We start from the raw sequence: 56,864 nt of genomic DNA, 5'->3' as shown, positions 1-56,864 counted from the left end.
GCTCCGAACAATGAAACGAGCGCCGTCGTCATGGTCGTGGCAAGGATGGTCAAAAGGCGCATGAGAAATTCCTGAAAGTGCATTGGGAGGCGACATAACCAATGGGCTCGAGTCATCATTGTCCATTGGTCCTGCGAGTACTTGATTAGCCATACGCTGCCGGAGCAAGGTTAGTGCCGACAGACGAGCGGATCGCATTTGGCTCATACGCGCGTGTGGTCCACGGCCGAGTTGCGTATGCGCCGACGCGCGCCGCCCTGACGCTGTTCGAGTAACACGTGGCAACACTTGCAGGGCCAGCGCAATGGAGCCAGCTGAAGAAGCTTCATCGAGTGCATCAACCGTCCTATCGAGGAGGCAAGACCGGCATTGCGAATGCAGTAGACAATAGAACAGCGTGTGTATTCCTCATCTGCACGCCGTTTTGCGGAATGCAAAGCAAGCTGAATCCGATCGCGCCTTTACTCGTGCACGTAGCCATATCACTAGACCGCAACCGAGACCGGCGCGACCGAGCGGCGGCACACTGTGCCGTCCCGTGTGGGGCTGCGCCAGAAGTCGGCACATTGCTCCGAACGGTGGTTGGCTGCCCCGGGTTGTTTTACCACGGCCAACGGCACTAAGCCCGAAGCTCCAGATCTTATGCTCCCTGCAGGACTTCCAGGGACCTGACTCAACACGATAGTATGTTGCTGCTGCTAGCTCTGCCTGCGCCAGGCCGATCCACCAGCCGTCTTCGTGCAAACAATAAAAGAAGCGTCAGATACGAAATACCCGTTCGGTTTGAGAAAGTATCGTCGCACCCATCGGTGAGATAAAGGAGCCCGCAGATATGTCTCTTCTTAGTCGGCGCACGATCCTATCGTCTGGTGTTGCGGGTGGCATTCTCACTGCGACCGCAGCGGTCGCATCAGAAGCCAAGTTCGGTAATCCAGATCAGCCGGCCGAGGGAGCGGTCAACGTTACAAACCCAAAGGCACTGAACGATCCGGGGCCTCAGGACCAGGGTCTTGCCGGTAACGAGCCCACGTTTCTGAATCCGCCGGCAACCGATGTAAACGGCATGCCGCAGTTTTGGACGTCCTTCAATCTTGCTCCAAAGCGAATTCAGAACGGCGGATGGGCGCGGCAGATCACCCAGGACGACTTCAAGATTTCGACGACAATCGCAGGCGTGAACATGCGGCTCGGGCCGGGTGGTGTTCGGGAGCTTCATTGGCACCAGCAGGCGGAATGGGCGGTCATGACCCACGGAAATTGCCGAGTGACGGTGCTGGACGAGAGCGGACGTCCGCAGGTCGCCGACGTTCGCGAGGGAGATCTCTGGTACTTCCCGGCAGGCTTCCCTCATTCGTTGCAAGGTTTGGAGCCGGATGGCTGCGAGTTTGTCATTGCGTTTGATAACGGCGACTCATCCGAGTTCAACACCTTGTTGGTCACCGATTGGCTGGCGCATACTCCACCACAGGTCGTTGCAAAGAACTTCGGACAGCCCGTCGAGGCGTTCAAGAACCTTCCCGTGCACAACAAGTGGATTTACCAGAGCAACATTGCCGCGCCGCCGCTTGCATCGGTGGAAGCGCAGATGGCCTCAAGTGCGGGCAAGCCGCCCAATTCGTTCGTCTTCAGGCTCGGGGATGTTCAGCCAGCCAGAGACACGAAGAGCGGTACGGTGCGGATTGCTGACAGCAGCAACTTCGTTGCGTCCAAGACCATCGCGGCGACGGTGGTGACAATCAAACCGGGCGGACTGCGGGACATGCACTGGCACCCGAATGCGGACGAATGGAGCTATTGGATCAAGGGCAGCGGGCGCATGACCGTTTTCAACACTGGGCCGGCGGCGATCACCGCCGACTTCCACCCCGGTGACATTGGTTACGTCAAGAAAGGGCTTGGCCACTATGTTGAGAACACTGGATCAACCGATCTTGTGTACATGGAGGTCTTCCGAGCCGACCGCTTTCAGGAGGTGTCGCTCTCCGATTGGCTCACCCACAGTCCGCTCGACATGGTCGCTGAGACGCTGAATCTCGATCCATCGATCATCAAACAGTTTCCAAAGGACCGGCCGGACATCGTCCCGGCTTAGTCGCAGCGGATCTCCGCGCCTCTGGGGTTGGCCGGAGGGCCTGTTAGGGTAGATAGGTGCTGGTGCGAGTGCAATTCTGGTCACCGGGACGTGCTGCGCGGTCGCTGCGTCGTGTGCCCAAGCCGATCGACTGCGGTGAGGTGTGCCTCACTCAGCTCATCGATATGCGGTCCGCTGCACACATTGAGATAGAGGTCAGGAAAATAGAGGCTCAAAATCTTGGCCTTGAAGGTCTGCGAGATCGCGATGCTGTCAATGACCTCGAATTGGCGTGACCGGCCTGCCTTGATCAACTCGAGAAGAGTCTGCTTTACCGTGGCGAAGGCCTGATCTTTCGTGTTGTATCGCTTGTGAAACCGGTACTTTATTGTCGGATCGGATTTTATCTTGCCGAAATAGATGCCAAACTTGATCGCGGTCGCACCCAGGATATTGGCCCACGGTTTGGTTTTGGCTTCGACAAAGGTGCAGAAAGAGGCGTTTGCTTACCCATGACGTAATCGTCGAGGGTCAGATTCCTCAGGCGGTTCAGAGGAAAGGCCCGCAGGAATGCGCCCGGCTCTGAGCCGCAATATCTTCGTACGAAGTGTCAAAGCGCGCCGAAAATGCCTTGAGCTTGTCATCGTAAGTCGCCGCCATCAGGCAATCTCATCAATCGAATGAAAGGTGAGTCATATGCTATTCAAGGTTGCTTCTGCAAACAGTCCATCAAACTGACTGCACAGGTAATAGCGTCCCCGCGCCGGGCGCGGTCGGGCTGTCGTAAACGGAGCCGCAGGCGTCTCCGCCTTTCGGGCTCCCATCCCTGACGCAAGGGTCACTGGAGCGCCTTGCCAGGGCCGGCGCAAGACACAATAATCTGGCGATTGCTCGAGCGCGGCCGCCATTTCGGCCAGGGTTAGTTAGGGGATTGGTCATAGTCGTGGTCACTTCGAACCGAACCCGCTCCTGCGCCTCAATCTTCAGTCTTTAGTTCTAGGATTCTGATCGTTTTGCCCGCCGTCAATATCGATCGGATCGCCAGCTACGCTCCCGCAAGAACAAAATCAGCACCCCCCGCAAAATCAGCATCCCCCGATCGTCGGCTGGCGCACACCCTATGGACCAGGTGGTCCCCCTGCTATTTATCTTCTTATCCCCGTACCCGGTCTGACCGACCCAGAAAAAATCTTGCGTTCGTTCGCCGATAGCCAGTTGCAAACGCGCTAAGCTCAGACTTATGGTAGATGCACTGAAAGGTTGTGGGAGAGGGCTATGAGAGCTCTATGGCTCGCGTGGCTGCTGGTTGTAGGGTTCGTCTCGCACGCCTGGGCTTGGGGGCAGGAAGGTCACGCCATTGTGGCGGAGATCGCCCAGCGACGGCTCGATCCCGCCACGCTTGGCAAGGTCGAGGCCCTGCTTGCGCTTGAATTACCAGCTCTTGATCATCCCACGATAGGCCTTGCGTCGATTGCCAGTTGGGCGGACGACTACCGGGCCGACCATAAGGATACGGGCGAGTGGCATTTCGTGGACATACCCGATGATCGCTCCACCTACGATCCGGATGCCGACTGCAAGGATGGCAAATGCGTCGTCGCGGCCATCGCACGATTCAGGGGCATTCTGTCGGACTGTTCGAAGTCTCCCGCCGAGCGCCTCCAGGCCCTAAAATTCATTGTTCATTTCGTCGGCGATATTCACCAGCCTCTGCACGCTTCGGACCGGTGGGATTCCTACACCGGGAAGAACGACCAAGGCGGAAATCTCATACCTGTCACATTCTTTGGCCAGTCGACCAATTTGCATGCCCTTTGGGACACCGGGCTCATCATGCACACCGTCTACGACTGGGGCGCCTACGCGGTTCGGATTGAGACGACCTGGTTTCCCGGCCGCGATCTGACGGGCCTCAAAGGAGGCTCTCCCGCCGACTGGGCAGGCGACGCGCACAGGTTGGCACACGAAATTGCTTATGACATTCCTGATGATGGAGTTTTAGGCGTGAAATACTTTTCGAAAGCATCGCCCGTGGTCGATCGCCAATTGGCGCTCGCCGGCATACGGCTCGCGCTGTTGCTCAAGGACACGCTGTCGGCCGCTGCCTGCCAGTAACAACGGTTCGGGTGCCACCATGAAGGCGCGGACACCATGGCCGGTCCTAACTGGCTTGCTCTTTGTCATCGCAACCCAACCGGTATCGGCGGGGATATCGTCCTGCTCTAAGGATGGGTTCTGTTACTGCATCCACGAGACCCTGGCCGATCGAATCACTCAAAGGGTCGCCGAGATACGCACTCTGATCGCTGCGCAGCGAGCCCAGGGTAAGGCGATCGGCTATCTCAGCATTCCGCTTTCGACGCTCGGCGGCGGGTACTTTGCCGTCAATGCCCTGGTCGCGGTCGAAACCAAGGATCACATCGAGCAGCAGCTCGGTCCGCGCGATGTCTGGATTCTCAACCCGGGTGCTACCGACTTTGTGCTGCCGGCGGATGCCGACGGAGCGGATTACATGTGGATGTGGACCCAGGTCCTCGAAGGGACCGACGGTCTCGGGGCCTTCGACTTTGTCTATTTCACCGGCCCATCCGATTTCGCGCGGCACTTTGGACTCGACGGGCGCGCGGACCTCGAGAAGCTCGATACGGCCTATGACAACCTGGTCAAGACCAAGCCCGAGATGGCGAGCAAAGTCGATAAGCGGGCGTTCCGCGACTACTACGGGCTCCGCGCCTCTGTCTCCTTCAGCGTGGGCTCTCATGACGAATGGAACATCGTCCGCGCCATTAATGCCAAGCGGCGCGACGGAGACAAGGTATCCGGTATAGCGAAACAGATGGGTGTCTTCTTTGACGGCAAGCCCGCGGCACCCGGGTTGTTTGAGGCCTCGATCGACGCCGGCAATTCCCGCGACTGCAACAAGAATTGACGCGAATAATTTAGGGGAGGGATTTCCATGACCACAAAGCAAGCTGCAGCCAGTGCGATCAAGAAAGTCAAGGCCAACAAAGCCAAAGCCAACAAAGCGGACTCTGGCGATGCAAAGGTCGTCGTCAAGGCTTACGCCTCACCGACCCTTGCCCTGCTCGCCTATGACTGGCCCGCGGGAGACGACCATGAGGATTTCCTGGGCTTTGCCATCGAGCGAACGCCGGGCTTCGATGGCCAGGCGAAGAGCTGGCTGCCGAATCGCATCGGCTTCCAAGGTCCCAAGGCGGACCACAGCGATTTTCCGAGCAACGAGGCGCCGATCCAGAAGTTCTACTGGTGGGACGCCCGGATCGACACCAAGGATCGCGGCCACGCCTTCAACTATCGGATTGTCCCCGTCACCGGAAAACCCGGTGCGCTGAACCTGCTCGACGCGCAGGCGACAGCAATCGATGTGCAAGTGCCACTGACTGAGGAACAAGGTATTACGACGCACTTCAACCGTGCAGTCGTGAGTTCACAAGCGTTCTCGAAGCAGTTTCCGGATGTCAAGACCGCGGCCCAGCAGAAAGCCGCCCGCGCGTGGCTCGGCAACGGCATGGAGCAGGCCGTTCCGCAGTTTCTGGGCCGTGGCGCCGGCAAGGACATTGAGGGAGCGATCTATCATCTAACGGACCAGACCTGGATCATTCCCGCCCTCAAGAACTATGGGGGGCCGATCTCGCTTGCCTACAACCACACCAGCAAGGATCACGCCTCCGACGATGCGATCCAACAGCTCGAGGATTCCGGCCGCCAAGCCGACCTGTTTGCGGCCCGTACGCACGCTAGCATCATGCATAACAAGTTTCTGGTGCGGGTCGGCGCCGCCGACCACGCCGAGGCGGTGCTCGCCGGCTCAGCGAATTTCACGAGCGAAGGACTGTCGGCGCAGGCCAACGTCCTGCATGCTTTCGAATCTCCCGCACTGGCAAAGCTGTATCTTGACCGAAAACGTCTGCTCGATGGCGATTCGGGCCTTTCCGAAACGCAAAAGGATCAGGAAGGTTGGTCAGATGACGTCGTGGTCGGCGATGCGACCATCCGCGTATTCTTCCCACCTGAGGGCAATAAGACGCGGGTTTCGATCGACACGATCATCGACGCCATCAAGTCCGCCAAGCACTCCGTCCTGCTGTGCGCGTTCGATCCGACCGACATGGACCTTCTGAACGCCATCTTTGAGGCTTCCGATGAGGGCAAGATGATGCTGGCGCTCGTCAATCGCGTGCCGTCAAAGGAGCCGTCGGGCGATCCGTCGCGCGGCGACGTCGCCGCCAAGATCGCGATCCTGGATCGGGCGCAGAAGAGCGATGAAATCGTCGGATTCGGCGCGTTTAGCGCCAAGGACACGCCGACCGATTTCATGCCGGAGCGCGTCCTCTGGCCTGGCGAAGATCCCAAGATCATGGTCCGCGTCCACCACAAATTCGTGGTCATCGATGCCGAGGGTGACAACCCCGTTGTGTTCACCGGTTCGGCGAATTTCAGCGGCAATTCGCTGCATCACAACGACGAAAACCTGCTGGAGATCACAAGATGTCCGCGCATCGCCGGCATGTACATGGCGGAGTTTCTGCGCCTGTACGAACATTATCGAGCCCGTGTCAAATCCGAGGATATTAAGACATTCAAGCTTACGCCGGACTACGCCTGGAGCCGCAAGTATTTCAAAGACGGCTGGCCGGAGACCAAGGCACGCATGGCAATGGCGGGTACTGGCACATAGACGGTTCTCCAGAACTCCAAGCAAATCTGCGATCCGGTAGGGAGGTGTCGAATGCTGTTGAATGTGACATTCGACCCGCCACGACTGGAAGTCGCTGGCTATTCAACCATCCACGCCGGCGCATCGCTTGAGCCCTGGCGCAGTCGGATTCCGCTTGGCGACGCAAATCGCAAATATGCTGGCAGCGACAAACCCAAAAATTCCTCAGCGCTAACCTAAACTTGAAAGTCGGCGGCATTGCAAAAGTGCGGCGTAGAGGTGCGTTCGGCCACAAATGTCTGCTCAGGATCATTTTCGACGGACTCTGCGAGAGCTGTCGGAAGGTTGATGTCCGATTCTGTCGCCGCCTCGGCGGACTCGGTTGTCCGGTACAATGCGCGTGCAACTGCGGCGCCCTCCTACGCCCGGGCGGAGCGGACCAGCGCGCCGCTGTAGTGTTGCGAGTTCGCGCGAAACGTAAAGCGCCATTGCGGGTGGTGATCCAGGTCGGGTCGGCGTACCAGCGGGCAGAGCGACGTGCCGTCCCGTCACTTAGCTCGCGATAAGCCGCCCCGGGGGGCAGTGTCCATGTCGAATGCCTGCTTTCCCTTTGCGGCCCAGAGCGCGCGGGCCTGTTCGCGCTGATCGCCCCTTAGTTTCTCGGCGATCCAGATCAGCGCGCCGAAGATCGTGGTGCGGTCGTTGCCCGTCAAGTCCACGATATCGGCTTTGACGACGAGGCCGCCGAGTTCGATGAGATGCCGTGTGCGCTTGCGGCGTTCGACCTGCCACGTGCGCATATCATGTCGTGCCCTTGCGGACTGAAGCCGGTTGCGCGCCGCTCGGTTGCGCAGGAGCGCCGTCCATGTTGCGGTCAGTTGCTGGCGCATTTCGCCGCGCCCGGCTTTGAAAGAACGCGGCGCCGCGCCTGCCCCATGCCTCCCTCTTTCCGGCTTCTTTTGTCTCGGCCAGTACGATCAGTGCTCCCGCTAGTTCATCGGCACTTAGCGCGTCGGCTCCGGTAGCGATCACCAGTTCGCCAAGCTGCTGCACTTTGCGGCTCTTGAGGTCACGTGCCTTGTCTCCCAGTGCTTTCAGTTCGGCATCAAAGTCCCGCGGCTTGCGCATCGTCGTCTCCATCGGTATTCTTCGAAAAATGATAATCGAGCGCCCGGCACAATGCTGTAAGGTCGTCAGGACAAGCTGAGACGGGATAGTCCCTCCCGAGATTTTTTCGAGGGAGGGCGCGCTTATACGTCGTGCCGACGTGCGCTTCGCCGTGTAGATGGTCCGGTCGCGATGGCGATCTATCATCTTCACGTCAAGGTCATTGGTCGAAAGGCCGGGAGCAGTGCGGTGGCATCGGCCGCCTACCGCTCAGCCTCGCGGCTGCGCGACGAGCGCTTGGACCGCAGCCACGATTTTTCTGGCAAGCGCGGCGTCGTCCATTCCGAGGTGATGCTGCCGGATAATGCACCGGAGCGATGGAGCGATCGCGAGCGGCTCTGGAACGATGTCGAGGCGTTCGAAGTCCGCAAGGACGCCCAGCTGGGGCCCGCGAGGTGGAGTTCGCCATTCCACGCGAGATGAGTGAGGCCCAGGGCATCGAACTCGCTCGCGACTTCGTTCGGGGTGAGTTCGTAGGTCTGGGCATGATCGCCGATCTCAATGTGCATTGGGACGTGACCGAGGACGGCATGTCCAAACCGCATGCCCATGTCATGCTCACCATGCGCGCGGTGGACAAGAACGGCTTTGGCCAAAAGGTGCGGGATTGGAACCGCACGGAGATGGTAGAGCGCTGGCGCGAACGCTGGGCGGAGATCGCCAACGAGCGGCTGGCGGAGCTCGACATCGACGCGCGGATCGACCATCGCAGTCTGGAAGCGCAGGGTATCGCACTGGAGCCGCAAAGCCAGATCGGCGCACCCGCCAAACGCATTGAGGGCCGCGGCATCAGGGACGAAGGCATCGAGGCCGATCGCGCCGAGATGCACCGCGAGATCGCGCGCAGCAATGGCGCGCAGATCATCGCCGATCCCTCCATTGGGCTCGACGCTATCACCCGGCAACAATCCACCTTCACACAGCGCGACATGGCGAAGTTTGCGCACCGGCACAGCGAGGGGATCGCCCAGTTCAACGAGGTCATGAGTGCGATGCGTCGCGCGCCTGGCCTGGTCGAGCTCGGCAAGGACGGACGCGGCGAGGATCGCTTCACCACCCGCGAAATGATCGAGGCCGAACAGCGCCTGCACCGCGCGGCCGAACTGATGGCGGAACGGGAACGCCATGGGACCCGGGACGCGGACCGCGAGGCCGCTTTGGCACGTGCGGAAGCCCGCGGCCTTGTCCTTTCCGGCGAGCAAGCCGAGGCGCTGGCGCATATCACCGAGGGGCGCGATCTCGGCATTGTCGTCGGCCATGCCGGCACCGGCAAGAGCGCGATGCTGGGCGTGGCCCGGGAGGCCTGGCAAGCGGCGAGCTATGAGGTCCGCGGCGTGGCGCTGTCCGGTATCGCGGCGGAAAACCTCGAAAGCGGATCGGGCATTGCCTCGCGTACCATTGCCAGCCTGGAGCATGGCTGGGAACAAGGACGCGACCTGCTCACGTCGCGCGATGTGCTGGTGATCGACGAGGCGGGCATGGTGGGCACGCGCCAGCTCGAGCGCGTGCTGTCCCATGCGGCGGAGGCTGGCGCCAAGGTCGTGCTGGTCGGCGATCCGCAGCAACTGCAAGCCGTCGAGGCCGGTGCGGCGTTCCGGTCGATCCATGAGCGACACGGCGGCGCGGAAATCGGCGAAGTGCGCCGTCAGCGGGAGGACTGGCAGCGTCACGCCACGCGCGATCTGGCCAGTCGCCGAACCGGCAACGCGCTCGAAGCCTATCGTTCCCACGGGATGGTGCATGAGGCCCAGACCCGCGAGCAGGCGCGCCGCGATCTGATCGATCGCTGGGACCGCGACCGGCAGGCGTCGCCGGATCGCTGCCGGATCATCCTCACCCACACCAACGACGAAGTCCGCGCACTCAATGAGGCAGCGCGAATGAGGATGCAGGCCGCCGGCGATCTGGGGGAAAACGTCCGCCTGACCGTCGAGCGCGGCGCGAGAAACTTTGCCAGCGGTGATCGCGTCATGTTCCTGCAGAACGAGCGCGGGCTTGGCGTCAAGAACGGCACGCTCGGGGTCGTCAAGCAGGTCAGTGCACAATCCATGACCGTGCAGACCGACGATGGCCGATTCGTTTGGTTCGACCTGAAAGACTACAACAAGATCGACCACGGCTATGCCGCGACGATCCACAAGGCGCAGGGCATGACGGTGGACCACACCCATGTGCTGGCGACGCCCGGGATGGACGCCCATGGTAGCTATGTGGCCCTGTCCCGACACCGCGACGGCGTGGACCTGCATTATGGCCGCGATGACTTTGCGGGTCGGGACCGGCTTGTCCGCGCCCTGTCGCGCGACCGGTCCAAGGACATGGCCTCGGACTACGACCGTGCCGATCCGGTACAGAACTATGCCGAGCGGCGTGGGATCACCTTCCGCGAGCGCGTGGCAGAGATCGTGCGCAGCGTCGTACCTGAGAAGGTACGTAACATGTTCGACGGCCTTCGCTCTCCGTCAGATATGCCCGACCCCGATGGTGGACGGAGGCGGCCAGAGCGGGAAACGCCGGAAAGGGAACGGAGCGGCACGGAAGCCCTTCGGCGCGAAACAGAAGCGCCGGAAAGGAGGCTGGCGGAAGAGGCGGAAAAGGAATTGCGTCGCCTGCGTACCCGCGCGCTCGTGCGTCATGCCCGCGCCGTGGATGCGATCTTCGAGGCGCAAGAGATGGGCGGCGAGGCCAGTCCCGAGCAGGTGAAAGAACTGCAGAAGGCCCGCCGGGTCTTCGAGGAGGTGCGGCCTTACGGCTCGCGCGATGCCGAAGCCGCCTACAAGAAGAACCCGGAGCTTGCCCGCGAGGCGGCTGGCGGTCGGGTCAACCGCGCCATCCGCGCGCTCCAGCTCGAGACCGAACTGCGCATCGCCCCTCACCGCCGCGCTGACCGCTTCGTGGAGGACTGGCGGAGGCTCGACCAGGCCAGCCTGCGCCAGTATCAGGCGGGCGATTTCTCCGGCTACAGGGCCACGCGCGCGGCGATGGGCGACATGGCAAGAAGCCTCGAACGCGATCCGCAACTGGAATCGCTCCTCGACAATCGCAAGCGGGAGCTCGGCATCAGCTTCGAGTCAGGCCGCCGGCTCGGCCTCGAACTCGCCTTCGTCCACGGCATCGACCTTGGTCGGGGGCGCGGCATCGGACTGTAGACTCATCCTATTTTCCGCCGTCTCTACGCCACCGTACGACGCCGTGAAAAACGCTCTTGCGCGCGCAACTGCTTGCTCTGTGTAGATCAAGAGCAGTCAGCAGGAGGCAGCGCAGCCATGCGCGAACCAGACCGGATCGTCCGCCTGAAAACCGTTCTTGCCCGTACCGGGCTGTCCCGATCCACCATCTACCGCAAGATGGGCGAAGGCACATTCCCGGCTCAACTCAGGATCAGCGTCAACGGCGCCGGCTGGCGGGAATCCGACATCAACCGATGGATCGCCGATCCCGCGGCGTGGCGTCCGACATGCCTGTCCGGTTCTCACCCAAAGGGAGACTGACATGATGGACCAGCAACTCGTTGCGCGCATCAAGCGACGCCGCAAATACTGGGGCCAGACTGCACCTAATCAATGGTTCGATGTACGTGTCGTAGAGGACACAGGCTATCGCCTTAGAGGCAACAACAATAACTACCGATTTGACGACGTGATTATCGGCGTGCGTCTAGCCAATGGCTGCATCGTCGACCTCGCCAACGGCAAGACTAGGACGCGGACTTATTAAGGCGCAGCCATAGCCTGATTGACGCGAACAAATGCGAGCTGCGAGCCTCTCGTAGCGCGTCGCCACCCGACGACATTATTTGATCTTGTTGAAGAACCGCTCGACCTGGTTGCGAGCACGATAGGGGCTAAAGCAGATTGGATCGCTGCGATTGCTTTTCGGCGGGATGTTGGCCCACGCGCCCTTCTTCATGGCAAGCTTCCTGATCCAATCCGCGTCATAGCCACGGTCGGCAAGCAGCATTGACCCGGATTTCCGACGAGACAGCAGTTTTCCGGCGAGTCGAACGTCATGAGCCTCACCGGGGCTCAGCGCCAGCCGTACCGGCAGACCATTGCCATCGACCACCGCATGGATTTTGCTCGTCAAGCCGCCGCGGGACCGTCCCATCGATTGGCGCTGATTCCTTGTGATGCAGGCTCCATGCTGATGCACGCGAACCAATGGAGGTGTCGATCATCTGGACAGCGGCATCATGGGCAGTCGCAAGCGCTTCTATGACGCGGACCCAAACACCGGCCTGGCGCCACCTGACGAAGCGGTTGTAGCAAGTGGTGTATGGCCCAAACGCCGTCGGCAGATCACGCCAGGGTGCTCCTGATCTGGAGGACCCAGAAGATGCCATTCAGGACCCGTCTGTCGTTGACCCGAGGAACGCCACGCGGCTTGTTCGGCAGCATCGGCTTGATGGCGATCCATTCATGGTCGGCGAGTTCATAGCGCATGATTCGAGCCCCGAGTTCGGGAGTTTGGATCTCAGCAGTCCGGCCAAACGCACGCTCTTGGCCCGCTCCTGGTACGGCGGTTACGGACAGGAGCGGACATCAACCAGCCCTCAATCTCTGCGAAATGCGTCGAAAATGACCCAGAGCCGACTTAACCGTCTCTTTTGCCCGCCACCACCAGAGCCAATTCACTGTGCGGCGCGGGCTCCTCGGCCGAGTACCTTTTGAGCCTTGCAAAGGACTGCGAGAACACGCCATTAATGACGCCGACCGGACGCTTGAAGCAGAAATGACAGCCGCGTGTCTCCATCTTTGACGTATGAGCAGGCAATCAACACGGTCCGGATATTGGACGTGTTAGCGGACTTTGACGCGCGGATCGCGGGCACCCTTCCGATCGGCCTGGCAGTAGAGGGTAGCGACATCGATGTCATCTGCTATGCGAACGATGCACGGCGATTCGCGGAGACGATCTGGCTTCACTTCTGCGATTTGGATTCCTTCTGCCTTTATCAATGGACATCGAACGATCATCCTGTGATAGCCCGTTTTCAGTACGCAGGCTGGCCTTTCGAAATCTTCGGAGGCTCGCGTCCTGTCGACGAGCAGAGAGGTTGGCGACATTTTGCTATCGAAAAGCGACTGCTTGATCTCGACGACGGCCGCCTCAGGAGTGCCGTCATGGCCTTGCGAGCTAAAGGACAAAAGACTGAACCGGCTTTCACAGCCGCGCTCGGCATGGAGGGTGACCCATACCTTGCGCTACTGGATCTCGAAACCGAACACGATGAGACCTTGCGAAGTCGGTTGATGGGCATCAACACAACGCGGGAATGATCCACGAATTTGTGTGCTATTGGCCCATCGCGACGAAATCCGACTACGGCCTGCATGTCGGCTCTGAGGGAGTAGACCGGACCTGCCAGAGATCGGGCAAAGCCGTCGCGATTGACCCATCCCCGACTTTCCGGCTCGCGTATGAGATGTTCGCTTACACAGGAAGTGTACACTTTGTAACACAGGTGATGGACGCCGGAGGGAGTGAGGCGGACAGTCGCCCGATGTGTCCTCGATCCGAATCATATCGTTTGCTTGAAGCACTCTGCCGCACTCAGGCCGCCATCACGGGGACGCCCGAGGCCAAGCTGGAATTGCTCAAAATGGCCGAGGAATACAAGAAGTGGGCCGATTGGCTGGATCGCCAACCGCCCTAAACCTGGTGTTCACTTGTGAACCAAAGCGGCCTGAGGTAGTTTTCCTCCCATCACCGGCTGATGGCTCTGCCCGTAGGCGTCGGTGGCTGAGAGACCGATAGCGCTCCCGCCTGCACAACAGGGGAGCAGTCCGTGTCGGACTCGTTAACGATCACCGCGCAGATCAATTTGCGCTGGCAAATTGCCGCCCACGATGCGGAGATTATCGCCAGGTCGCAGGATGCGGTAGCGCGTTCCAAGACGCTTCTTCAAGATGACCCGCCGAATACGTTCGTGGGAAAGCGCCAGCTTGCTGAACCGCGTGAAGAGTAACGGGGGGAACGGTTGGCGCTATGTATGCTCGGCTGGTGGCCCGTTGCGGACATTCCCAATCTGCTGCAGCGGAGGGACAGCTTGACTGACCGACCAATCCAAGAACGGCCGTCATGTGACCGCTGCGGCCGAGAAGCGCCTGATCTACAGGCTTCATTATTAAATCCGCAAACAGGGAAGCGCACTCGCATCTTTCGCTGCGATTGTGGCAACTTAATCTGGCGTGCCGAGCCAGACGACTAGCCGATGATCGTGCCCTACCGAGTGGAGCGGGCGTGGCGCGATCGTCGGCGAGGCGACCGCTGTCGGCCGCCCCAATGTCCGCTGTCGGCATCGGAGCGAACGAAGCTTGATCGTCGCGGCACAGCCGCTCTTGACCGATTCCGTTGAAAAAGTCGGCAGTAGTTTCGTCGCGAAAGACCGCTGTTCCACGAACGAATTTGGCTTGGTGGGGTTCACGCGGGCGTCGGTGCAGGCATCGGGATCAGCTTGGCCATCTTACGAAGGTTCTGAGCGGTGGCCGCGAGGGTGAACTCGTCGCGTGCGCCGTTCGGTCCTCTTAGGCGCAGCCGATCCAGCTTGAGAATGCGCTTGAGATGCGCGAACAGCATCTCGATCTTCTTGCGGAGCCGGCGTGAAGTGCGGCCTTCCCATGAGCTTGCGATCTCGCGCGCCATGTCGCGAGCGCCCTCGTAGATCGAGCGTGGAACTTTCCGGGCCGGGGTGTTGGGGCAACACCTGCTTTTCAGAGAGCATGCTTGACAATCGTGCTTGCTCGCGCGGTAGAGGATCGTCCTATGGTCGTTCACCGGCCTCCCTGTGGTGGTGAGGGTTTTGCCATCGGGGCAGCGATAGACGTCCGCAGCATAGTCGTAGGTGAAGGCCTCGCGCGAGAAAGTCCCGTCGGTGCGGGCCGACTTGTCGAAGACGGTCACGTGCGGCTCGATCCCCTGCTGGTAGACCAACCACCCGAGCATCTCAGCGGAGCCATAGGCACTGTCGCCGAGAAGCCGGCTTGGATAAAGATCGAACCTTTCGAGTGAACGCTCAATCATGCGCTTGGCGGCCAACACTTCTGCTTGGCGGATCGCCGTGGTCGCCTCGACATCGACGATGATCGCATTCTCGACGTCGACCAGATAGTTCGTCGAGTAGGCGAAGAAGGCTTGGCCGCCGTGCGCTCCCGTCCAGCGTGCCGCTGGGTCGGAGGGCGACACAAACTTGGGCGTGACCTCCGTCGCGGCGCCGAACGCGGCATCATCAAGAACAGCAAGATATTCATCGATCGCTCGGCTGGCAGCCTCCGGTGGAAGCCCCTTGTCGCCTTCGATGCCCTTCTGCCGATTGGCATCCGCCTTGATCAGGCTCGCGTCGACCGCGAATCCTTCGCCGCCGACCAGGCGCTCCCGGATGCACCGGCGCAAGACGGCCTCGAACACGCGGCGGAAGAGATCGCTCTCACGGAAGCGGCCGTGCCTGTTCTTCGAGAACGTCGAGTGATCAGGGACAGTCCCGTCCAGACCCAGACGGCAAAACCAGCGGTATGCCAGATTGAGGTGGACTTCGTCACAGAGCCGCCGCTCCGATCGGATGCCGAAGCAATAGCCGATCAGGAGCATCCTGATCATCAGCTCCGGATCGATCGAGGGCCGCCCGATGTTGCTGTAGAACGGTGCCAACTCCCGTCGCAGGTCCTCCAGGTCGACGAACCTATCGATCGACCGCAGGAGGTGGTCGGCTGGGATGTGCCTTTCTAGCGAGAACTCATAGAACAACGCAGCCTGTTCGACTTGCCGATGCCCCATCATGATCTTCAGTCCTGCCCAATTAGACAGACTGAATCATCGATATCTCTGCGTCGCAACTGCCGACTTTTTCAACGGAATCGACCCGTTGCGGACATCGCGGGGATTTGGCATCGTTGTACGATGATCAACGACCTGCCTGCACATATGCGTATATGGTCGCTCTCATTGGCGATCTATTGCACGGCTTGCACCGGCGCGCCCGCTTGCGCCGTTTTGACAATACTGAGCATCATGTTCGAGCAGGTTCCGACCGACATCGATGCGTCCGAGATCATCGAAGCGACCATCTATCATCGCACGCGGGTCAGGGATGCGCACGGTCTGCCAGGGGAACTGTTGAACGCACACGTTGATCGCTTGATCAAGGGATCAATCAAGACGGACACGGTTAAGATCCTTTTGCACCAAAGTAGTTGTCCCCGCGTTGGTATGGGGCACGGTATCATTGTCGGCGATCTTCAGGCCGATCCATTGCTCGGACTCGTGCTGATACCGAAGGGCCACGCCGTCCGGTAATGGCCGATAGTGTTGAAAAAGTCCTCTCCAGCGTTGGGACCTCTTTTCCAAGAGCCGCTGATGCGCTTGAGGTTTTCAGACGCGGGGGGATCGCCTCAGCCCCAGCAGAGTCCTTCAGTCGTCTTCCCACACACTCTAAGAGGGCATCGCCGGCCGAAGCCGGCGATCTACTCGCCTTGGCGCGAATTTTACTGACGCAATATTTTCGACTTTTTCAACAGAACCCCCTGGTACTCAGACATCAACTTGTTCCGCAATCGCAAGCGCGTCGTCAACCTCGATCCCGAGATAGCGGACCGTGCTTTCGATCTTGGTGTGGCCGAGCAAGAGTTGTACGGCTCGCAGATTTCCCGTGCGCCGGTAGATTAACGTCGCCTTGGTCCGGCGCAGGGAGTGGGTACCAAATACCTTGGGATCGAGGCCGATGCTTGCCAGCCATTGGGAGAGAAGGCGGGCATATTGGCGGGTTGTCATCGGTTGGTCGCGTCTATGGCGCCCACCGAATAAGTAGTCGCCCGGGCTACGACCAGCTTCCTTCAGAAATTCGTCAACGGCTTGCATCGTGTGGTCCGTCAACTCGAACTTGACCGGTCTTCCGGTTTTCTTCTGCCGGACGGTGGCACGACCGATCGCATAGCCATTCGGAGCAACATCTTCGACCTTCAGGGCGACGACGTCGCAACCACGCAACTTGCTATCGATTGCAACGTTGAAAAGTGCGAGGTCCCGGGTACTTTTTCCGATCAGGAGCCGAGTTCGGATCGACCAGACTTGGTTTGGCCGGAGCGGAGGCTTGGCTCCGATCAGCTTTCCCTTGTTCCAGGGTGTCCAGCGAGCTTTTGTTGACAATCGATCTTCGTCAAGCATGACTGTACTCCTCGGTTGTGAGGGTGACGAGCATGCGTTGACGCGCAGGTCATGTCTGCTTTCAGAGGCTTACGGTTGGTCCACGAGGATGTTGAGGAGTGGAGCGAATGACCCGAAACCGACTTCGCTGGCCGATGTTCCTCTTTTCGTATAGAGCGTAATTGATGAAGTTCGCAGAACTCAGATCGATCGGTCACAACATCGCCGACTCGCTGGCAAGCGGCATAGGGCTGCCAATCGGCATCTATGAAACCGATATCTTTGGCGAGGCACGCCGAAATCCAGAACGGTGCATAACTGTCGATTTTCTAACCGGGAAAGTGGTCACAGGAAGAGCTTCACCATCACTGGCGCGCGCGGTGGGCCTTTATGCCAAGGTGTTGCCAACCTTGTGTGACAAGCATCGAACGTCGTCGGCTATCTTTCGTGAGCTCGTCGCATGTTATTTGGCTGATGCTTTCGGCCCGCGATTTACCGTTATGGTCGCCGACCATGGAGGCCGTCGAGCAATCGATGAGTTTGTGGGCTTCCCAGGAAGGCGCATCAGAATTCTTGATCATTTGGGGCGTGTACGGCGCAAGCGAGATCGTGTCGTTCCAGGCTCAACGTGACCGTTAATGGCCCGAGGTCTGCTTCCAGGCTCAACCGGAAGTAACCAACGGGATCAAAAGGCGGCTTTTGGCCCATCGCGACGAAATCCGCCTTTAGCCCGCACGTCGGCTCTGAGGGAGTAGACCGGACCTGCTAGAGATCGGCCAAAGGCGTCGCGATTGTCCCAAAGCGGACGTCGCTGGCCGAAGTTCTTCGTTTCGTATAAAGCGTAGAAGCGGACAATCTAAGAGAACCGGACGTTGTGTATGAAGCGATCGCAGCCGTTGACTGTGGTAATTCGCGTGCCAGACGTAGCTCTGTCGCGTTCCGATTTGGAGACATTGTTGCAGCTGGAAGTCGATCGCTATGAGCCGTCATCTGGTCGTGCATATGCTCAAATAGATAATGGAGATCATGAAGATCAATGGGCTGCTTTACTCGATCTGATCCATTCGATTGACACCGTCATTCCAGGTCTGGTTTCGGAAGGAAAAATCGGGCGACCGAGCGTGGACGTGGCTATCATCTTTCCCGACGCGCTCATGTCTAAAAATCTGATTATACCCGCCGATGTTGTCGCCGCGGCGGGTGAAGCAGGAATGAGCATTCAAGTGTCCGTCTATCGAGGCGAGTAACAAGGCCTGCTTCTGGCCCATGGCGACGAAATCCGCCTATGGTCTGCATGTCGGCTCTGAGGGGAGTAGACCGGACCTGCCAGAGATGGGCAAAACCGTCGCGATTGACCCGAAGCTGACGAATTACACCCGGCTTGACCAACGTTAGGGAAGACCAACTGAATAGGTAAAATTCTTATCGTCCGAAATAAGCGGGCGGAAATGGCCGCAGCGTATCTTCGGGCATCGAACATCAGGTTAACGATGCGTAAAGAACGCCAGAACTCTACCAAGGTCCGACCGGGCATCGTCGACCGCTTCTTGCTGGCTATCTCGTACAGCCGAACAGTTGATGGGCTCTGGATCGGATCTTACAGAACGCCAGAGTATTTGTCTCACGTCGAACGAGCGCTTGCACTGCTACGAGAGCAAAGTCCGCTTCATCATTCTCGTGTTCTTAGAGACCTGCACCGCGTTTGGGTTTACCTACTGGCTGACGGACTGGCGAGTTATAACCATTCGCTGAGGGCTTGCGTGCTCGACGAGAGATTTCTCGCTGATCCAGAAACAAGCATTGAGCAGATCGCTTCGGCCATCGTCCACGAAGCCACTCACGCCCGGTTGGAACGGCTTGGGGTCGGCTACGCTGAAAATCAACGAGCCCGTATCGAGGCAGTTTGCTTTCGTAGAGAGTTGTCTTTTGCAGTACGATTGCCAGACGGCTTGAAGCTGCAGCAGAACATTGAACAATATCTCGGTTGGTATCCCGCTCATCCGGAATACTTTCAAGATGATCGCGTAATCGAGCGTAGCAACAGTGGCGAAGTCGATATGCTTCGTCATGTCGGAACACCAGATTGGGTGATCCGAATGATGCCCGTGCTTAAGTCAATCATCGGCCGGGCGAGAAAGCTGTTGCTGTTCCGTCTCAGTTGATCGCAACAGTCCCTTGCCTACTTCGGCTCTTGGCCCTTCTCGGACCTTGCGATAAGGCGCAGAGGACGTCCGCTCTCAGGAGTCAACCGGAAGTGAGTGGCCGGAGAGCTGATGGGCCGCTCCTGACCCGATGCAGACATCTAGCCGCTCAATATTCCGCATTCACCACCCGCATTTTGCTGTGCTTTGTCCGCAATGAGAGCGGGTCTCGTGCAGGAATTCGCTATCGAAGCGAACAACAAACGAGAAGCCGTCATCCATGTGGCCTGACGGGTGGGATGATAGGTTGCACGACTTTCATTCGTACCAGATCATCCAGCAACGCCCTCGCGTCTCGCAGATCCGGGCAGTTAAAGCCCTCGCTAAACCAGCCGTATATCGGCGCGAGCAGGTCGTACGCCGCTTCTCGCCGGTCCTGGTGTTGCCAGAGTCGGGCCAAGACTAGGGCTGTCCGCAGTTCCAGAGATTTAGTTTTTTGGCTTCGGGCTATCTCCAAGAAGCGGCGAAGGCACGCCTCCGCATGCCCCGTCGCCGCCCTCTCCAGCAGCAGTTCACCGCGCACCCTATGGATCTCGGCTTCGAGAAGCCTTTCGTGGAACGTGCGCGCATGCTCTGCCGCGACCTTGATATGATCGAGACCCGCCGCGATGCGACCCGCCTTCGCACACGCATCCGCTAGCCCGACGCTCATTTGCGTCGTAGCGAGCTCGGCGCCCAATGCCCGCCAATCGGCCCAGCCTTGTTCCATCTCGGCGATGCCGTCAGTGGCTCGACCCAGCGCCGCGCGAGCTCGGCCTCTCATGATCATGGCGTAGGCCGTCCACTGCGGGAAACCGTACGCAGCGCAGGTAGCTGAACAGGCGTCGGCGCGCTCCAAGGCTTCTGAAAATTCGTTACGATAAACATGTAGCGCGGATGCGAGGCCGAGGGTCATGGCGTAAATGAAAGGGTTGGACAGCCGCTCGGCATCCGCCAACGCTTTGCTGATCAGTACGCTCGATTTGTCCGGATAGCCGAGGAACCATGTTAGCCACGAGCCATACGCGCGGCAGAGCACGCTCGGATCCTCACCGTAAACGTGGATCTCGGCGCGCGCGTTGTCAACATCCCAGAGCTCGATGGCCTGGCGAAAGCTTTCCCAACCGGACACAAATTCACCGGAAAAAAACCGGGCGCAGCCTTGCGCCCGATGGGCAAGCGCCCGACCCGTCTGATCACCTTGCGCATCTGCCAGAGCCAACAATTCGGCACTCAGCGCCTGCGCTTTCGGAAGCGGTTTTCGCAAGAATGCGCTATTCCAGAGGCCGCGCAGCACGGTAAAGCGATGCGGTGTCTCAGTCACGCTGTCGCACAGGTCGCGCGCCCGGCCGTAGATCCTTTCGACGTCGGCCGCCATGTAGCCGCGCGCTGCGATCGTCGGCACGCCGAGCGCGATCAGCAGCTCGAGCTCCTGCCGATCTCGCTCCACTCCTCCAGCCGATTTTGTCCCCAGCAACTCGAGTGCTTTGGTGTAGTGCGTGATCGCCTCTTCGTTGGCGGAGCGCGCCGCAGAGCGCCGTCCAGCCCTCAGGCCATGAGCAATGGCATCATCGATGAGCCCAGCCTGCGCATAGTGATGGGCTAATAGTTCGGGTTGGGTCTCAACGATTTGGGGCATCAGCTCCGTGATCGCTTGGGCGATGCGGCCGTGGAAATGTCGACGCGTTGAGCGCAGGAGGCTTCGATAGGCAGCATCCTGCACGAGTGCATGCTTGAAGATGTAGGTCGTTTCGGGGAGCCCGCCCTTGGGAAAAATCAGTTCCGCCTTGCTAAGCTGGTTGAGTGCATCCGCCAGCATCTCGTCGTGAACCGGCGCCACGGCGTCCAGCAGCTGGTAGGAAAACTCTCTTCCAATGACGGCCCCGATCTGGGCGATCTCCCTCACCGGCGCTAGGCGGTCGAGCCTGGCCAACAGGCTGTCGTGCAGCGTTGCTGGAATCGCAAGAGGAGGCAGTGGGCCGTGCAGAACATAGCGGTCGGCAGCTTCCTTGAGGAGCCCTGATCCCAGGATTGCCTTAGTGAGCTCTTCCACGAACAGCGGCACACCGTCCGTCTTCGCGGTGATCTCGTCGCGGAGATCGGCCGGCAGCACCTTGCCATCCGTCAATCTGTCGATCATCTCCGCGACATGGCTCCGCTCCAGCCGATTCAAAGCGAGCGCAGTCACATTAGAATAGTGGCTCCACGGCACTTCGAACTCGGGGCGGAACGTGACGATCAGCAGGACCGGCCAGCGCTGCAGCCGGTCGATGGTCCGCATAAACAGATCAAGGGTCGTCGGATCAATCCAGTGTGCATCTTCCAGGATGAATAGCACGGGGCGGTGCCGCGCGAGGCCGCCTAGCAGTTCGTTTAGCGCTAGCAAAGTGCACTCCTTCTGCTCTCGGGGCGTGAGGTTGAGTGCTGCGTACCGGCCCTCGAATGGCAGCGACAAGAGCGTTGCGAAGAGTGGCGCAACATGATCGATCGTCGGGAACGAACGTCTTAGAACCTGTTCCAATTTGTCGAGCTTGGCCTCAGCGGGGTCGTTAGGCGCGATCCCGGCCGCGCGCTCGAGTTGGGAAATCACGGGATAAAGCGGACTATTCGTATGATGAGGCGAGCACTGATACAGGATGCGCGTGTGGTCGTCGTCGACGATTTTCTGCCGGAGCTCCGCGACGATCCGCGATTTACCGATCCCGGCCTCGCCGGACAAGAGGATGACTTGGCCTTCGCCATTTTGCGCCTGGACCCAGCGGTCCACCAGAAGATCGACCTCGCGTTCGCGGCCAAAAAAACCGGTCGCACGTTGACCCTGCCCAGCCTCGAAGCGACTTTCGGCCGCGCGCTCGCTAACGACCCGCCACGACGGAATTGGATTGGGCATTCCCTTGAGAAACCGCAGGCCAAGATCCTCGAGGTCGAACAATCTGCCGAGCAGCTGTCTCGTTGCGTCGGCGATGACAACACTGTTCGGCTCGGCAAGGACCTGGAGACGGGCTGCAAGGTTCGGCGTCTCGCCAATGACAACCTGCTCCTGAGACGAACCATCGCCTACCGTCTCGCCGACCACCACGAGACCCGTGCCAATGCCCACTCGGACCTCTAGCCGCACCTTGGTCGGCAGCATCAGCCGGCTGATAACGTCGACGACCGCGAGTCCCGCTCTGACCGCGCGTTCGGCATCGTCTTCATGAGCCCTCGGATAGCCGAAATAAGCCAGCACGCCGTCGCCCATGAACCTTGCGATGAAGCCGTCAAATCGACGGATCGCCTGGACGCACGCGTCCTGAAATCCCCGGATGACCTCGCTCAGGTCCTCAGGATCGAGGCGAGTCGAAAGCGACGTCGAACCGGCCATATCGCAAAACATGACGGTCAGGTGCCGGCGTTCCGCAACTTGCCGAGACAGTTCGATGTCCGGCAGCTTCTCCGTGGCAAGGGCACTTGCTCGAACATCCCACGCTAGCCCCATGCCACATTGGCCGCAGAATTTGGCGCTTGGCTCGTTCAGCGCACCACAAGCGGCGCAAATTGGCGCAAGCGGTGCTCCGCATTTGATACAGAACCTATTCCCCGCCTTCGTCTCGGCCCCGCAACTCGGACACCTCATGGGCTCCCTCGCGATGGCTCAGCCCAATCATACTAGCACAGAACCGACCTCGACCGCGATTCCCCGGCCAGACCTTGGGCAGCGGTAACGGGAGAAGCGAAGACTTGAGCCTCGCTGAGGCCAACGACGCACGACTCCGTAAACCAACCGGTCGCCGCCTATCCCTAGCGCCAACTCGTTGTTGTGGTGAAAGTTACCACGCACAACCGTGGCTGCGACCGCGAGGCGCGTCATGCTTGCTAACGAGGGACTTCCGGAATTGGCCCCATCAGCGAAGTGGCGGCCCGCCGCTTTGAGGTCTGCTCCCTGGAGGTCAGCGGACCGAAAATGCTCAAGCCAAGTGTTTCGCAAACGTAGCGAGAGGTGTCACTAGTGATCTTCGATGAGAAGCAGTCCGCGTTTCTTGTTGTCATCGAGAGTGTCCATCGCGGCGAACAGTCGCTGACGCTGGATCAGCCAAGGCTTGTAACGTTCATTCACATCAAGGACGAACACCAAATCTTCGGCTTCCAAATACCCTCCGATCGGTGAAAAGTGGCCAACCCCAGCGCCAAAAATCTTCTCGCGGGAAAAATTGATGATGTAGCGGCGGCTGGGGTCGTTACTGCGCTTCATATGCTCGCGGAATTCTTCACCCGTTAAATTACGAAGCACGGTGACGCCTCGATGGGTTTTGCTTCGCGCGATATCCGCAAGCTCGTCGAGTGTAAGCCCCAGAAAGCAAATGCCTGTCCAACACTTACCCGTACCTTCGAGCACTTCAGCCTCAGTTGTCTCGTTCTCGCCGAGGGAACGAAACGCATTGGCGATACTAGCCGGACCACAGCGCGAGCCATTCGATTGCCACCTGACCTCCGTCTTAAATGTGGTCGCGACCGGAAGCTGCCATGCGCGATTAATCAGTTCTGGCCTGTGATCGACTGAAGATTGGATCGCCTCAGGCGGCACCTTCGGCAGACTAACGGCGACATAGGTAGAGCCGCTAAGCAGGAGGAAGCCGAGTGCTGCACCGAACCATCCGACGCGCTTCATAAGAACACCAATATACCGGACAGGTATTACAACCGTATCACGTTCAGATGCCCTCCAAAAGAGAGCGGCCCGCCTTAGGCTTCTATCTGCACGCCCATAGGCACTTTGGTCCAGAAACTGGACTACCTTGGTGGCTCTCGTGATGTTAATGTTCTCGTCATGAAAGGCTATGGATCATTTTGCCCCGTAGCCAAAGCTGCGGAGATTCTCACAGAGCGGTGGACGCCGCTCGTGCTCCGCGAGCTGTTGCTAGGATCCTGCCACTTCAACCAGCTTCGCCGCGGCATACCCCAGATGTCGCCGACCCTCCTCTCCAAGCGCCTTCAAACGCTAGAAAAGGCCGGGCTAATCTCACGCCAATCAGGCGATAATGGGCATTGGGAGTACCATCCAACCCAAGCGGCCAGAGAAGCCCGGCCAATTATCGATGCATTGGGCTATTGGGGCCACAGGTGGGCGCGCAGCCAGCTCACGCCCAACGAACTGCACGCGGGCCGGCTCATGTGGAATATGCGCCGTTCGTTCGAACTAAAGCACATTCCATGCGACTTCGTGCTGTACGTCGAGATTGCGGACGCTCGGCCGAAGCGCTGGTGGTTTGTTGTGAAGAAGGAGGAAGCCGATCTCTGCTGGGATGATCCCGGCTTCGAGGTCGATATCAGCCTCTACGCGAGTCTGCTGACGCTTGTGCAGATTTTCATTGGCGAGATGCCGCTGCTACGGGCGCGTGAGCTCGGCAAAATCGAGATCGATGGTCCTAAGCATCTTGTGAACAGCATGCGCACTTGGTTTCCACGGAGCAAGTATGCCAATGAGGCGCCTGCGGTAGCAGATCGAGTCCAAGCCAGCTGACCCCATTCTCTCCAGTCCACTTTGTGGACTAGTGGCCCAGCTTCCCTCAGCGGTAGCGTCTGCGAATGCGCTCATGCGCTAAGCACCTCGGCTAAAGCTAAGCATCTCAGCTAAGGAGGCAAAGATGAGCCGCCCTTCTCTTCTTCCATACGCCGCGCTGTTGAGCTTGACTTGTGCTTGCGTCGGTCATGCGGGGGCAGACCCGCTTGCCGACGAAATTTCCGCGGTAGCTGCCAAGTGGGATGCCGCCATCAACAACGCAGACTTCGATGCCCTACTTCCATTGTATGCCGCTGACGGCAGATTAATGCCGCCTGGTGCGCAGCCCGTCACCGGTCCTTTGGCAATCCGTGATTTCTTTGCGGGGCGGGGAAGGAGCGTCAGAAATCACAAGATTGAGCTGGTCGATGTCTTGCCCATCGGGAACTACGCTTACACCACCTCCCGTTTCACGGCCACGTCAATGGCGAATGAGAAGGCGACGCCAATTTCTGGTAGCACGGTGAGACTGCTTGAACGCCAACCCGACGGAGAGTGGAAGATTAAGTCTCACATCTTCGTTAGAGAATAAATTCGCGGGTGCGACAGCCATCTGGTCAGGCACCCACAAACCTGACCGGGTCGCAATGTTAAATGGCCTTGCACGCTGTTGGCCCGAAGCTGCCGATCGCGCGTGTCCGCCAGATGTCCGCTCCTTGGGGCGAAGCGGGCTCGATATGCTCCACCTGAGTTATTCCGAATGTGACCCGCAGCCGACTTCCCGCAACGCAAAGATCCTAGCCGTCGACGCTGGGCCACTGCTTTTAACGTCGCCCCAAGCTCGAAGGCTTTGCCCGTCGTCGCGAGGGGAAACTGCAAGCTGTGACAGATGGGCCCTCCCGCAATTACCGCCCACAAGTGCGCAACAAAATGCTAGACTTTTTCGTCCCTCTGGCGTGGTTAGTCTGGCGGTTTAGAGGTTACCGTGACCGAGCAGCGGGTTCAAAGGCGATTAGCGGCGATCTTGGCCGCTGACGTGGTTGGCTATTCCGCGCTCATGGAACGCGAGGAGGAAGCAACCTATGCCGAGTTCGAGCGGCTCAAGCGAGAATTGATCGAGCCCAGCCTCGCCCGCCACGAAGGGCGACTTATCAAGACAACGGGCGATGGAGCGCATGCCGAGTTTGCCAGTCCTTTAGCCGCCACGAGATGTGCGGTTGAGATACAGGATCATCTCGCCACGGGAGCTGGTCCCTTAAGGTTACGCGTCGGGATCAACCTTGGTGACGTTATCGTTGGGCAGGACGGTGACCTCTATGGCGATGGAATCAACATTGCGGTCAGGTTGGAGGGCATCGCCGATCCGGGCGGCATCCTGATTTCCGAAAAGGTGTACGACGAGATCGAAGGCAAGCTGGACGCAGTTCTCGAGGACCGCGGCGAGCAGCAGCTCAAGAACATCTCCAAGCCTGTCCGCGCTTACGCTGTATGCGCGGAGGGATATAGTGCGCTGCTCGATAGGCTGAGTGTGGCTCCGCCGCTACCGGACAAGCCTTCCATCGCTGTGCTGCCGTTTGAGAACATGAGCAACGATCCCGAGCAGGAGTATTTTGCGGATGGGATGGTGGAAGAGATCACAACAGCGCTTTCGCGCTTCAAATGGCTATTCGTCGTCGCCCGCAATTCGAGCTTTACGTTCAAAGGCAAAGCCGCCGATGTGAAGGAGGTCGGACGCCGGCTTGGCGTGCGCTACGTCCTTGAGGGGTCTGTGCGCAAGGCATCGGGGAAAGTTCGAATCACAGGGCAGTTGATCGATGCACTGACCGGCGCGCACATTTGGGCGGACAGGTTCGAGCGTGACCTAACAGACGTTTTCGCTCTCCAGGACGAAGTCACGACCGCCGTTGTCTCAGCCATTCATCCAAGATTGCTTCAAACAGAAATTGCAATGGCGACGCGGCGGCGACCGGAGAACCTCAACGCATATGATTGTTATCTCCGGGCCATGCAGCAGTATTGCCTAACGACCCGCGAAGGGTTGGCCGAGGCGACAAGGCTGGCTCATCGCGCTTTGGAGTTGGACCCTCAGTTCGGCTTTGTCGCCGCTCTGGCAGGTCTCTGTCACATGCAAAAGGTCATCCGGGGTTACGCTGTCGATCCCCAATTCGAGCGGAAGGAAGCGATTCGCCTTTCTCGCTTGGCCTTGAGCATCGACGATAGCGATCCTGACACGTTGGCATGTGCTGCCGGCATCTCGGCGTTCATGGTCGGCGACAGTGAAAGTGAAATTGAAATGGCGGACCGGGCGGTCGCGCTCAACCCCAACTCATTCATCGCATGGTTCAACAGGGGCTGGGTCTTTGAAATATCGGGGCTGCCCGAGGAAGCAGTCTGGAGCTTTGAGCGTGCTATTCGCATGAGCCCGGTAGACCCGCTGCTACACTTGACGGTTGTTGGGTTGGGGGCAGCCCTTATTGAGCTTGGTCGGTTTGACGAGGCCATCGTTGCAGGGAAGAAAGCCCAACGTCAGAACCCCGCCTATGCTGCAGCGTACCGTTGTCTGGCGTCCGCTTTCGCCCATGTCGGACGCGATGCTGAGGCGCGTAAGGCGGCGGCGCGCCTGCTTGAGATCGATCCCACCTTCACAATATCCACGAGGATGGGTCGGGTCAGGCGATCACACGTCAAGCTGTTGATTGAGGGGCTTCGGAAGGCGGGGTTGCCCGAATGAGCAGGGTGCATTTGTACCGCCCGTTCCGGACCCTCCCAGCGCAGCCGAAGATGTCCGCTGCCGGGGCACGACCGGAAGTCTGCAATCCGAGGACCGATAGGCCGCTTGTGATGCTGTGGACGGCTCCTCCACCGGCACGAGAGTGCCAAGATGTGGGGCGCCGCTTAAGGCTCCCACGATTCGGAGGAGCCAGCTATGCAGTCGATTTCGACAATCGGTCTCGATATCGCCAAGTCGGTCTTTCAGGTGCATGGCGTTGACGCGGCAGGCCAAGTGGTCCTGCGCCGGCAGTTGAAGCGAAGATACGTCGTGGCATTCTTTCAGGGACTGCCGCCATGCCTAGTTGGCATCGAGGCGTGCGCCTCGTCGCACCACTGGTCCCGTGAGCTGCAGGCGTTAGGGCATACGGTGCGATTGATGCCGCCGGCGTATGTGAAGCCCTACGTCAAGCGGCAGAAGAACGACATCACGGACGCTGAGGCGATTTGCGAAGCGGCCACGAGGCCAAACATGCGGTTCGTGCCGACCAAAACGGTCGAGCAACAGAGCTGTCTGATGCTTCATCGCGCGCGCCATCTCTTCATTCGCCAGCAGACTGCGGTCATCAACTCAATCCGCGCGTATCTTGCCGAGTTCGGGGTCGTGGCCCCAGTCGGGCGTAGGGGCGTCGAGCAACTGTTAGAAGTCGTCGCTGATCCAGCCGACCGCCGGCTCCCGGAAGTGGCCCGTGTGTGTCTTGCTGCTCTCGGCAGTCAGTTGCGAGCACTAAAGGCCCAGATACTGGAGTTCGACAGGCGCATCATCGCCTGGCATCGATCAAACGCGACGAGCAAGCGACTGGATGCGATCCCTGGCGTCGGCCCAGCGCTGGCCACAGCGCTGGTCGCTAGCATTGCTGACCCAAGAGTCTTCCGATCGGGACGGGATTTCTCGGCCTGGGTTGGGCTCGTGCCTAAGCAGAACTCGAGTGGGGGTAAAGACAAGCTTGGCAGTATCAGCAAACAAGGCGATCGCTATTTGCGCAGCCTGTTCACGGCTGGCGCGCTCGCCGTGATCCGCTATGCCAAGATCCACGGCACAGCGCATCGACCCTGGCTCACTGGATTGTTGGCGCGGCGACCCACCAAGGTCGCTGCCATCGCGCTCGCGAACAAGCTCGCCAGGATGGCTTGGGCCATGATGGCCAGGAACGAATGCTACAAGGAACCCGCCGCTCTCACGGCGTAACGAGATCACAGCCGGACGTGCCGGTGTGACGTAACGGTTGGAAGGACGAACAGCACTTAATGCAGCGCCGGTCGATCCGGCGATCAGGACAACCCACATCGGGCCAAAGCATCTTCGAATGCGTGCTTGTGATAGGGACCTGATCCGCGGAGGGCATTATGGCCAGCGGTCATGAGTACCGCGCAAACAGGCCGAACACATGGCTGCTCCGACCATTGCTGCAAAGTGAAGATTCTTCTTGCCAACCTGGAGCCGTCCACACGTGACCCATCGCGACATATTGCGCTGCCGCACGAAGTCGGTCGCTATAGGGGCAAAGCAGACATTGCATTAGTTGCATCACGCCGCCGGGTTGATGGGTACACGGCCTGGCCGTGGGTGAAAACCGGATATCCATTGACGTAACGAATCGGCCGTGATTCGATTCGCGGCACTGGCTGCTACAGGCCAGGCAAGCGGCCCGCACAGATGCAGGAACACCTGCGCGAGCCTAACCCTCAACATGGAGATACCCATGTCTCAGGCTGATTCTGCCTATACCACGAGTCGTTTAATCTTTCCTGCCGGCCCGACCGTTCGGCGCCGGCAGTTCGTCACCGGCAGCGCCGCCATCCTGACCGGAATCATCACTCCCTCATGGGCTGAAAGTGTTGGCATTTCGACCGCGCGCGACCCGGTCCTCGATGCCATCGAAGGCCACTGCCGAGTCTTCGAGGAGCTGGGGCGCCTGCTCGCCGAGCAGGATGCTGCCGAGCGCGAGCTGCGCCGTGCGCCCTGCGGCAGGCGGGCCGAGCTGGAGGCCAAGTTAAGTGGCCTCTGCGAGGCTGAAGGCGCACTCGGTCGGGCTGAGATGAAGGCCTCGCGTCAGCTCGCCGGCATCGTGCCGGGAAGCCTCAAAGGAGCGGCCGCGGCGTTAAAGTATGTGCGCGAGTGTTACGAAGTTCGCCAGTACCCCCTTTACGAGGAGGATGGCTACCGGCTGCTGCTGCTCTCGACTGAACGCGCGATTTGTGCGGCCGCTGGTCTCGCTATTCCGCATCGTGGTGTTGATCCTCGATAACGATTGCGCGCCTTCCTACGAGCGGGATGTGGAAACGAAGTCCTGGTCGAACCGCTAAGGCACCGTCAGACGGAAGCGGTGGGAACGGATATCTCCGACCTACGACCATCGTGCCACATCTCGGCTCCACAAAAGGCCGAAGAACAAGATCGACGTGAAGGCAATCCGGGTGGGCCTGGACATGACGCATGAAGAGTTCGCAGGTCGCTTCGGATTCAGCGTCAATACGCTGTGCCATTAGGAACAAGGCTCGCGACAACCGGAAAGGCCTACACGCGCTTATCTCCTCGCGATCAAGCACGCCCCGAAAGCAGTGCAGAAGGCTTTGCAAGCCGTGTGATGCGTTCGACATCTACGCCAATGCGCCGTTCGCAGGTATTTGCGCGCTCCCGTACGATGGCAGGATTTTTGGTCTTCTCCTCCTGAACTCGCCGCCGCTTGATGCTCATTTGACTCCACCAATCGGGCGAGCGACGGCATGGCAGATGACACAGAACCGGAGCTGGACGACATCAGACCAGCCAACGACAATCAAGGTCCGGAGGATGCAGCGAACAAAGCGGATCACAAGACGCAGCGACAGTTGGAGCAGGTGACGTTGACCATTGCCCGGCTGATCGGACGCCGGATTGCACGGAAACAGTTCGCGGCGCTCAGCGCTGCCAATGACAACAGGCTTCAAGCCGCGAACGATGCGGAGGACAAGGCCGGCAAGGACTAGAGAGAACGGAGACTGCCATGCCCCGCGTTGCGCTTTACGCCCGCTACTCGTCCGACAATCAGAGCGAAAGCTCGATCGAGGATCAGTTTCGACTCTGCCGAGAGCACGCCAAGCGCGAGCGATGGAAGGTCACGAGCACCTATCACGACGCCGCCATTTCGGGCGCGAGCATGATCCTGCGGCCCGGCATCCAGTTGTTGTTGCAGGATGCGCAGCGCGGTCTGTTCGATGTCGTGTTGGGCGAGGCGCTGGACAGGATTTCTCGTGACCAGGCGGATGTCGCAACGCTGTTCAAGCATCTGCGCTTCGCGGGCGTCTGCATCGTCACCCTTGCCGAAGGCGAGATCAGCGAGCTTCACGTCGGCCTCAAAGGCACCATGAATGCCCTGTTTCTCAAGGATCTTGCCCTGAAGACCCATCGCGGTTTGCGCGGCCGGGTGGAGAAGGGCAAGGCCGGCGGCGGCCTCTGCTACGGCTATAACGTCGTGAAGAAGCTCGACGCCAACGGTGAGCCGATCCGGGGCGATCGCGAAATCGTCGTGGAGGAGGCCAGGATCGTCCGGCGCATTTTCCGCGCCTTTGCCGCCGGCAAGAGCCCGAAGGCCATCGCGGTCGAACTAAACAAGGACGGCATTCGCGGTCCGCTCGGCCGGGCCTGGGGCGACACCAGTATCCGGGGCCACGTCTCGCGCGGCACCGGCATCCTCAACAACGAACTCTATGCCGGGGTCTTGGTCTGGAATAGGCAGCGTTTCGTCAAGGACCCGGCGACAGGCAAGCGCGTGTCACGACCGAACCCGGAAAGCCAGTGGATCAGGACGGAAGTGCCGCATCTCAAGATCGTGGACGATGAACTGTGGCAGGCCGCGCGGGCGCGGCAACAGCAAATCTCGGCCCTCTTCGGTCCCAACCCGGCCAATACGCGGGAGGGCAGGGCCAAGCGGCTGCACCTGGCCAATCGGCCCGTTTCCCTCCTTTCCGGCCTTCTCACCTGTGGATGCTGCGGCGGCAGGATCGGCATCCTGACGCCGAACCGCTACGGCTGCCTCAACCACCATCGTCGCGGGACTTGTGCGAATAACCGCACCATCACGCGCGACAAGATCGAGGCGAGGGTGCTGGCGGGTTTGAAGGATCGCCTCGTCTCTTCTCAGGCGGTCGCAGAAGCCGTGCGCGCCTATGCCGAGGAGATGAACCGGCTGAACCACGACCGGCGGGCACGGGCGGAAACAGATCACCGTGCGCTCCAGAAGATCGAGCGGGCGGTTGCCGGAATCATGGCGGCAATCGAGGATGGCCTCTACCAGCCGTCGATGAAGGCGCGGATGGACGAACTTGAACGGCAGAAGGCGGAGATCACAGCGCGCCTGTCACAGGCTCCCGCTGACATTCCCGACATGCATCCCAACATCGCCAATGTCTATCGCGAGAACGTGGCCCGGTTCACCGAGGCGCTCACCGATCCGGATGGCGGGCGCGAGGCCGCCGAGGCACTGCGCTCACTCATCGGCGAGATCGTGCTCAATCCCGGCAAGAAGCGTGGCGAGGTCCACGCCGAGCTACGCGGCGAGTTGATGGGTATCCTTAAATTCTCGAATACCCAGGAGAATCAACGGACTAGCCGTCTTATGTTGGCAGTGGCTGCACGTCCCCGATTTGAACCTATTGATCGATGGTCGTGTAATTGCATCGACCCCGAAGCTCAGAGCAGCGCGTGTTCAGATATCAGGCGCTGCAACGACTATGATCGCGCGACGAATGCCCATTCTCGGTCAGACAAGCCCAGTGGTACGACCAGTAAGTCATTGATTGTTCTGAACCCGTGGCTGTCTCAATTAGCCGCTCTGTCGGAAATTTCAGACGCTTACGTCAAGACACTCTCACGCATGATGGCGCGAGCGCCGGGCCACGCCGCCGGAGAAATTGGCGAAGAAGCCAGCTTCGACAGCCGCCGCCGTCAACAGCTCGTCAACAGCAAGTGGCGTTTCGTTCCGATCTTGTTCTCACTCTGTTTGATGCCGCTTGGTGCCGGCTAAGTCTTCAGATCGAACCGCGCAGAGGCCGGACAAGTACGTCAGAAGCGTTGACGCATGAGGTGACGTACGAGCGGCAAGCCCTCATTTTGATGCGGCTGCGACAAGCAGTGGCCTGTCCAGACTTTACCGGGCCAACAGCAGTCACGGCCACAGATCAAAGTTGGATCGGAGGAAAAGCCATACAGACAACTCCCTGGGAGGTGTGAGGCAGCTCACACCAGTGGCTTGCGCGACGCACTAATCACGCTGCTGCGAACTTTCCTCGGTTTCCGCTGAAGGGATATTCTGTCCTAATCGGGCTGAGGTGGGTGGGTATCATGGTCCGGCAACGTTTTCGCGGCCTTTTCCAGAAGTACTTGCTCGTGCTTTTTATGGCGATGGCGCTTCCGCTCGCGATCAACGGCACCATCGAAGCTTGGCTTGGCTATCGGGACCAACGTGCGAGGATCGATCAGGTGCTTGGTGTTCAGGCGAAGTCCGCCGCCGCCGAGATCCATGGCTTTATCGACGGCATGACGAATCAGCTTGGTTGGTTGGTCCAGCTTCCCTGGACGGAGGACCCCGACGAGCGGCGGCGGACTGATGCATTGCGCTTGTTCCATCAGGCCCCCGCGATCGTGAGTCTCGCACTCCTCGATCATCAAGGACGAGAACGCCTTTACGTCTCGCGCGTCGGCCTCAATAGAATTGACAGCCGCACTGACCGGTCCTCCGATCCAGCGGTCCTGGGCGCTCGCTCGACCCGGATCTGGTTTGGTGACGTGAGCTACCACCGAGGCTCGGAGCCATACCTGACCGTTGCGATCTCCGGCAACCGACTGTCGGTCGGCGCGGCAGTTGCTGAAATCAACCTGAAATTGATTTGGGACGTGATATCGGCCATCCAAGTGGGAAAAACCGGCTTTGCTTTTGTGCTGGACCGACCGGGCCGGCTTATTGCTCATCCGGACATTAGCCTCGTCCTGCGCGGCGCGGAGGAAGCGACATCCAAGCCCTTTCAAGCAATACGCGATGCGATCGGTCGGGCGGGAGTGGGCTTCGCAACAAGCCGGGACGTGCGCGGCGACGCTATCGCCGCTGCCGCTGCTCCCGTTGAGGGTCCTGACTGGACTGTTGTGGTCGAACAGCCCCTGTCTGAGGCTTTCGGACCCATCTATCAAGCCTTATGGCGAACCGCAAAGCTCATCCTTGTCGGCACCATCTTCTCAGGCTTGCTCGCCTATGCGCTGGCGCACCGGATGACCGAGCCGATCCGGCTTCTCGAGGAGGGGACGAGGCGGATCGGCGCCGGATTCTTCGATCACCGCATCACCATTAAGACGGGGGATGAGCTCCAGCATCTGGCCGATAGTTTCAACAAGATGGCTGCCGAGTTGGCCCTGGCACAGGAGCAGCAGGAGCGTATTGCGAGACTCAAGCGGTTCCTTGCCCCCGAAGTAGCCGATCTTGTCGATCGAACGGGCGACGACAGCGTCCTGGAGGGCCGCCGCGCCGAGGTGGTGGTTGTATTTTGTGACTTGCGAGGCTTCACCTCATTTTCCGCTGGAGTCGCACCCGAGGAAGTCATGAGCGTGCTTTCGGAGTACTATGAGGCGCTCGGCAAAGCTATCACGGCATTTGCCGCGACACTCATCAGTTTCTCGGGCGATGGCCTGATGGTTCTCGTCAATGCACCCGTTCCCATCGAACAGCCGGCGTTAAGAGCCGTTGATCTGGCTGTAGAGATGCAGAGAAGCGTGCAAGAACTCCTCGTCCGCTGGCGAGCGCGAGGGTACCATATCGGGTTCGGGGTAGGCCTTGCCAGCGGCTCGGCAACCGTTGGACGGATCGGATACGAAAGGCGGTTCGACTACACGGCCATTGGCAGCGTGGTTAACCTCGCGGCCCGGCTGTGCGCATCTGCAGCCGACGGAGAAATCCTGATGGATACCGAAGTTGCCAAAGCCGTCAAGCAGAAGCGGCCGCTGAAAGAACTCGGAGACCGTCCAATCAAGGGCTATGACGAGGCCATGCCCGTCTTTGGAATCTCATTCGACGCGCCGTTCAGGATCTAAGCCGACGGAGAATGGCTCGGGACCCGATGTCTGTTGGAAGACGCATGCAGCGACTATCTGAGGTGTCACCAGATCGGCAGTCATAGGCGACCAGATCATGCAGGTTGGTGCAATGACCAGCACTGGATTGGAGGCAGTATGGCGCGGCAGGACGTTCGGTCGGATTCGTCGGCGGGACTTTCTTGCCCGGCTCGGTGGTGCCGCCACTTGGACGTTTCCGTCGCATGCGCAAAGATCGGCCATGCCGGTCATCGGGTATCTTTGCCCGGAGTCACCTGGGCTGTTCGCCAGCCGGCTTAAAGCTTTTCACGATGGACTCGCCGAAATTGGCTACGTTGAAGGCCGCAATCTCAAAATCGATTATCAATGGGCCGAAGGAGAGTACAAGCGATTGCCAGCCCTGGCAGCAGATCTGGCCGCCCGGAACGTGGACGTCATCGTCGCCCCCGGCGGCGCTCCCGTGGCCCTTGCGGCGAAGGCTTCTGCCGCGAACAAGCGGATTGTCTTTGAGATGGGGGGCGACCCTGTCCAATTGGGCGTCGTGGACAGCTTGTCACGGCCGGGGGGCAATATCACCGGCGTTTCGAGCTTGAGCGTGGAGGTATCGCCGAAGCGGCTCGAGTTGATGCACGAACTGCTGCCGACAGCAACTAAGTTGGCCGTGGTTGCCAACCCCACCAGTCCAACCGTTAATTCACAATTGGAGCATCTACGTTCCGCCGCCGAAATCTTGGGAGTGCGCTTGCACGTCCTGAATGCCAGCAGTGAGAAAGAGTTCGAACCTGTCTTCTCCGCCACCGCTCAGCAATCGTTAGGTGGACTCGTCTTCACCTCAGACCCTTACTTTGCGTTTCGTAGTGGGCAGCTTGCCGCGCTCGCTCTGCGATACGGTGTGCCCGCAATCACCCAATCTCGTGACTTCCCGACCGCAGGGGGCCTGATGAGCTATGGAGGCGATTTCGCACAGTCGCATCGTCGCGCGGGCGTTTATACCGGACGGGTCCTCAACGGTGAGAAGCCCTCTGATTTGCCAGTACAGCTGGTCACGAAGGTCGAGCTCATCATCAATCTGAAGGCCGCGAAAATCCTCGGACTCGCGTTTTCGGCCTCGCTAATCAGCGGCGCCGATGAGGTGATTGAGTAGAACGCCGGTTGGTTTGGTTTCGATCCAGCCGCGATGCCGGTGTTGTCATTGGCGCTCTTGGTCATGAGCGGCGTTATCCTGGACCTTGGTGTCATTGGCGATCAGACGCTCGGACGGCGCGCCGTCAATCTGCTGCGACCCAACGCGCGCGGCCGAGTTAACGGTCTCTATACTGGCCTGTTCTTCTTAAGCGGAGCGATCGCGCGGCCTTTGCGTACTCCGGTTGGACATTTGTGTGTGCGACCGCTGCTGCCTTCGGCGTAGCGGCGCTTTTCTTGCCGCGTTTGAGCGCTGAATCCTGTTTGGTGATGACGGAGATGCTGGCATGAAGATACTCCTCGCTGGAGCAACCGGGTGCCATCGGCAGGCGGCTGGTTCCGCTATTGGTCGCCGCCGAACACCAAGTTGCCGGCACAACCCGTTCGTCAAGCAGAGCGAGCGCACTTACGCGCCTCCGGTGTCGAGCCAATCATTGTCGATGTTTTCGATGCCTCTGCGATTTCGCGCGCGATCGCGGCGGTCCAGCCCGATATCGTCGTCCATCAGTTGACCGATCTGCCGCGCGGTCTTGATCCCAGCGAAATGATTGAGGGAACGCAACGAAACGCCCGTATGCGCAGGGAAGGGGATTCAAAACCTCGTGTCTGCCGCGCTCAAATCCGGCGTGCCTCGGCTTGTCACCAGAGCATCGCGTGGATGTACGCACCGGGGCCAGAACCGCACTCCGAAACAGATCCGCTGGCCCTGCAGGCGTCCGGCGCACGGGCGACGACGGTAGCGGGTGTCGCTGCGTTGGAGCACCTAACCGTTTCGTCACCGCCAATCGAAGGAGTCGTGCTGCGCTATGGACATCTTTACGGACCAAATACCGGGACTGACGTAGCCGGAGAACCGCCGTCACTGCACGTGGATGCCGCGGCCAAAGCGTGCTTGTTGGCAATAGAGAAGGCACATTTCGGCATCTACAACATCGCTGAACCAAGCGGTTACGTCTCGACCGAGAAGGCGCAGCGAGAGCTTGGCTTCGAGCCGGCCTTCCGGCTGGACCCTCAATGAAGGAGAAACTGGCGTGCACAAAGTTCTTGTGCAAGGCTTGGGGAGTCCAATATTCCGAGAGTATCGCGCCGCCGGCACATTGCATTATTTGCGAGGACGAGCAATCCGTGCCGAAAGCGGGCCAGCAATGGATCACTCCAGAGCAACTCGCGATCGACCGCTTCAACGCATTTCGGAAAGTAGCACCGGGGCTGTTTGGCATCTGGTCGCCGTCAGTTGTAGAGCAGGAACGAGTTCATCGGGTGGGGGTTGTTCCATTCAATTTGAAGTATCCGTCAGCGCGGACCATCTAAGGATTGATACGATGTCTACAATTGAAACGGTCTTGCTGATCGTTGTAGCCGCACTTGTCCTCCTGATCATCGGCAACGTCGCGTTTCAGCTGATAGCGGAGCGAAAGAACCCGCCGATCGGCGTCTTCATCGAATGCGACGGGGTGCGCCTTCATTACATCGAACGCGGCGATGCTACCGCGCCTTGCGTGGTTTTGTTCCACGGGAATGGTACGATGATTCAGGATCTAATCCTAAGCGGTCTGGTCGACCGCCTCGCCTATCATTACCGTGTGGTTTGCTTCGACCGCCCAGGGTTTGGATACAGCCGCCGTCCCCGCACGCGCATCTGGACGGCCACAACACAAGCTGCCTTGTTCGCGAAGGCCCTTGATCAGCTGGGGGTGCGCAATCCCGTGGTGCTCGGCCATTCCTGGGGAACGCTGGTCGCGATCGCGTTGGCGCTGCGAAGCGACTGTGTCGTGAGTGGGCTCGTACTTGCGTCTGGTTATTACTTTCCGACCTTTCGAATGGACTTTTGGCTCATGTCGAGTCCAGCAGTGCCACTAGTAGGCGATCTGATGCGCTACACCATCTCGCCCATCGTATCGTGGGCCATTATGCCGAAGCTGATTCGCACCCTGTTTGCGCCGCGTGCCGTTCCGCCGGAATTCAACGATGAATTTCCGATCTCGTTGTCTCTTCGACCCAAGCAATTGAGGGCGGCCGCCGAGGAGAGCGCGTTCCTTATTCCAGTTGTCGCGCAATTGCACCTTCAGTATCCGTGCATCCGGTGTCCGGTCAGAATTGTGCATGGAAAGGATGACCGGCTCATCGAGGCCGACCAATCGCGCCGCCTGCACGAGGCGTTGCCTCGCTCCCTGATAGATCTGGTCGAGGATGCGGGTCACATGGTGACATACGTCGATACAGCCGGAATCGCGGATGCCGTGGCGGTGCTGGCGCTCGCCGCACCGACAAGTCCGGAACTTGGCCGCGAGGCCTAGATCTCCGAAGCTAGACTGGAAGCAACTAAATCGCCCGGCTGCGCCGGCGACCGCGGCAACCGACCACGCGACCTCGACCTAGCCGCGACGTGGCAGGCTCGCAGTCGCCGAGAAGCTCCTCATTCGCTTCCGAGAAAGCGTATGCCAGCGCGGGCGCAATTCTCATCTTCGTCGTTGGACGACGCGCCGCTCACTCCGATGGCTCCCTGCAGTTTTCCTTGTCTGAAGATCGGAAGTCCGCCTGGCCGCCGCAGATTGGGAGCTCCCATCGCGGTCAAGAGACCCGTCGCCGGAAATGGATTGTCCCGATCCAAGGGCTCTCCGCTCGGGCGCCCCTCCTGTGCCGCGGCTATGGCCTTGCCGATGGATCGCCATGATGCTTCAGCAAACGCGCCGTCCATCCGCTGGTGCGCCACCAAGTGCCCGTCCGGCGCGCATACGGAGACGCTGACGTGCGCGGAGATCGACACGGCGTGGGAAAGTGCACCGCTGATCGCCTGATTGGCCTCTGCGAGACTTATGGTCACGAATGTGCCCTGTAGCCGATGAAGACCTAGACACGAACGCGACAGGGATCGCTGGCGTTCCTCGCGGATCGCCGACCTACCATTTCGCGGCAGATTGGAACCGAAGCCGTCCGGAGCCATTTCTGCAACTGCAGTCGGTTTCGTCCCCGGTCCTTACGAGACAGCACTGAGCGACTTCCACCTCCAGCACCATTCGGCCATGAGCCAGCTCGCCGCCATCGCCGCGAGCCTGACCTGCACCGTTCCCGCCATGGGGCCAGCCGGTCGCGGTCTCTCCCGCTACGATGCCGCGTATCGCCACGGTCGACGAACGATGTCGGTCCTACAACGTCGAAATGGCCGAGGTGATCGGCGGCAATTCTGGAAGCCTTTCGCCAAAGAGAGCGACGCCTCCCAGAACGACCATCAGGCGGCCGGCGAAGCTTCGGCCGGTGGCGGCGCTTCGCAACCCGGCGATGATCCGAACACGTTCGAGGCGCGACCTCCGATCGAGCTGACAGATGCGCGACTGCGCAAGCTGTCGGCTGCCCTCGGTCCGGCCTATGTGCGCGTCGGCGGGACGTGGGCCAACACGGTCTACTTCCAAGACTCGGATGGGCCAGCGCCCGCAAAGCCGCCACAAGGCTTCAAAGGCATCCTGATGCGCCCCGAATTCGCATGCCGACCTCAACATCTATGCGCAGTGCCTCCCGCGCCGGCCCGGTGGGGCGACGCTTCTGGCGATCAATACCACCACCATCGACAGCAGGTCGGTCCAGCCTCCGCTGGCGGCGGAGCGATAAACGCTCACGTCCGGTAAGCTCGAGTCCGCGAGCGTCCAATTGAACGGGCAGGGGCTCAAGGTGGGCGCCGGCGACGAACTGCCCGCTCTCCAAGGGCGGCAGGTCGCGGCCGGTCAGGCCGAACTCGCGCCCGCGTGCATCAGCTTCTTCGCAATCGAGGGCACAGCCAACCCGAACTGCCGGTAATTGGAACGACCTCGGCCTCGTCGGGAACGCTTCGAGAGCGGCCAGAGTTGATCAGGACCCGTCTTCGAGGCCGCCGCGCGCTCGACGTGCCTCGCCGCCAATGCATACCGTTCCGGGAGATCGCCAATGAAGGAAATCAGAGAACACATGGAAGTCATCGGGGCCGACGGCGTCCACATCGGCACGGTCGATAAGATCGAAAGCGGCCGCATTAAGCTGACGAAGAAAGACAGCGGGGAAGGCAGCCACAAGGGCCATCATCACTTCATCGACAAAGGCCTCGTCGCCGATGTCGAAGGCGACAAGGTTCGGCTGTCGGCGAACGCGGACGTAGCCGTGACCATGGAGGAAGAAAAGTAGGAGCGACCGCGACCGCGGATCCGCTCGCGAGCAAGACTACGATTGGGCGTTGACGGCGACCGATGTCGCATAGGCGTTCATGAAGTTCTGCAGGAATATTCCGGTGTCCGGATTGCTCAGCTTGCCTTGCTGATCGAACAGCTTGTCGGCGAAGCAGCGGTATGCTTTCGGCTGCTGCATGGCCGGGATGTTGAGAACACGAACGTCTCGCGCAAATGCTAGTTCGTACCGAAGCCGCCGATGGCGCTCGGCGAGGCACTGACGGCTGCGCCGGGCTTCCCATCCACACGCTCTTTCCGTATGGTCGGGAGCCGACATCCAGGGCGTTCTTGAGGGCAGCCGGAATGGAGCGGTTGTACTCAGGCGTTACGAACAGAACTGCGTTCGATCAGCTGCAATTGTACGATCTCGACGATGTCCCGCGACGCGCTCGCGGAACGCCGTCCACTCGGACGGCGGCTGATCGTCCAAGTCCTGATTGTAGAGTGACGATCTCGCGCACTTTTCGCACCTGTTGGGCATTGGATTCACCGAGCTTGCCCTTGCCGATCCAGAGGCTATCCTCGAGACCAACACGGACATTTCCTTCCATCGCCGCGAGCATCGCGGCCACCTTCATCCGCGAGGCTCCCGCCCCCAACACGGACCAGTGATAGTCCTTCCCGAACAGGCGGTCCGCGGTGCGCTTCATGTGCATGACGTCGTCAGGGTGCGCGCCGATGCCGCCCAGGATTCCAAAGACGGTTCGCAAGAAGAACGGGCCCCAAGCCTCGGTCGACGAAGTACGCCAGGTTCTAAAGATGGCGGTGCTCGGCTCGGGAACGACGCTCGCTTTGGCTCGATGTAGGCCGCCTCGTCGTCGGTCATTCCGACGAGAGCTTTTGCTTTGGAATCAGACGGGCGGGCCGGAATTGAAAAATCCTTGTGTGGCAACGGATCCTCCCGCCCCAGCCAATTGATATTGCTCGATCAAATCGCCTTTTCGCTCCTTTCATTCTGAACGGCCCATTCCGCTGCCGTTGCAGGGTGGAGAAATTGGTCGGACGACGGCATTTGCACGACGTATGCACCGGGAGATCCAGAAAGAGTCCGAGGCAGGTATGGGCGGTCGCTCTTTGACGCGATGTGAATGTGCGGAAGTCTGGGCGGCCTATAGCTTGGATTATCCGCGCTTTGCGCGCTGGAGGCTGTCGAAATAAACCACGACGATGATCAGCGCGCCGGTGATGATCGTTTGCCAAAACGAATTGACATTGAGCAGGTTCGCCCCGTTGCTGATGGACTGCAGAATGAGCGCGCCGATCAGCGGGCCATGGATCGAGCCGACCGCGCCGAAAAGGCTCGCACCGCCGATGACTGAGGAAGCGATGGCCTGCAGTTCGTCGCCCTGGCCCTGGGTCGGATTACCGATGCCGATGCGGGTCGCGAGCAGTACGCCGACGAATGCGGCAAGAAACGACGACAGGATGTAGGCCATATAGGTGATCAGCTTGACCCTGACGCCGGAGAGGCGGGCCGCCTCCTTGTTCGAGCCGATCGCGAACAGATAGCGCCCCCAGCGGCTGTGATTAAGGAACACGTAGGCGGGGACGGCAACGAGGACGACCATCCATACCAGCGACGGAATCTGGAACCAGCCCCCGTCGGTCCAAGGAAAGCCGAGGAACGTCTGGCGCGAGAAATGGGTGAACGTGGTATTATCGATCGAGATCGTCGCGCCGTTGGTCACGAGAAGGCCGATGCCCCGCAGCGCATACATGGTCGCCAGCGTCATGATGAAAGGCGGCAGGCCGAGTTGCACGACGCCGAAGCCGTGAAAGACGCCGATTGCGACGCCCATCAAGAGCGAGATAGTCACAGCGCCGAAGATGGTGGAAGCGAAGCCGAGATTGTGGGTGAGGAGCCAGGCGACCATCATGCTGATGAAGCCCTCGACCGCGCCGACGGAAAGGTCGATGCCTGCGGTGATGATGACGAAGGTCTGGCCGATTGCCAGTATCGCGATGAACGAGGTCTGGCGTAGGAGGTTCGCCATATTGTTGGCGGTCCAGAACGTGCGCGTCGCATAGGCGAGCGCAATCCACATCAGGAACAGCAGGCCGAGGAGCGTCAGCCCCAGCAGTACGCTGAGCCCGCCGCCGTTGCGCTTCGATGTCGATAGTTCGCTCATTCGGATCTTGCCCCTGCCTCAGACGCCGATCGCTTCAGTGAGGATCGCCTCGTGCGAAGAATCCTTGTAGGTATGTGTGGCAACGATGCTACCGCGTCGGAACACGTGCAGCGTGTCGGCGAGCTCGTAAACCTCGGGAAGATACGATGAGATCATGATGATCCCTGCGCCCTTGTGGAGCAATTCGCCGAGCAGCCGATAGATCTCCGCTTTGGTGCCGACATCGACGCCGACCGTCGGCTCGTCGAAGATGAAAAGCTTGGCGCCGTGGTTGAGCCATTTGCCGATCACGACTTTCTGCTGGTTGCCGCCGGACAGGCTCGAGACCACGGCGGCGCGCGAGGCCGTCCTGATACGGATGTCACGGATCTGCCGCTCCGCGGCGCCCGTTTCCATATCGTGGTTCAACAGCGGGCCCCGGCTCAGCCGGTCAAGGATCGGGAGGTTGAGGTTGAAGCCGACGCCGAGGTTCAGGCAGAGGCCCTGGTCGCGCCGGCTCTCGGGGGCGAGCGCGATGCCAAGGTTCATAGCCTGCCGTTCGCTGCGGACGGCGACGTCCTTGCCGAGCCAGCACAGGCGGCCACTCGTCGCCGGAAAGCGGCCGAACAGGCTCTGCACGAACTCGCTACGCCCCGCGCCGATGAGACCGTAGAGTCCGACGATCTCACCCTCCCGCACCCGAACCGACACGTCGTGGAAGCCCTGACCGGAGAGGCTCTCGGTCTCGAGTATCGTCCCGCCGATCGGCACGCTTTCCTTGTGATAGACTTGGTCGATCGTGCGGTTGATCATCAGCGCGATGAGATCTGCCTCATTTGTCTCACCGATGTTGCGGGTGCCGACGAGGGCGCCATCGCGCAGGATGGAAACGCGGTCGCACAGCTCGAACACCTCCTCCAGGCGGTGACTGATGTAGACAATCGTCACGCCCCTGGCCTTCAGGCGGCGGATGAGGGCGAAGAGCGACGCCGTCTCCTGACGCGTGAGATAGGCCGTCGGCTCGTCGAAGATGAGGAATTTCGTGCCGCGTCGTTCAGCGCGCGCCGTGGCGACGAGCTGCTGTTGGCCGATGGTCAGGGACGACAGGGGCGCACCGGCGGGCAGATCGAACCCCAGGTCGTCGAGCAGCTTCTGGGCTTCGCGCAGCATGGTGCGGTGCAAGAGCATGCCGCCGGATGTCGTCTCATCGCCGAGGAAGATGTTGGCCGCCACCGTCAGGTGCGGACACAGCACCACTTCCTGATGCACCGCGTCAATGCCGAGATCGATCGCCTCGTGAGGGGTAGCGAGCGCGACGGGCTCGCCGCGCCAGTACACCGTTCCGGTCGAGCGCGGATAGACCCCGGTCAACAGCTTGATGAGGGTCGATTTGCCGGCCCCGTTCTCGCCGACGATGGCGTGGATCTCGCGCTCTTCGAAGGCCAGGTCGACCGATCTCAGCGCATGTGTAGCGCCGAAGCGCTTGTCGAGCTTCTTGAGCGCCAGGATTGGCGGCGGGGCGGGGCGTGCGGCGGCGAGGGACATGGCAATTGGGGTTGGCGACGGAAATTCCCGCCGTACCCGCACCAAGAGCCGGCGCAGGGATCGACGGCCGTGTGCCGTCGCGCATCTGCTTCCACCGAGAGATGATGCGCGGCGACGCCCGGTTTGAGACTACGCCATTACTTGATGTTCGGATATAGCAGCGCGTGCTGCTTCTCGCCGTCCATATTGGCCTTTGTAATGAGGTTCGCGCCGGTGTCGACGTTGGCCGGCACCTGCTCGCCCTTGGAGACGGCGAGGGCGGTCTTGATGCCGTCGTAGCCCATCCTATACGGGTCCTGCACGACGAGTGCTGCGATCGTGCCGTCCTTGAGGAAGCCGATCAGCTTGTCGTCGCTATCGAAGCCGACGAGCTTGATGGTGTCTGCCTTGTTGTTCTCGGCGATCGCCTGGCCCGCGCCCTGCGCCATGATGAGGTTGGAGGCGAAGACCCCTCGCAAGTCCGGATTGGCGGTGATCAGGTCGGTCATGATGTTGAGACCGGTCGTCGCCTTGCCGTCGGCGACCTTGTCGGCGACCAGCTTGAGGCCCGGATATTTCACCGCGATCTCCTCCTTGAAGCCCTTGGCGCGCTGGTCGAGCGAACCGACGCCCGGGAGCGAGGTGATGAGCGCGACCTCGCCCTCAGGCTTTCCGTATTTCGCTTTGATCGCCTCGGCGAGGCCGTCGGCGGCAATCCGTCCGCCCTGGACGTTGTCGGTCGTCAGGAACGACGTAAAGGCCTTGGAGTCGGCAGCGGAGTCGATGCCGATGATCGGAACCTTCTTCGCCGCTTCGTCGATCGGCTCGCCAAGCGCCTTGAATTCGGTCGGCGCGATCACGACCGCCGCCGGCTTCTCGGCGACTGCGTTCTCGAGGATCGAAATCTGGCCGTTGATGTCGCTTTCGGACTGCGCGCCAAGCTCGGGCACATTGACGCCGAGATCCTTGCCAGCGTGGCGCGCCCCGGCGAGCACGATCTGCCAGTAGAACGACGTGGTGTCCTTGACAATGATCGGTATCTTCGGCTCCGCGGCGTAGCTCGGTGCGCCGCAAGCGGCGAGAGCGGAAAGAGCAACAGCAACAATCAACCGTTTCATGCGTCTTCCTCCTCAATTGAAGAGCTCTTTTTAGCTCTTGTCTGATTTCGCATTATCGTGCGCCGCGACAGCGTCTTCGCGACCAATGGATCATCCGCAAAAAGTAGGACCAGCCCTCCCGTTCATTGCGAGCGCCGCCCTCAGCAGCGGTTGGCCGGTCTGTACGCCGCTGGCTTCGGCAAGCGCGATCAGACCGCCGAAACGCCGTTGCTTCTTGGATTCGTGGTTGACGTAGATGTCGCTCAGGCGATGGTCGAGAAAGGGGTTGCTGAACCGGTCGATCGCCGTGTCGCGATAGGCGCGCGCCTCTGCTGCCATCCCGAGATCGGCAAAGACCGGCAAGACCTCTCGCTCATAGACCTCGCCGAGTTGATTCCGCATCGCCGCGTCCGTCATCGCCTCGCGCACCGTGAGCGCCGGCGAGCCATGGCGCCGGTGCCACAATTCGGCGAGCCAGGTATGGCCCAGGTTGAGGATAAACAATTTCAGGCGCTCGTAGCGCTTGAGGTCGCCAGTCAGCTTGATGTCCGGATGAGAGCAGGGCGGCTCCAGGCCAGCGCGATCTTCGATCGCCCATAAGGCGTAGGGCTCGGCCACCGCGCCAAGCGGCTCGAGCGGCTGCGAGACGATCCGGTCGACCAGCGAATTGACCCAGACGCAATCCTCACCAATCCAGCGGCACGGCGCCATCGGCACGTTCCAGTCGCCGAGTACTTTGAGCACCACAGCGCGTAGGGTCGCGCCGTTGTCCGGCGTCAACTCGCAAGGGAAAATCGTGATCGGGTCGGCGCCGGCGCGATGACGGGCGAGTAGCAGCTTGGCGAGCTTTGCCGGAAACGATTTTGGCGGCCGGCCGTCGGGACGGTCCGCGGGATCGGTCTCATATCCGCGGTCGCCGGTATTCGAGACGGCGCAACGAGCTTCGATGAACAGGCGCTCCACCTCTGCCCATTGCGCATTGGCGTCGACGCCGTCGCCGACGCTTGCGACCTCGACATCCCGGTCGACCGTAGCGCCGCCAGTCATTCCCTTGATCCGCACCAGATACGGCCTGCCCTCGGCGAATGCCGCGATCCGCCTCCGGCTCTCCGGGTTCCCTGTCGTCTGCACGGCGACGATCCGTCCCATCGCGCGACCTTCCGCCAGCGCCTCACTGACGAACAGGTCGACATGGGCTTGGAGAAAGCGGCTCGTGCCAAACTGAATGATCGGGAAAGCCATGGCCTAGATCTCGATCAGCGCCTTGATTGCGCCCGTCTCGGACTTGATCCATTCAGGAAAGCGGGACGGCGCCTCCGCGAGCGAGGCGCGATGGGTCGTCATCGCCTCGGTCGGCATGAGCCCATCGCGCATGGCGCGGAACACTTCGTGGAAATCCACCAGCGTCGCATTGCGGCTGCCGAGCAGCGAAATTTCGCGCGCGTGGAATTTTGGGTCTTGGAAGGAGATTGTCTCGCGCACGACGCTGACCAGCACGTAGGTGCCGCCATGAGCGACGTAGTCGAACCCGGCCTCGATCGAGGCTGCCTTGCCGGTGGCGTCGATGACGATGTCGAACAGATCGCCATCAGTGATCTCCGAAAGAGCCTCAAGCGCGCCGGGTCCACCGACAACCGTATGAGAGACTCCCAGGATCTCTCGGCAGAAAGAAAGCCGGTCCTCCCGCATGTCCAAAGCGGTGAGCACGCCACCGCGGAGCTTGCCAAAGATGATGCAACCGAGCCCAATCGGTCCCGCGCCTACGACGAGGACGCGGTCACCCCTTTGCGTATCGGCGCGGCGATTTGCATGGGCGCCGATCGCCAGGAACTCGACCATCGCCGCCTGATCAAGAGTGGCGCCGTCGGCTGCGGCGACATTCTCCTCCGGGACGCAGACGAATTCTGCCATTCCGCCGTCGATATGGACGCCGAGGACTGCGATGCGCTGACAGCAGTTCGTCTTGCCGCGCCGGCAGGCGACGCAGGTGCCGCACGACAAATAGGGGATCAGATAGACTTTCTGACCGACGGCGATGCTGCAGCCGGACCCCGTCTCGGCAACCTCGCCTGCCAATTCGTGCCCCAGGACTCGCGGGTATTCCAGAAAGGGATGCGAGCCTTCGTAGATATGAAGATCGGTGCCGCATACGCCTGCGCGCCGGATGCGCACCAGCACTTCGCCGGGTCCCGGTGTGGGCCGCGATCGCTCGACTATGGCCAGGCGCCCTGGTTCGACGCATTGCAATGCGCGCATCCGAGCGCCTCCCATCTTCCTGTCTATTGTCGATATAGAATCGCGCCAGTATCCTGAGGTCAAACTGTTTTTTCTAATTGCCTCTGGGGGCAATTAGACAGACGGGTTGCCGGCGGTCCACTATGAAACCAAACACCGTATTCAAATCGGCCTACAACCGCGGCCTCTCCCGGCTGCAGCGGCTGCCGATTGCGTCCGAAGTCGGATCAGAACCGGCGTGGTCGCGCGCGCTCGCCGTGAGCCGCACGACCGTGCGAACCATCTTCGCAAGATTCTCCGCAGCCGGTTTGATCGCGGGCGAGGGGCGACGCAGAGTCGTGCTGCGTCACCCAGTGCCTGCCGACTTCTATCCGGAGATCGAGACTCGGAGAGGCGGTGCTATCGTCGAAAGCCGCTTCATGTACTGGATTCTGCATGAAGACTGCAGGCCCGGGCAGTCGATCAACGTGCCCGAACTCTCACGGCAATTTGGCGCGTCGCCCGCGGCGGTCACAAACTACCTCAATCGCTTGAGACAATCCGGTCTTCTTGCACGCAACTCAGATGGCCATTGGGTTCTAAGGGGGTTTACGGAGGAATTCGCTGAAGAGCTCTGCGAAGTGAGGACGATGTTTGAACTGTACTCCGCCCAACGTTTCGTCACCCTCTCCGCCGAGGATCCGGCCTGGGAGGAGCTGTCTCGTATCAAGCAGGATCATCTCACACTGTTGAGGGAAGCCGAAACCCGCTACACGGATTTTTCAGCGCTCGACGAACGACTTCACCGTTGCGTCAACGACGCGTCGCGTAACCGCTTCATTCGAGGCTTCTATGACATGATCTCGATGATCTTCCACTATCATTACCAGTGGAATAAGAACGACGAAAAGGAACGGAATATCGCGGCAATCCACGAACACCTGTCCTACATCGATGCGCTTCAGGACCGTGTCGCTTCAGCGGTCATTGCGACATGCAATGCCCATATGGCGACGGCGCGGTCGACATTGTTGGCTTCTATCCGACGATCCGCCGATGCGCTGAAGGCCGATCGAGTAGCGCCGATGTTTATCTGGCCCGATGTAGCATTGCGATCTGACGCAGGCCTCGAAAAGCACCAATAAGCAGGAATCAATCTCACTCTTTGCCTCATCTCGGCACTTCATTGAAGTTGCTAGCACCTTCCGCCCTCCGAGTGCACCATCAACCACCTCCAGGTAGCCCTGAAGCACTAACGCATGCGCTTGTTCTACTATTTGGCGGCGGTCAGACGCGCCCTAGAGGCTGCGAGAGTTGAATTCATCAACGGCGACCGGCCCGGCGCTCGATTGACGCACAGCCTATCTGCTCGCGGGCGCTGAATTTGGCCTCAGCGTTCTCTCATTTGGCGGCAGACGACTGAGAGACCCAAAAGCCCTCCGACTGGTCGTCTGGACTTGCATCGCCTTCCATGGATCATCCGGCATTCTAGAGACATATGCGTATAGCCGGGGCGTTAGCGGGACTGCTGATGAGAGCCCTGAGTCCCGGGCGGACAACCGGGGCAGAACGCATGGCTTGCCAAAGCATCCCCTCGCATGATCAGTAATCTTGTGGTTCGCGGCGCCAGAGAGTTCACAAAGAGCGCGTTGCCGGCCCCTAGCAGGCCGGATGGCGAGGATCCGATCTGCTCATCTGGACGCCGTCGGACTGCTCAGGTGCCAATGAAGCTGGCCACCGATTGGCCACTGAAATCCCGTGAACAAACCGCGACAAAGGTGGTCAATGGTGACTAAGCATCATTGTTTTTGTTGATTTTTCGGAAGTTATCTACGTTCGGGTAGCCGAGGCGATCGCTGAAAACTAGCGGTCGGTCTGCTAAGGGACAGACAGGTTCGATCGGCCCTTTCGAGGCTCACCCTGGTATTCGGAGAGGACATAAGTAGCGAGCCGGGCCTTCATCCCCAAGACCGACGATAGTCTCGGCCGGCGTGGCCATATCGCTTGCACGATGGGCGCCACGGACCGCGTTTGTTCGCGGAAAGCCGCAGGATAAGGCACGCCGTAGAGCTCGCGACAGAGCTATTCAGATGGCGCACCAGCTCAAAGGCGATCCAAAGATCCAGACCGCCGAGGTTTCGCGGCAGTATCTCACGGCACTCGGTCCGCATGCGGCGCGCGTGCTCACGAAGATCCTCGACAATCCGAAGCACCCTGAGCATGGCTGCGCCCTTGGCATTGTGGGATCGGGTGTCGCCAGTGCACTTCGTCGCCGTCTTGAAGGTATAGGGCGAAGTGAAGTTCAGTGCAGGAGAGGTCGCGCGCATCATGAAGCGCATCGAACAGCTCGCGGCGAAGTTCGCCGTGGCTCTGCTAGCGCCGAAGATCATCGATGGGGAGGTGGCGGCGTGAGGATCATTTCCAGAGGACATCGATACGCGTTGGCATTGGTGACCGTGGGTGCTGAAGGGCGAGCCGCCGACCAAGATGCGGCCGGAGTTCCTCGAACACCCGAAGATGCAAGACGAATTCCTGACCGCGGATGCACTGGCGCTGGTCGAGCCGATGGATAAGAGCGCTTTCAGGCTTTATTCCGAGGCCAATCAAGCTCCAAATGGCCCTCGCAGTCCATGCGCATTCGACGCTTCGATCAGAAGTTCGGGATGTTCGCAACGCTCAATCCAAGCCTTTGACTCCGTGGAGAAGGTACCCGAGAAATGCAGGCCTAGCTCGGCGGACGGCATAGCCGCGCCAACTAGAAAGCTTGTGCCTCAATTTGGCAACAACTTGTTCGCTAGTCGGAGGCTTTCGCTTTGTGCTACAAGTGTGAAGCTCGCATGCTGCGTGGACTTCATCTGCTGCGCCTCACTCTTTACCGCTTGAGCAACCTGCTTGCCCAGATCCGCTTGCTCTTCAGCTTTCGTTGCCCGTGCTTCAGCATTGTCGGCGCGCTGCCTGTTTATCTCTCTGCCGAGAAGAGCGCCGGCGGCAGCGAAGGCAACGGATTCGAACGAGTTGAAAAGGAAGACGAGCCTTTGCCAACGAGGCTCCAGATCACCAATTTCAACGACACCCATCCAGATTAGCGATGCCAACCATAGCAGCACAATCAGAACCGCAACGAGTAGCGGGATGCCGGTCAACCGCCGGGTCGCGGTTTGGGTTGCGCCGTCTTCGCCGCCGGTCTTCGTCATGGAGCTGTCAGTCCTGCAGGGCGCCGAAAGCGAAATCAAGTTGGTGCGCGAGCCGTACTCCCGCTTTCTGCAATTGCTCCTTCACTAGGGGGTCATTCGCCTTCAGATATTCGGGGCTGATCTGCACGTTTCCATCCGGCTTGTCACAAGTTGAAGCATGCATTTCGCAATACTGCGTCTCGGCGGACTCGGCGATCGCAAAGGATTCATTCGCCCAATCTCTCGGATCCGAGGCGCTCCATTTCGTGATCATCTCCGGCGTAATGCCGTCGATCAAATCGGACGCTGCCTTATCGATGTCGGTGCCGACGGCATCCTCCACCAAGCAAGTATCCCAGGTGCCATGAAGGTTGCCGCTGCACTCACCGTTGACATGAATATTGTTTCCGCCGCGGTCATCTTCGAAGGAAACGTGCAACGGCTGATGAATGTCGCCTACCCAATGCCCGAGAAACTTCAAGGCAATAAGGCGATCTCTTGGCTTCTCTGATTTCGATGCGAGCACTTGAGCATCGCTCAGGATGGCCGTGAGAACACACTTGTCGGCGTCGGGGCATTGATCGGTGGTGAGGCCGTGCGAGTCACGAGACACGTTGATGAAATGCTCGGACGGGCGCTTGCGTGGGTGGTCTGGAAAGATGCAGGAGTCAGAGAAGTTGTCGAACTCCGAATCGGAGCGGATCAACTTGCGTATTGCGGCCCGCGTATCAGGTTGCGCCAGTCGGAAAGCAATTTCGCAGACGACCTTGTGGCCGGTGTCTCCCCACGCGTGCGCCTGCCCACAGAGCAGCGCCAGAGTTAGGGTTGCCAATACGAAAATGCGCATCCGGCCCTCCCGGACAAAGAGTTAAATATGGAAAAGGATGATGCAGGACTGCTGCGCCGTAACACAAGCTAAAAGTTTTGGTTTGTCTGTTAGCTACTTCATAGATCGATTAGAGAGCATGTCAAAGATCACGACTCGTCTCGAAAGTGCGGGCCTGCAAACCTGGTGATCCGAAGCGTCTGACGTTGCTAGCTGCTCCTTTCACGAGTTTGTGCAGCTGATTCGGTCGGAATGCCTTTTAATATATTCAAGGATGCACCGTCCCGAGATTCATGATCTCGTCCGCGAGTTGGACCGGCGCATCATTTCGCGGGAGAGTAAAATATCGAAAGCTCGCTTCTTGCCGCCCTTCGGCTTTTCGATGTGCAGCGTTCGGCGATGAAAGTCGATTTGACTGGGCCTTACTTGCTGTAACGCAGTAGTCCGAGAACCAGAGAGCAGCGTGAGCAGATGGAATTCACCTCTCAATACCCGAGCAGCGCAATTTTTGTTAAGGTCCCTTCAAAATCGGAATTCAGCAGGTCACGAACCGTGCAAAGCTGGAGTCCAATTCTCTGCAGCTCTGCCGGCGGAGCTGCTTTCATCGCGGCACCGGCGGCAATGGTTCCCAAGAAATCACGTCTGCTGATTACCATCGACGCGTTCGTCCTCGCACGTCCGGCCGCTATCGTCGTGAATCGGGCGCAGCTACTTCGGTAATGGCAAGGCTACACCATAGCGCCGGTATATGCGATCAATCGTGCCGTCTTCCCGCAGCCGCTCCAGCGTTCCATCGATCGCATCGCGTAGGCGGTCATCCGGACGGACCATGCCGACGGCGACATTCCAGTTGAGGTTCGCCTCGCTCTCGTCGCGATCCAAAATGCGGACCGCCTTGTCTGGATGCGTCAGATTGAAATAGCTGGCCGCCGTCGGCGTGACCGCCGCTGCGTCGATCTCATGATTGGCCAAAGCGTCGAGGCTGTCGATCTCGAACCCGAACGTTGATGTCGGCACATGCCGCTGAGCAATGATCATTGCCGCGGCGGATCCGACCTGCACCCCGACTTTGGTGTGTTCATCGAGACTTTTGAAGGACGTTAGTTGACTTGCCGGAGGTACGGCCAGCGCAACGCCCGTGCGATAGTAGGGCTTTGAAATCCTCAGATTGGTTTCGCCCTGGGCCTCGCGATCAGCAATCACATCCAGTACAATGTCGCAGCCGGCGCTGCGCAGCTGATACTGGGTAATAATCCAGTCGAGCCTCAGCGAGACGCCGAGTTCGCGTGCGAGCGCCTGTCCCAATTCGACCTGGAATCCGGGAGGATCGCCGGCTTTGCTCGCGAATGGAAGCGAGTTGGGGTGGGCGCAGAGCCCGATCACGCCGCTCGAGCGGATGGCGTCGAGGGGGCGCGCCTCTGCCTGTCCCATCAGTCCGATGATGCCGGCGACCACGAACGGGAGAATTGTTTTCATGAGGTGCTTCCCTGGGTAGATCAGGTCTTGCCGGCTCAGTCCTCGCGCGGCTTCAATGACCGGATGTACTTGATGATCTGGTCGATCTGCGCGTCGGTGAACAATGCGGCGAAGGCGGGCATGGCGCCTGGCTTGCCGTTCTTGATGCGGTTGCGGATGAAATCGTCGTCGTGTTGTGTGTTCATCAGCTGCGGCCCTCTGCCGGCTGCGCGGCCCCCATCGGAATGACAATAACTACAGATCGATGCGAACAATTGCTCGACATCGACCGGCGCGTTATCAGGCGCTGGCGTTGCCGACTGCGCTTGCGCGAGCATGGCACAGGCCAACGATAGGGGCAGCAGCACCGGCAGTGCCAGCACAAGATCCAATCTCATGAGGTCCAACTCCGGTTTCGGGAACCACATCAGCGCGTCAAAAAGCGCAGGGAGTGGGCTTCTCGCCCGCTCCCTGGCAGATCGTGGCAATGGCCTATTTCAGGCTGTAGACGACGAGCAGGCCGTCGTCGCGCGGCATGCTCTTGTAGACCCCACCGAAAGTCGGCGCGTAGTCGTCCGACGCCATGCCGCCGAACCCCGCAACCACCGCGATGTATTGCTTGCCGTTGACGGCGTAGCTGATGATTCCGCCTTGGTGGCCGGTGCCATCGGTGTGATTCCACAGCTCGGTGCCGGACTCGGCATCGTAGGCATGAACGGTACCGCGCGAGTCAGGCACGAATACTAGATTGCCTCCGGTCGATAGCACGTTGCCGAGCGGCGGCTCGGGGAAGCGAACTTCCCACTTCTTGGTGCCGGTTATCGGATCGCGCGCGTCGAGATGACCATAGATCTCGCCGCTGGGTGGCGGCGCGATCTTGAAGTCTGCGCCGAGGTTGAGCTGGACTTGCGGGGCAACGATCGGAGTCGTCTTCATCACCGTGAGCGTCATGCACCATTCCTGGCCGAGCTTATAGTAGAGGCCCGTCTTGGGACTGTAGGAACCGGAGTTCCAGCTGACGCCGCCTGAAATGTGCGGGCACAACGGCTCCGAGACCTTGCCGGCAGAGAAGTCGCGACGGCCGATCAGCTCCCCCGTTTTCGGATCGATGTCCTTGACGAAATTGCTGTTCTGCGTGATCCGCCAGACGTTCTTGACGTCCAAATTGCGGTCGTACACGAAAATGTATCCACTCTTGTTGGGATGCACTACGTACTTCTGGCCGTCGCGATCCAGCATCACGAACTCGCCGACCGCGCTGTCGAAGTCCCAAGTGTCGTGCGGCAGCTCCTGATGATAGAATTTCAACTTGCCGGTATCGATATCGAGGCCGATCACCGAGCTTGTATAGAGATTGTCGCCCGGACGCGCGCCCTGCGTCTTGTAATCAGCGCCCGACCAGTCGTAGAGCGGCGCCGGGTTCGCCGTGCCCCACAAAATCGTGTTGGTCTCGGAATCGTAAGTGCCGGGCATCCAGCCACCGCCGCCGCCGGTACGCCAGGAATCGCTGCCCCAGGTCTTCATGGCGTCGTCGGTACCAGCAACCGTCAGGAATTCCCATTTCTTCGCACCGGTCGCAGCATCGACTGCAAAGATCGGTCCGCGGCCCGGCCATTCGCCGCCCTGTGCGCCGATGATGACTGTACCCTTGGCAAAAAGCGGCGCGCCGGTAAACCCGACTGTCAGCTTCTGGGAGTCGATCAGCTTGGTGTCCCAAGCGACCTTTCCCGTCTTCATATCGAGCGCGATCAGCCGGCCGTCCATGGTGCCAACATAGACCTTGCCGTCACCGATTGCGGCGCCTCGATTGTAGGGCGAGTGAGTCTGCCGGGCGATCAAGGCCTCATCCAACTCCGGAAAATAGGACCAGATGACCTCGCCGGTGGCGCCGTTCAGCGCGAACACGCGGCTATAGGAGCCGGTGTAGTAGAGCACGCCGTCGGCCTCGAGCGGCATCGACTGCAGGCCACGCGTTGATCGTCCCGGAATATGTATCCAGGCAACGGTCAAGTTGCCGACATTGCTGCTGTTGATCTGAGCAAGCGGACTGTAGTGATAGGACTTGTAGGAGCCGTGATACGTCAGCCAGTCATTCTGGCCACCGGCCTCGATGCGCGCCGTATCCACCGATTGAGCAAGTGCTGGCGGCGCAGCAAGCGTTGCACCAATGGCAACAGCAAAGGGTAAAGAAAAACAGCACCACTGTCTCTTCATAGGTCTTTCCTCCGCTTTCTCTTTTTGTTTTGCGCTGGTTATTGTATGCCGAGCACACTGCGCCAAAGTCACTCGCCGATAGGATACCCCTTGTTCCGCGTGTAGGTAATTCCATTCTTGTCGAACTCAGGCCGCAGGCCATCTGGGGTCAAGGCGGCTTGTTCCGTTTGCGCCAGTTCCTCCCACGATTGCCTGTCGGATGCCTGCCGGGCGCGGCGCGCTCCTCGGAAGTGATGTCCAGAGTATTTGCGGCAGCATTACTGGCGCATTCGTGCGTCGCACCATTCGCTACGGCGGCGCGCCAGCCGCTTTTCAGCTGTCAGCCGCCCGTGCCAGCAAGATCCGTGAAGAGCCGTCAGATCGCTGCTTGCGACGCACCGTCGAATATGTACAGCCGGTCGGGTTCAGGGCGAGGCGAAGCTGGTCACCGACTTCGGCCCGAACCGTCGGTTCTACCGCGCCCGTCACCGGGCCGACCTTCAGGTCCAAGAGTATCTCCGACCCGAGCTTCTCGTCGACCTCGACGACGGCATCGAAGGCGAGATCTGCTGGGTCACTGCTGGACGCCACGCGCAAATCCTCCGGACGTATTCCAAATGTGACGTGCCTTCCATATGCTTTGCGCAGGCGGCCCGTGACCTCGGCCGGCAGCTTGACATGGATACCTTCGTTGTGAGCCCACACGGGTCGGCAGGGGCAGCGGCGATCGTCACCGTCGCGAAATTCATCGCGGGCGGGCCAATGGAGCCGGCAAGAAGCGGTTGGTGCGCATTGTGGAGCTCGAGCGGCTCGCTGACCTGCTGAATGACACACCATCTCTCATGACGACGGCGCGATCGCCGAGTGTCATCGCTCCGATCTGATCGTGGGTCACGTAGACGGCAGTGATGCCGAGGCGAGCGTGGATCTTCTTGATCTCCACCCGCGTCTGGACGCGCAGCTTGGGGTCGAGGTTCGATAGCGACTCGTCGAACAGGAACACTTTCAGATGCCAAACGATGCGCGGCCATGATGCTGCACATATTTCCGGCCAAGTGGCTTGGGACTTGGATCGAAATATCATCGGTATCGGTGACATCGGACGCCAAGTCGAGAAAAGCTTAGAAAACCTCAGTGCTGCCCTAATATCCGTCGGCGCCACACTCGATGACGTCGGATCGTTACGACTTTACATCAGGCAATCTCATATCCACCAGGGCGACGCCATCACCCGCGCGCTCAAGGCGGCATTTGGCGATAATCCACCATGCGCAACCTGGATCGGGGTGGCGAGCCTTGCCAAAGATGAGTTCCTCGTAGAGGTCGAGCCCTCAGTTGTGTTCCTGCCCCGAACAGCGTGACCACACATCACGAAGCGACGAGCGTTCGACGTCTGCAACGGGGGCCATCAGCCGACATCAGCCTGCCAACCAGGGTGGCCTCACTGAGGTGGGTGGCGCCTCTCGGCGCGTCGAAAGGCGCGCGGGAGAGGCGATCAGTGCGTCGGCTGCGGCCCGTCGTAGCCTTCGATTACGATGATGTCGATGTCTACGGCGCCCGCGCGCAGTGCCCTCGCCTTGGTGTATTCTGGTGAGCGGTAGCAGGCGAGCGCGGTTTCGTAGTCCTTGAACTCGATCACGATGTTGCGGTCGCGCGCCTTACCCTCCACCGCCTCGAAGGTGCCGCCTCGCACCCGGAATTTCGCGTCGTATTTGCGGAGTACCGCCTCGAGGGCGGGGCCGTAGACTTTGGTGTATTCGGGTTTGATCACATCGATGCGCCCGATCCAGTACCCCTTCGGCATGTTGCCCTCCTCATCTTTGCATTCTCAAAATCAAAAGGGGACTGGGGTTAAATTGCTCTGCGGTGCCGATGGTTCCGTCGGGTTGACGACACCCGTGGGCTTGAGGTAACGGCCGCGGCGGGGCCGGGCTAATTGAGCGTCGAGTTCCGTTCAGGGCCACTTCCGGACTATGCGCGCAATGCTGCCAATTTGCTCAGTCCCTGCTACAAAACATGCAACGATCTCCATGCAGGCGCTTGCTTATGGACACTCTCATCGTGGTCGACATGCAGGTTGGACTGCTGAACGGCGCACCCAAGTACAATCTGCTGCGCGTCATCGAACGCATCAATTTGCTCTGCGAGAGGGTACGGAATGAAGGTGACAGAGTGATTTGGATCAGGCACTGCGGCAACGCTGGAGACGTGTTTGAGCGCGGCACGCCCGGTTGGGAGTTCCTTCCCGACCTGATCCGAAACGAGGCTGATTTTGTTGTCGAAAAAACATTGAACGATCCGTACGTCGGGACATCTCTGGCGGACACGTTGGCTCGAATACGCCCGAGGCGTGTACT

52 protein-coding genes and 4 pseudogenes (2 of these 56 only partly in view) are annotated in these 56,864 nt (G+C 60.0%); 30 read left to right on the top strand and 26 right to left on the bottom strand.

Features of this window, described 5'->3' with window-relative positions:
* Positions 1-62, bottom strand: partial view of a DUF992 domain-containing protein gene (locus P6U24_RS23435; protein WP_407154859.1) — the 5' end (the start) only. Its footprint begins 424 nt before the window's first position; 62 of the gene's 486 nt are visible here — the first part of the coding sequence; the start codon lies at positions 60-62; the stop codon falls past the left edge of the window.
* Positions 63-832: 770 nt separating this feature from the next.
* On the opposite strand from P6U24_RS23435, the gene P6U24_RS23430 reads away from it, so the two are divergent.
* From P6U24_RS23430 to P6U24_RS23415, 4 genes are all read left to right on the top strand, one after another.
* Positions 833-2,092 (top strand): cupin domain-containing protein, encoded by a 1,260-nt coding sequence (locus tag P6U24_RS23430; RefSeq protein WP_407154858.1) that lies wholly within the window; start codon positions 833-835, stop codon positions 2,090-2,092.
* A gap of 1,254 nt (positions 2,093-3,346) precedes the next feature.
* Positions 3,347-4,186: a S1/P1 nuclease gene (locus tag P6U24_RS23425; protein ID WP_407154857.1), complete on the top strand. Its 840-nt coding sequence runs from the start codon at positions 3,347-3,349 to the stop codon at positions 4,184-4,186.
* Between the two features lie 19 nt (positions 4,187-4,205).
* Complete coding sequence (locus P6U24_RS23420) at positions 4,206-5,000, top strand: hypothetical protein (RefSeq protein WP_407154856.1); 795 nt, start codon at positions 4,206-4,208, stop codon at positions 4,998-5,000.
* A 27-nt stretch (positions 5,001-5,027) separates the two neighbouring features.
* The gene (locus P6U24_RS23415) at positions 5,028-6,770 is read left to right on the top strand and encodes a phospholipase D-like domain-containing protein (protein WP_407154855.1); all 1,743 of its coding nucleotides are present in this window, start codon (positions 5,028-5,030) and stop codon (positions 6,768-6,770) included.
* Positions 6,771-7,297: 527 nt separating this feature from the next.
* Here P6U24_RS23415 and P6U24_RS23410 read toward each other — a convergent pair.
* Positions 7,298-7,549, bottom strand: coding sequence for a conjugal transfer protein TraD (locus P6U24_RS23410; RefSeq protein ID WP_407154854.1), 252 nt, complete (start codon positions 7,547-7,549; stop codon positions 7,298-7,300).
* A 1-nt stretch (position 7,550) separates the two neighbouring features.
* Entirely contained in the window at positions 7,551-7,877 is a 327-nt protein-coding gene (locus P6U24_RS23405) for a conjugal transfer protein TraD (protein WP_407154853.1), read from the bottom strand.
* Between the two features lie 171 nt (positions 7,878-8,048).
* Between P6U24_RS23405 and traA the strand changes: the two are divergent.
* From traA to P6U24_RS23390, 3 genes and pseudogenes are all read left to right on the top strand, one after another.
* Positions 8,049-11,065 (top strand): annotated as a pseudogene (gene traA, locus P6U24_RS23400) (Ti-type conjugative transfer relaxase TraA).
* 117 nt (positions 11,066-11,182) lie between these two features.
* Complete coding sequence (locus P6U24_RS23395) at positions 11,183-11,407, top strand: helix-turn-helix transcriptional regulator (RefSeq protein WP_407154852.1); 225 nt, start codon at positions 11,183-11,185, stop codon at positions 11,405-11,407.
* 1 nt (position 11,408) lies between these two features.
* A complete protein-coding gene (locus P6U24_RS23390; RefSeq protein WP_407154851.1) occupies positions 11,409-11,633 on the top strand; it encodes a hypothetical protein in 225 nt (74 codons plus the stop codon).
* Here P6U24_RS23390 and P6U24_RS23385 read toward each other — a convergent pair.
* Positions 11,614-12,358 (bottom strand): annotated as a pseudogene (locus tag P6U24_RS23385) (IS5 family transposase). The gene P6U24_RS23390 and the pseudogene P6U24_RS23385 overlap by 20 nt on opposite strands.
* A gap of 354 nt (positions 12,359-12,712) precedes the next feature.
* Here P6U24_RS23385 and P6U24_RS23380 point away from each other — a divergent pair.
* On the top strand, positions 12,713-13,195 hold the full coding sequence (locus P6U24_RS23380) for a DUF4269 domain-containing protein (protein WP_407154850.1): 483 nt from the start codon (positions 12,713-12,715) through the stop codon (positions 13,193-13,195).
* Between the two features lie 509 nt (positions 13,196-13,704).
* On the top strand, positions 13,705-13,884 hold the full coding sequence (locus P6U24_RS23375; protein WP_407154849.1) for a hypothetical protein: 180 nt from the start codon (positions 13,705-13,707) through the stop codon (positions 13,882-13,884).
* A 455-nt stretch (positions 13,885-14,339) separates the two neighbouring features.
* Here P6U24_RS23375 and P6U24_RS23370 read toward each other — a convergent pair whose 3' ends face one another.
* A complete protein-coding gene (locus P6U24_RS23370; RefSeq protein ID WP_407154848.1) occupies positions 14,340-15,692 on the bottom strand; it encodes a transposase in 1,353 nt (450 codons plus the stop codon).
* A 120-nt stretch (positions 15,693-15,812) separates the two neighbouring features.
* Between P6U24_RS23370 and P6U24_RS23365 the strand changes: the two genes are divergently transcribed.
* Positions 15,813-16,208 (top strand): hypothetical protein, encoded by a 396-nt coding sequence (locus P6U24_RS23365; RefSeq protein WP_407154847.1) that lies wholly within the window; start codon positions 15,813-15,815, stop codon positions 16,206-16,208.
* Between the two features lie 234 nt (positions 16,209-16,442).
* On the opposite strand, the gene P6U24_RS23360 is transcribed toward P6U24_RS23365, so the two are convergent.
* Positions 16,443-17,075 (bottom strand): tyrosine-type recombinase/integrase, encoded by a 633-nt coding sequence (locus P6U24_RS23360; RefSeq protein ID WP_407154846.1) that lies wholly within the window; start codon positions 17,073-17,075, stop codon positions 16,443-16,445.
* Between the two features lie 164 nt (positions 17,076-17,239).
* On the opposite strand from P6U24_RS23360, the gene P6U24_RS23355 reads away from it, so the two are divergent.
* The 3 genes from P6U24_RS23355 to P6U24_RS23345 all read left to right on the top strand — a co-directional run bounded on the left by P6U24_RS23355 (position 17,240) and on the right by P6U24_RS23345 (position 19,216).
* Positions 17,240-17,686, top strand: coding sequence for a hypothetical protein (locus P6U24_RS23355; protein WP_407154845.1), 447 nt, complete (start codon positions 17,240-17,242; stop codon positions 17,684-17,686).
* 246 nt (positions 17,687-17,932) lie between these two features.
* On the top strand, positions 17,933-18,301 hold the full coding sequence (locus tag P6U24_RS23350) for a hypothetical protein (protein ID WP_407154844.1): 369 nt from the start codon (positions 17,933-17,935) through the stop codon (positions 18,299-18,301).
* A gap of 243 nt (positions 18,302-18,544) precedes the next feature.
* Positions 18,545-19,216, top strand: a complete 672-nt coding sequence (locus tag P6U24_RS23345; RefSeq protein ID WP_407154843.1) for a hypothetical protein — start codon at positions 18,545-18,547, stop codon at positions 19,214-19,216.
* 253 nt (positions 19,217-19,469) lie between these two features.
* On the opposite strand, the gene P6U24_RS23340 is transcribed toward P6U24_RS23345, so the two are convergent.
* The 3 genes and pseudogenes from P6U24_RS23340 to P6U24_RS23330 all read right to left on the bottom strand — a co-directional run bounded on the left by P6U24_RS23340 (position 19,470) and on the right by P6U24_RS23330 (position 23,882).
* Positions 19,470-22,598 carry an ATP-binding protein gene (locus tag P6U24_RS23340; RefSeq protein WP_407160560.1) on the bottom strand — a complete coding sequence of 1,043 codons (3,129 nt, stop codon included), beginning with the start codon at positions 22,596-22,598 and terminating at the stop codon, positions 19,470-19,472.
* A 174-nt stretch (positions 22,599-22,772) separates the two neighbouring features.
* Positions 22,773-22,850 (bottom strand): annotated as a pseudogene (locus tag P6U24_RS23335) (zinc-ribbon domain-containing protein); the annotation flags it as partial.
* A 369-nt stretch (positions 22,851-23,219) separates the two neighbouring features.
* The gene (locus P6U24_RS23330; RefSeq protein WP_407154842.1) at positions 23,220-23,882 is read right to left on the bottom strand and encodes a phytochelatin synthase family protein; all 663 of its coding nucleotides are present in this window, start codon (positions 23,880-23,882) and stop codon (positions 23,220-23,222) included.
* Positions 23,883-24,041: 159 nt separating this feature from the next.
* Here P6U24_RS23330 and P6U24_RS23325 point away from each other — a divergent pair, with 159 nt between their 5' ends.
* The 12 genes from P6U24_RS23325 to P6U24_RS23270 all read left to right on the top strand — a co-directional run bounded on the left by P6U24_RS23325 (position 24,042) and on the right by P6U24_RS23270 (position 38,021).
* Positions 24,042-24,734, top strand: a complete 693-nt coding sequence (locus P6U24_RS23325; RefSeq protein WP_407154841.1) for a winged helix-turn-helix transcriptional regulator — start codon at positions 24,042-24,044, stop codon at positions 24,732-24,734.
* Positions 24,735-24,858: 124 nt separating this feature from the next.
* Positions 24,859-25,305, top strand: a complete 447-nt coding sequence (locus P6U24_RS23320; RefSeq protein WP_407154840.1) for a YybH family protein — start codon at positions 24,859-24,861, stop codon at positions 25,303-25,305.
* A 393-nt stretch (positions 25,306-25,698) separates the two neighbouring features.
* Complete coding sequence (locus P6U24_RS23315; protein WP_407154839.1) at positions 25,699-27,444, top strand: tetratricopeptide repeat protein; 1,746 nt, start codon at positions 25,699-25,701, stop codon at positions 27,442-27,444.
* 195 nt (positions 27,445-27,639) lie between these two features.
* Positions 27,640-28,671: an IS110 family transposase gene (locus P6U24_RS23310; RefSeq protein ID WP_407154838.1), complete on the top strand. Its 1,032-nt coding sequence runs from the start codon at positions 27,640-27,642 to the stop codon at positions 28,669-28,671.
* Between the two features lie 514 nt (positions 28,672-29,185).
* Positions 29,186-29,731, top strand: coding sequence for a hypothetical protein (locus P6U24_RS23305; RefSeq protein ID WP_407154837.1), 546 nt, complete (start codon positions 29,186-29,188; stop codon positions 29,729-29,731).
* 478 nt (positions 29,732-30,209) lie between these two features.
* Positions 30,210-30,452, top strand: coding sequence for a hypothetical protein (locus tag P6U24_RS23300; RefSeq protein WP_407154836.1), 243 nt, complete (start codon positions 30,210-30,212; stop codon positions 30,450-30,452).
* Between the two features lie 17 nt (positions 30,453-30,469).
* Positions 30,470-32,488, top strand: a complete 2,019-nt coding sequence (locus P6U24_RS23295) for a recombinase family protein (RefSeq protein ID WP_407154835.1) — start codon at positions 30,470-30,472, stop codon at positions 32,486-32,488.
* A 317-nt stretch (positions 32,489-32,805) separates the two neighbouring features.
* Complete coding sequence (locus tag P6U24_RS23290; RefSeq protein WP_407154834.1) at positions 32,806-34,542, top strand: adenylate/guanylate cyclase domain-containing protein; 1,737 nt, start codon at positions 32,806-32,808, stop codon at positions 34,540-34,542.
* Positions 34,543-34,654: 112 nt separating this feature from the next.
* The gene (locus P6U24_RS23285; RefSeq protein ID WP_407154833.1) at positions 34,655-35,686 is read left to right on the top strand and encodes an ABC transporter substrate-binding protein; all 1,032 of its coding nucleotides are present in this window, start codon (positions 34,655-34,657) and stop codon (positions 35,684-35,686) included.
* A gap of 354 nt (positions 35,687-36,040) precedes the next feature.
* Entirely contained in the window at positions 36,041-36,742 is a 702-nt protein-coding gene (locus P6U24_RS23280) for a dTDP-glucose 4,6-dehydratase (protein WP_407154832.1), read from the top strand.
* On the top strand, positions 36,739-37,035 hold the full coding sequence (locus P6U24_RS23275) for a hypothetical protein (RefSeq protein WP_407154831.1): 297 nt from the start codon (positions 36,739-36,741) through the stop codon (positions 37,033-37,035). Before P6U24_RS23280 ends, P6U24_RS23275 begins: the two co-directional genes overlap by 4 nt.
* Positions 37,036-37,046: 11 nt before the next feature.
* On the top strand, positions 37,047-38,021 hold the full coding sequence (locus P6U24_RS23270; protein WP_407154830.1) for an alpha/beta fold hydrolase: 975 nt from the start codon (positions 37,047-37,049) through the stop codon (positions 38,019-38,021).
* Positions 38,022-38,140: 119 nt separating this feature from the next.
* Here the strand turns inward: P6U24_RS23270 and P6U24_RS23265 are convergent, their stop codons facing one another.
* Positions 38,141-38,668 carry a GlcG/HbpS family heme-binding protein gene (locus P6U24_RS23265; protein WP_407154829.1) on the bottom strand — a complete coding sequence of 176 codons (528 nt, stop codon included), beginning with the start codon at positions 38,666-38,668 and terminating at the stop codon, positions 38,141-38,143.
* A 79-nt stretch (positions 38,669-38,747) separates the two neighbouring features.
* Here P6U24_RS23265 and P6U24_RS23260 point away from each other — a divergent pair, with 79 nt between their 5' ends.
* Both P6U24_RS23260 and P6U24_RS23255 read left to right on the top strand, forming a co-directional pair.
* The gene (locus P6U24_RS23260; RefSeq protein ID WP_407154828.1) at positions 38,748-39,347 is read left to right on the top strand and encodes a hypothetical protein; all 600 of its coding nucleotides are present in this window, start codon (positions 38,748-38,750) and stop codon (positions 39,345-39,347) included.
* Positions 39,348-39,642: 295 nt separating this feature from the next.
* Positions 39,643-39,876: a DUF2171 domain-containing protein gene (locus P6U24_RS23255; protein WP_407154827.1), complete on the top strand. Its 234-nt coding sequence runs from the start codon at positions 39,643-39,645 to the stop codon at positions 39,874-39,876.
* 36 nt (positions 39,877-39,912) lie between these two features.
* Here P6U24_RS23255 and P6U24_RS23250 read toward each other — a convergent pair whose 3' ends face one another.
* The 7 genes and pseudogenes from P6U24_RS23250 to P6U24_RS23220 all read right to left on the bottom strand — a co-directional run bounded on the left by P6U24_RS23250 (position 39,913) and on the right by P6U24_RS23220 (position 46,902).
* Positions 39,913-40,056 carry a hypothetical protein gene (locus tag P6U24_RS23250; RefSeq protein WP_407154826.1) on the bottom strand — a complete coding sequence of 48 codons (144 nt, stop codon included), beginning with the start codon at positions 40,054-40,056 and terminating at the stop codon, positions 39,913-39,915.
* Between the two features lie 208 nt (positions 40,057-40,264).
* Positions 40,265-40,670 (bottom strand): annotated as a pseudogene (locus P6U24_RS23245) (3-keto-5-aminohexanoate cleavage protein); the annotation flags it as partial.
* A gap of 368 nt (positions 40,671-41,038) precedes the next feature.
* On the bottom strand, positions 41,039-42,046 hold the full coding sequence (locus P6U24_RS23240) for an ABC transporter permease (protein WP_407154825.1): 1,008 nt from the start codon (positions 42,044-42,046) through the stop codon (positions 41,039-41,041).
* A gap of 18 nt (positions 42,047-42,064) precedes the next feature.
* Complete coding sequence (locus tag P6U24_RS23235) at positions 42,065-43,570, bottom strand: sugar ABC transporter ATP-binding protein (RefSeq protein ID WP_407154824.1); 1,506 nt, start codon at positions 43,568-43,570, stop codon at positions 42,065-42,067.
* Positions 43,571-43,707: 137 nt separating this feature from the next.
* The gene (locus tag P6U24_RS23230) at positions 43,708-44,667 is read right to left on the bottom strand and encodes an ABC transporter substrate-binding protein (protein WP_407154823.1); all 960 of its coding nucleotides are present in this window, start codon (positions 44,665-44,667) and stop codon (positions 43,708-43,710) included.
* Positions 44,668-44,757: 90 nt separating this feature from the next.
* Positions 44,758-45,888, bottom strand: coding sequence for a mannitol dehydrogenase family protein (locus tag P6U24_RS23225; protein ID WP_407154822.1), 1,131 nt, complete (start codon positions 45,886-45,888; stop codon positions 44,758-44,760).
* 3 nt (positions 45,889-45,891) lie between these two features.
* A complete protein-coding gene (locus P6U24_RS23220) occupies positions 45,892-46,902 on the bottom strand; it encodes a zinc-binding alcohol dehydrogenase family protein (protein WP_407154821.1) in 1,011 nt (336 codons plus the stop codon).
* A gap of 122 nt (positions 46,903-47,024) precedes the next feature.
* Between P6U24_RS23220 and P6U24_RS23215 the strand changes: the two genes are divergently transcribed.
* Positions 47,025-48,005 carry a GntR family transcriptional regulator gene (locus P6U24_RS23215; RefSeq protein ID WP_407154820.1) on the top strand — a complete coding sequence of 327 codons (981 nt, stop codon included), beginning with the start codon at positions 47,025-47,027 and terminating at the stop codon, positions 48,003-48,005.
* A gap of 1,626 nt (positions 48,006-49,631) precedes the next feature.
* Here P6U24_RS23215 and P6U24_RS23210 read toward each other — a convergent pair.
* From P6U24_RS23210 to P6U24_RS23175, 8 genes are all read right to left on the bottom strand, one after another.
* Entirely contained in the window at positions 49,632-50,054 is a 423-nt protein-coding gene (locus P6U24_RS23210; protein ID WP_407154819.1) for a hypothetical protein, read from the bottom strand.
* 7 nt (positions 50,055-50,061) lie between these two features.
* The gene (locus P6U24_RS23205) at positions 50,062-50,880 is read right to left on the bottom strand and encodes a S1/P1 nuclease (RefSeq protein ID WP_407154818.1); all 819 of its coding nucleotides are present in this window, start codon (positions 50,878-50,880) and stop codon (positions 50,062-50,064) included.
* A 464-nt stretch (positions 50,881-51,344) separates the two neighbouring features.
* Complete coding sequence (locus P6U24_RS23200) at positions 51,345-51,515, bottom strand: twin-arginine translocation signal domain-containing protein (protein WP_407154817.1); 171 nt, start codon at positions 51,513-51,515, stop codon at positions 51,345-51,347.
* A gap of 52 nt (positions 51,516-51,567) precedes the next feature.
* A complete protein-coding gene (locus tag P6U24_RS23195) occupies positions 51,568-52,335 on the bottom strand; it encodes a substrate-binding periplasmic protein (RefSeq protein WP_407154816.1) in 768 nt (255 codons plus the stop codon).
* 35 nt (positions 52,336-52,370) lie between these two features.
* Entirely contained in the window at positions 52,371-52,712 is a 342-nt protein-coding gene (locus P6U24_RS23190) for a c-type cytochrome (RefSeq protein ID WP_407154815.1), read from the bottom strand.
* A gap of 94 nt (positions 52,713-52,806) precedes the next feature.
* A complete protein-coding gene (locus P6U24_RS23185; protein ID WP_407154814.1) occupies positions 52,807-54,528 on the bottom strand; it encodes a pyrroloquinoline quinone-dependent dehydrogenase in 1,722 nt (573 codons plus the stop codon).
* A 312-nt stretch (positions 54,529-54,840) separates the two neighbouring features.
* On the bottom strand, positions 54,841-55,098 hold the full coding sequence (locus tag P6U24_RS23180) for a hypothetical protein (protein WP_407154813.1): 258 nt from the start codon (positions 55,096-55,098) through the stop codon (positions 54,841-54,843).
* Positions 55,099-55,252: 154 nt separating this feature from the next.
* Positions 55,253-55,510: a hypothetical protein gene (locus P6U24_RS23175; protein ID WP_407154812.1), complete on the bottom strand. Its 258-nt coding sequence runs from the start codon at positions 55,508-55,510 to the stop codon at positions 55,253-55,255.
* Between the two features lie 16 nt (positions 55,511-55,526).
* Between P6U24_RS23175 and P6U24_RS23170 the strand changes: the two genes are divergently transcribed.
* Positions 55,527-55,868 carry a RidA family protein gene (locus P6U24_RS23170; protein ID WP_407154811.1) on the top strand — a complete coding sequence of 114 codons (342 nt, stop codon included), beginning with the start codon at positions 55,527-55,529 and terminating at the stop codon, positions 55,866-55,868.
* A 134-nt stretch (positions 55,869-56,002) separates the two neighbouring features.
* Here P6U24_RS23170 and P6U24_RS23165 read toward each other — a convergent pair whose 3' ends face one another.
* Positions 56,003-56,311 (bottom strand): DUF1330 domain-containing protein, encoded by a 309-nt coding sequence (locus P6U24_RS23165; protein WP_407154810.1) that lies wholly within the window; start codon positions 56,309-56,311, stop codon positions 56,003-56,005.
* A gap of 242 nt (positions 56,312-56,553) precedes the next feature.
* On the opposite strand from P6U24_RS23165, the gene P6U24_RS23160 reads away from it, so the two are divergent.
* Positions 56,554-56,864, top strand: partial view of an isochorismatase family protein gene (locus P6U24_RS23160; protein WP_407154809.1) — the 5' portion only. It continues 241 nt past the right edge of the window; only the first 311 of its 552 coding nucleotides appear in the window; its start codon is at positions 56,554-56,556; its stop codon lies beyond the right edge, outside the window.

Source organism: Bradyrhizobium sp. STM 3557 (assembly GCF_045571465.1).
Classification (GTDB): Bacteria; Pseudomonadota; Alphaproteobacteria; order Rhizobiales; family Xanthobacteraceae; genus Bradyrhizobium.
Note: the sequence above shows the minus strand (reverse complement) of the source record. Positions and strands in the feature narration are given on the sequence as shown.

Excerpts from the sequence above, each read along its gene's own strand:
- P6U24_RS23220 (WP_407154821.1), bottom strand. The coding sequence starts at position 46,902 with ATGCGCGCATTGCAATGCGTCGAACCAGGGCGCCTGGCCATAGTCGAG.
- P6U24_RS23215 (WP_407154820.1), top strand. The coding sequence starts at position 47,025 with ATGAAACCAAACACCGTATTCAAATCGGCCTACAACCGCGGCCTCTCC.
- P6U24_RS23430 (WP_407154858.1), top strand. The coding sequence starts at position 833 with ATGTCTCTTCTTAGTCGGCGCACGATCCTATCGTCTGGTGTTGCGGGT.
- P6U24_RS23185 (WP_407154814.1), bottom strand. The coding sequence starts at position 54,528 with ATGAAGAGACAGTGGTGCTGTTTTTCTTTACCCTTTGCTGTTGCCATT.
- P6U24_RS23410 (WP_407154854.1), bottom strand. The coding sequence starts at position 7,549 with ATGCGCACGTGGCAGGTCGAACGCCGCAAGCGCACACGGCATCTCATC.
- P6U24_RS23360 (WP_407154846.1), bottom strand. The coding sequence starts at position 17,075 with ATGCTTGACGAAGATCGATTGTCAACAAAAGCTCGCTGGACACCCTGG.
- P6U24_RS23320 (WP_407154840.1), top strand. The coding sequence starts at position 24,859 with ATGAGCCGCCCTTCTCTTCTTCCATACGCCGCGCTGTTGAGCTTGACT.
- P6U24_RS23165 (WP_407154810.1), bottom strand. The coding sequence starts at position 56,311 with ATGCCGAAGGGGTACTGGATCGGGCGCATCGATGTGATCAAACCCGAA.
- P6U24_RS23390 (WP_407154851.1), top strand. The coding sequence starts at position 11,409 with ATGATGGACCAGCAACTCGTTGCGCGCATCAAGCGACGCCGCAAATAC.
- P6U24_RS23255 (WP_407154827.1), top strand. The coding sequence starts at position 39,643 with ATGAAGGAAATCAGAGAACACATGGAAGTCATCGGGGCCGACGGCGTC.
- P6U24_RS23190 (WP_407154815.1), bottom strand. The coding sequence starts at position 52,712 with ATGAGATTGGATCTTGTGCTGGCACTGCCGGTGCTGCTGCCCCTATCG.
- P6U24_RS23260 (WP_407154828.1), top strand. The coding sequence starts at position 38,748 with ATGAGCCAGCTCGCCGCCATCGCCGCGAGCCTGACCTGCACCGTTCCC.
- P6U24_RS23195 (WP_407154816.1), bottom strand. The coding sequence starts at position 52,335 with ATGAAAACAATTCTCCCGTTCGTGGTCGCCGGCATCATCGGACTGATG.
- P6U24_RS23265 (WP_407154829.1), bottom strand. The coding sequence starts at position 38,668 with ATGGCTCCGGACGGCTTCGGTTCCAATCTGCCGCGAAATGGTAGGTCG.
- P6U24_RS23205 (WP_407154818.1), bottom strand. The coding sequence starts at position 50,880 with ATGCGCATTTTCGTATTGGCAACCCTAACTCTGGCGCTGCTCTGTGGG.
- P6U24_RS23225 (WP_407154822.1), bottom strand. The coding sequence starts at position 45,888 with ATGGCTTTCCCGATCATTCAGTTTGGCACGAGCCGCTTTCTCCAAGCC.
- P6U24_RS23355 (WP_407154845.1), top strand. The coding sequence starts at position 17,240 with ATGAAGTTCGCAGAACTCAGATCGATCGGTCACAACATCGCCGACTCG.
- P6U24_RS23340 (WP_407160560.1), bottom strand. The coding sequence starts at position 22,598 with ATGGCCGGTTCGACGTCGCTTTCGACTCGCCTCGATCCTGAGGACCTG.
- P6U24_RS23285 (WP_407154833.1), top strand. The coding sequence starts at position 34,655 with ATGACCAGCACTGGATTGGAGGCAGTATGGCGCGGCAGGACGTTCGGT.
- P6U24_RS23305 (WP_407154837.1), top strand. The coding sequence starts at position 29,186 with ATGTCTCAGGCTGATTCTGCCTATACCACGAGTCGTTTAATCTTTCCT.
- P6U24_RS23330 (WP_407154842.1), bottom strand. The coding sequence starts at position 23,882 with ATGAAGCGCGTCGGATGGTTCGGTGCAGCACTCGGCTTCCTCCTGCTT.
- P6U24_RS23295 (WP_407154835.1), top strand. The coding sequence starts at position 30,470 with ATGCCCCGCGTTGCGCTTTACGCCCGCTACTCGTCCGACAATCAGAGC.
- P6U24_RS23170 (WP_407154811.1), top strand. The coding sequence starts at position 55,527 with ATGCGCGGCCATGATGCTGCACATATTTCCGGCCAAGTGGCTTGGGAC.
- P6U24_RS23275 (WP_407154831.1), top strand. The coding sequence starts at position 36,739 with ATGAAGGAGAAACTGGCGTGCACAAAGTTCTTGTGCAAGGCTTGGGGA.
- P6U24_RS23395 (WP_407154852.1), top strand. The coding sequence starts at position 11,183 with ATGCGCGAACCAGACCGGATCGTCCGCCTGAAAACCGTTCTTGCCCGT.
- P6U24_RS23300 (WP_407154836.1), top strand. The coding sequence starts at position 30,210 with ATGGCAGATGACACAGAACCGGAGCTGGACGACATCAGACCAGCCAAC.
- P6U24_RS23210 (WP_407154819.1), bottom strand. The coding sequence starts at position 50,054 with ATGACGAAGACCGGCGGCGAAGACGGCGCAACCCAAACCGCGACCCGG.
- P6U24_RS23345 (WP_407154843.1), top strand. The coding sequence starts at position 18,545 with ATGCGTAAAGAACGCCAGAACTCTACCAAGGTCCGACCGGGCATCGTC.
- P6U24_RS23420 (WP_407154856.1), top strand. The coding sequence starts at position 4,206 with ATGAAGGCGCGGACACCATGGCCGGTCCTAACTGGCTTGCTCTTTGTC.
- P6U24_RS23370 (WP_407154848.1), bottom strand. The coding sequence starts at position 15,692 with ATGATGGGGCATCGGCAAGTCGAACAGGCTGCGTTGTTCTATGAGTTC.
- P6U24_RS23365 (WP_407154847.1), top strand. The coding sequence starts at position 15,813 with ATGATCAACGACCTGCCTGCACATATGCGTATATGGTCGCTCTCATTG.
- P6U24_RS23240 (WP_407154825.1), bottom strand. The coding sequence starts at position 42,046 with ATGAGCGAACTATCGACATCGAAGCGCAACGGCGGCGGGCTCAGCGTA.
- P6U24_RS23270 (WP_407154830.1), top strand. The coding sequence starts at position 37,047 with ATGTCTACAATTGAAACGGTCTTGCTGATCGTTGTAGCCGCACTTGTC.
- P6U24_RS23425 (WP_407154857.1), top strand. The coding sequence starts at position 3,347 with ATGAGAGCTCTATGGCTCGCGTGGCTGCTGGTTGTAGGGTTCGTCTCG.
- P6U24_RS23200 (WP_407154817.1), bottom strand. The coding sequence starts at position 51,515 with ATGGTAATCAGCAGACGTGATTTCTTGGGAACCATTGCCGCCGGTGCC.
- P6U24_RS23350 (WP_407154844.1), top strand. The coding sequence starts at position 17,933 with ATGAAGCGATCGCAGCCGTTGACTGTGGTAATTCGCGTGCCAGACGTA.
- P6U24_RS23230 (WP_407154823.1), bottom strand. The coding sequence starts at position 44,667 with ATGAAACGGTTGATTGTTGCTGTTGCTCTTTCCGCTCTCGCCGCTTGC.
- P6U24_RS23325 (WP_407154841.1), top strand. The coding sequence starts at position 24,042 with ATGAAAGGCTATGGATCATTTTGCCCCGTAGCCAAAGCTGCGGAGATT.
- P6U24_RS23310 (WP_407154838.1), top strand. The coding sequence starts at position 27,640 with ATGCAGTCGATTTCGACAATCGGTCTCGATATCGCCAAGTCGGTCTTT.
- P6U24_RS23405 (WP_407154853.1), bottom strand. The coding sequence starts at position 7,877 with ATGCGCAAGCCGCGGGACTTTGATGCCGAACTGAAAGCACTGGGAGAC.
- P6U24_RS23235 (WP_407154824.1), bottom strand. The coding sequence starts at position 43,570 with ATGTCCCTCGCCGCCGCACGCCCCGCCCCGCCGCCAATCCTGGCGCTC.
- P6U24_RS23250 (WP_407154826.1), bottom strand. The coding sequence starts at position 40,056 with ATGCAGCAGCCGAAAGCATACCGCTGCTTCGCCGACAAGCTGTTCGAT.
- P6U24_RS23415 (WP_407154855.1), top strand. The coding sequence starts at position 5,028 with ATGACCACAAAGCAAGCTGCAGCCAGTGCGATCAAGAAAGTCAAGGCC.
- P6U24_RS23290 (WP_407154834.1), top strand. The coding sequence starts at position 32,806 with ATGGTCCGGCAACGTTTTCGCGGCCTTTTCCAGAAGTACTTGCTCGTG.